Genomic DNA, 56614 nt, shown 5'->3' with positions numbered 1-56614 from the left:
AGGAGAAAATCGTTGAAAGACCAGCCTCTGCAACCAAAGAATGATCGGGAGCGCTTGAAGATTATTATCGTTTTAGCGATACCGGCGGTAATAGAAAACTTCTTTCAAACGTTACTGGGTTTTGTGGATACGTATTTTGTTTCCCAAATCAGTTTGGCGGCCGTTTCAGCAGTTGGGATCACGAATGCAGTCCTTGCCATTTACTTTGCCCTTTTTATGGCGCTCGGGGTTGCAGCCAATGTCCGAATTGCTAACTTCCTTGGCGCAAATCAGCCTGAAAAAGCGAGGCACATCTCGCAGCAATCCATTATTCTGGCAATCCTTTTTGGGATTCTCACCGGTTTGGCTACTTGGTTCTTAGCAGAACCGCTGTTAAGGTTAATGGGCATGGAAGAAGAAGTTCTGGAATTGGGATCACTGTATTTCCGGATTGTAGGAATTCCCGCGGTTATCATGTCGTTAATGTTTGTAATGAGTGCAATTCTAAGAGGAGCTGGTGACACCAAAACTCCAATGATGATAAGTATAGTCATCAACGGCATCAATGCTGTGCTTGATTATGTGTTAATTTTCGGTTTTTTATTCATTCCAGAACTTGGAATTGTCGGCGCTGCGATAGCCACTGTGGTTTCCCGTTTAATAGGAAGCTTAGCCCTTTTCTATTATATAAATAAAGAAAAAGTACTGGCATTCAGAAAACACTACTGGCAACTGGATAAGGGGCACTTAATAGAGCTTTCTACACTTGGTGCACCTGCAGCCGCAGAACGTTTGGTCATGCGGACCGGCCAAATTGTCTACTTCGGGTTCGTGGTAGCTCTAGGAACCAATGCCTTTGCAGCTCACCAGATTGCCGGGAACGTTGAAATATTTTCCTATATGATTGGGTATGGCTTTGCTACTGCAGCAACAATCCTGGTAGGTCAACAGATTGGCGCCGGCAATTTGGCAGAAGCCAGACAGTATGCAAAACTTTCCACCCAAGTAACCGTAGTGTTCATGACGCTCCTGGGAGCAGTTTTGTTCTTCTTTGGAGACTGGGCCGCCTCTTTCTTCACAGAAGATCCCGAAGTAATCAGCGATATTGGAGCTGCATTGAAAATTTCAGGTGTTTTCCAACCTTTTCTTGCGGTGTTAATGGTTTTGACCGGAGCATTTCAAGGTGCAAACAATACAAAATTCCCAATGTATTTGACCGCTATTGGTATGTGGGCTATCCGTACACCGCTTGTATACCTGTTAGGAATACAGTTGGGATGGGGCTTGGCTGGTGTCTGGATTGCAATTGGCATAGACATCACGTTTCGTGCAGGGGTGTTAGTGATTCAATTACGACGCGATAAATGGATGGCGCTCGAAAAAGCGCCGGAACCGGAAGCTCAGTGTCATCCGCAAACAAACAAAGAAAACATGTCGACAAATGCCAACAATTATTAATAGCCAACAAGGAGGCAGTTTATTATGAAACATGATCAACATCAACATCACGAAATGGACGAGAACCTTCCTAAAGTCCAAGTGAAAATTACGTATAATTCCAGAATAGTGACCGTTGAAGTTCGGGATACTCATAATAATCCAGTACCATTAACAGAAACTCATGAAAAAAGAATTCATCTCGTTATTGTCAGTGCGGATTTAGAATCTTTCTTACATGTCCATCCAGTTGAGAACAACTCAGGAGACTATGAAGTGGGGTTGGAACTGCCATCGGGGCGCTACCTTGCTTTTGCTGACATTGATCCTGTCGGGATGTCTTATGTCATCGAGCCAATTATGATTACCGTCGGCGAAGTAGCAGAGACACTTGAAGTGAATTGGGATTCGCTTGTTGAAAACGAAAGTTCAACAAAAGAATTCGAAGGAAAAACAGTTACGTTTCAACATTCAGAACTGATTGCTGGAAAATCCTCCACTTTATCTTTTGATTTACACGATGATACTCCTTTGCCGTACTTGGGAGCATTAGGACATGTAGTTGTATTGGATGAGCAAGGAACACGCTTTATCCATGTTCATCCAACATCAAATGACCAAACCGTATTTGAAGCTGAGTTCCCCGTTCCAGGATTTTACAAACTATGGGCTGAATTTAAGTTTGCAGATGCGGGAGTTCTCGCTTTTCCATTTATTGTGGAGGTTGCTGAAAGACGTTAACTTGGGAAAAGTGCATGAAAAGCAAAAAAGTAAAGAGACGATTGTTATAATTTTGAGTTCTCCTTCCCTGTATCTCCATATTAAGTAAAGTCAAATTATTTTATTAACATTAAAGCCTTACAATAAATCCTTCGTAAAATTGAATTGAGAATATAAAAGGGATTTCAGTGCAATTCACTTTTCTATAAATTAGTTATATAATATTTTTTAAATTTTCAGAAATTCCTATATTCGAATATACGGCTGTAAAAGTAAAAATACATTTTTACAGATAGAAAGGGAGAGAAGAGCTATTTGAATCAGCCCATTTTCTCCCTTTGTATTTATGCAGCTGCCGATGTGTTGGATTATGTTAATAATCAAGAGAAGAGGAGCTCTTAAGGTGCTTTGCTTTTCATTTAAGTTATTTTTGAATGGTTTGTGTTCCCACCATCGCAAAATAGTCCCCTTCTAACCCTGTGTATACCACACGTTTGAAATGCGCCTGAAAACCGGCTAATGCGAGCATTTCCTCCCATTCAGGCATGGAAAATAAGCCTGATTCCACCTGGTCGTGCTCCCTGAAAATCTGTCCATTTTCATCGCGCATGATATAGGTGTATTCGGTCTCCGTCACATTATCGGCTGGGTCGCTGTCGTAGGTCCATTCCAAATACCGCATTCCGCTTTTGCCTTGATCGTTCCCGCCGTGCTCTGTTCCGGGGCGGAATGTTTCAGTGAATTGGTCCGTCATAATCATCAGAATTCCGTTTTCATTCAAATGCTTCTTCGCATTGCGCATCACTTCAAGCAAATCTGCCTTATCGGTAAAATGCATAATCGCATCGTGAATAAACACGAGGTCAAACTGCAAATCCAGATTCAAGCTCTTCATATCCCCTTGGATATGTTCGCAGTCAGCATTCAATTTCCGGCTGACTTCCAGCATTTCCGGCGATAGATCCGTCAACGTCATGGAAAAATGCGACTTCATATAATAGGCGTTGCTGCCGCCGCCGGAACCGAACTCCACTGCCCTTTTGACCTCCGGATGAAAGCACTGGATAATTTCCAGGTAAAGTCCGGCTTCTTCCTCGTATTCTGTATGTGGAGACATCAACGGCCACCATTCCGCCAATTCTTTGTATAATTTCATCGTTCACTCCTCCGCCTTTACATTTAAAGAATGGAAAGATAAAACGTTCACCGTTACTCATGCTTATTATATAATAATTTATCAGAATTTTTAGTTATTTTACAGTTAATTTCATAAATCGCCCTTTAAATATGAAGTAAAAATGATGTCAATGACGTTTTATTGGGAGTGCCTACATAGAAAGACCTTCGCCATTCACAAAAGTACAAATTTAGAAACGATTAGAATATGGTTAAAAAGAATCGTTATGAACGTCCGTAGTCCGTATATGTTGTAAATAAATTTACGGTTGTTTTTATTTTGCTTCCACATTTACGAACGAGGATAATATATTTTTTATTTTTATGTAGTTACTTTGATTTAGTAAGGTTTCACTGTTTTTCCTAATTTTTTGAAAAATTTCTGTAGGTCATTTGATCCAATTTGAACAAATGTTAAGGTTAATAGAGATTACTCTTGTTATACGGGAGGTGGTAGCGTGGACGGTATTACTTTGTTCTTCATTGCGCTGATCATTTTTGTGGCAGGCTTTACTGGATTGGCCATTTACTCGCAGATAAAAGAATATCAGTTAAAAAAGCTTAAAATATTGAATGAAAAGCAATCAAACGATGCAGAATAGTTGCTGCAGGGTTATGTTAGACGAATTTAAAAATCATATGTAACAAAAACAAAGGACGTGGTATGTATGATTAAAAACAATTCCTCTATGACTGAAAAACTAGATAATACACTCAATCAAATTAATGAAGTTTCTTTTATAAAATTAATAGTATTTATCATTCCGATCTCTATGGTTTCAACGTTTGTTTATTTATTTTCCAGTGATGTGTTCAGCTTAATTATGTATACTTTTTTTGAGTAATAAGAAATGAATACGTAAAAAAAGTCATGCCTGAAAAACAAAGGCATGACTTTTTTAGAGTGTCGAGAAACTACTTCATTTAGCATGTCTATACATAGTGCTGTTTTTAAAAAAGAAAGCTATCAACTTTATTTTATATATCGATGCTCTCGCAGATTGTTCAAACTGGTGATTTCCTGTAATAATTTTTCGCCGGTATTCGTTTCTTTCACTTTTTTTCGCTCTACTTCTTTATCCACGAGTCTTTTTACAGACAAGACGTCTGTTTCCTTGTTTAAAACGTCTTCTTTTGAATTAAACAGTTGATGGGCGACGAGCTGCATGCCGTAAGAATTGTATAAGAGTGTGTATCCGGCTATTCCTGTAGTGGATTGATACGCTTTTGAGAATCCGCCATCGATGACGATCATCTTCCCATTCGCTTTGATCGGATCTTCCCCGTCAATTTCCTTCACCGGTGTATGCCCATTGATAATCCGGCCCTGGTCGGGATTGAGATCAAACTCAGCGAGCATTCTCCGGCACATCTCCTCATCTTCACGTAAATAATAATAAGGATTCTTTCTTTCTTTATGCGTTTCTTTTTCTTTAATAAAATACCGCTCAAAAGTGGTCATTTCTCTTTTTCCAAAGAGGGAGGAGTTTTCTCCGGTCCACAGGTACCAAATCATATCAGTTGCAAAGTCATCGGTGTCTTCTGGATGGGCAAAGGCATATCGCACATAACGCTCAAACACATCCAACAGCTCACGTCCTGCATAAGTGGTGTCTTCAATCTCCATTTTTTTCATATTTCCGTTTTCTTCTAAAGGAATGCAGCCATGTATCAGTAAATTTCCGTTATATTTTAAATAAAGGCTGCCTTTTTTCATAAGAAAGTTCATATGTCTGGTCAGCTTCTCTGAATGCTGAATAGAGAAGAGCAGTTTATCAATCACCTGCTGTTCTTCTTCTAGTAATTCAGCAGGCTGCTCCGGATCGATCGTTGCAAAACAGCTGTTTTGCAGCGAATACGTCTTCCCGTGAAGGGTCACTTCCTTTTTTTTATAATTTACTTTCTCAAGCAGCAGCCGATCTTCCATATTTAAACAGGGGCGCCTTTTAATGATCGGACTTTCCAATTTAAATTGGATGATGGAAATTGCTTGATGAATCTTAGTGATTTGCAGCTGTTCCTGCTCGGTTAATTTGTCATCGGAAGTACGTTTCGGATGAAAAACAGCATTATCGTCATAGTATTTCTCCGCCAGATTCAGAAGCGGCCGCAGATTGATGCCATATACATCTTCAATAATATCAAGGTTGTTGTAACGCGCGCAGATGCGGATGATATTCGCCAGACAGACTTTAGAACCTGCAAAAGCGCCTAACCATAGAACGTCATGGTTCCCCCACTGAATGTCTACAGAATGATAATGGATGAGCGTATCCATAATTTTATGCGGGTCCGGCCCCCGGTCATAAATGTCCCCGACCACATGAAGATGATCGACCACCAATCGCTGCGTAGTGTAGGCGAGGCCGACAATCAATTTATCGGCCTGTCCCAGGGAAATGATGCGTTCGAGCATTTTCTCATAATACTCTTTTTTATTTTGAAACTCATCCGTTTTATATAATAATTCTTCAATAATATAAACAAACTGTTTAGGAAGGGCTTTACGTAATTTCGACCGTGTGTATTTGGAAGAAGCGTAGGACACAAGCTTGAGCATATGCTCGATGCTGTCTATGTACCATTCCCGCAGCTCCTGTTTACTGCCCAAATTACTTTTTACTAACTGCAGCTTCTCTTCCGGATAATAGATCAGTGTCGCGAATTCATTGATCTCCCATTCCTGTAATTCCTCTTTGAACAGGTCCTTGATTTTCATTTTCACATTTCCAGATCCGTTCCGCAGCACATGTTGAAACGCCTGGTACTCGCCGTGCAGATCGCTCACAAAGTGTTCCGTTCCCTTGGGCAGATCAAGTATGGCTTCCAGATTAATGATTTCAGTGGCTACTTTTTCTTCACTTTCATATTTTTGTGCCAGCAGATCTAAATACTTTAAATTTAACATCATGAAATCCCCTTTCAACCGTTATACTTGAACTTCCAATAAAGGAAAATCCTGTTTTATTATATAAATTCATTATACCTTATTGTTCAAATAGAAGCTTAATTCATATCTAATCTGCTTACTAGATGTGGAGTGTTTATAAGAAAGGGAAGGCGAGGATGGTTATTAGTAAATCCCTTCTCTTTTTTTCATTTCTGCTAATCTTTTTAAAAACCTTTAAACGTCCGAAAAAATATAAAAATAAAAAATGAACGAAATGCTGTTGTTAATCGTACTAACTATGAAAAGCCGGGGAAGGGGTGACGTTATGGATGAAACGGAAGAACGAATAAAGCGCGCTAAAAAAGGCGATGACGAAGCGCTGGCAGCTGTTTTGCTTGAGCAGTATGATTTTGTCTATCACTACCTTCTGAAGCTGACCATGCATCCGGCGCTGGCTGAAGACATCACGCAGGAAACGATGATCAAAGCAATCGAACGCATTAATCAATACAATCCAAAGAAAGCAAAGTTATCAACCTGGCTGATACAGATCGGGACAAACCTATGGATCGATGAAAAAAGAAGACAGACAAGAGCAAAAAAATTCACGAACCAAAATCAGCTCGAATGGCAGCTCCGTCACGAATCATCCGATGATTGGCTGACTGTCACCACCGCACTGGACACATTAAAAGAAATACACCGAATTCCTGTTATTTTAAAGCATTACTATGGATACGGTTACGAAGACATCGCCAAAATCTGTAATGTCCCGACAGGAACCGTGAAATCACGACTCAATATTGCTCTTAAACGTCTTAGAGAGGAGCTTTCCCATGAAGGAAAATGAAGTAAAAGACCGGTTGAGACGATCTCTGTCGACGATTGAACAATCCAGTCCAAATGAAAAGCCGACATTAAACGAGATGATGACCCAGGTCAAGCGGACCCGCCAAAAACAAAAAAAAGAACTGTATATTTTTTTCATCATCGCTCTTGTTTTTATTACAGGTATTGTTTTACTTATGGCAAACGAGCCTCTGTTGTTCGCAGGATTTCAAGTGATTGCGACGGTAATAGCAATTGGGTTTTTAATTGTGGGGAGGAGGCTGCAGCATGAGTGAACTTCAGGAAATTCCATTATGGCTGTATGTCCTGATATTCTTCTTTTTGTTTATACAAAGTACATTTCTGTTTATTCACAGCCGCAGGAATGGCCATTTACGCTGGTTCTGGGGAATCTGGGGCATGCTGAATGTGCCAACGCCGCTCATCGTATATCTCATTTATATTAAATGTATTGTTCCATACAGAGAAAGGAAGTTTGCAGATAATGAATGATCTATTTATTCTCCTTTTGCCCATTATAGTCATAGACCTTTTATTAAAGACTACAGCACTTATTGATCTTTTCCGGGGCCCGCAGGCAGGCGGACAGAAGTGGATATGGGCCCTTGTCATCTTATTCGTGAGCACATTCGGACCGATTATTTATTTCCTTTTCGGCCGTTCGAAAGGAGCCTCATCCAATGATTAGTGTAGAAAACCTTTCGAAGAACATTTCAGGTAAAGAAATTATTAAGCATATTACTTTCAGTCTGCGGCCGAATAAGATTACGGCCCTTCTCGGTATGAATGGGGCAGGGAAAACCACAACCCTCCATATGCTTGCTGCTATTATGAAGCCGAGTAATGGGCAGATTATAATGCATGATGCAGTCCGAGACGTGCGCAGCGAAATCGGCTTCCTGCCCCAGTATCCAACATTTCATGACTGGATGAAGGCTGGAGAATACGTAACGATGGCAGGGGAACTTGGCGGGTTATCGCGTTCAGAAGCTGTTGAGCGGACAGGGACAGTACTTCTGCAGACTGGTCTCAAGGAAAATACCAATCGGAGAATTTCGGAATTTTCCGGCGGCATGAAACAAAGGCTCGGCATTGCTCAGGCGATCATTCACCAGCCCAGACTTTTACTATTGGATGAGCCGATGTCAGCGCTTGATCCGCAAGGAAGAAAAGATGTTATTCTGCTGCTTGCTGAATTAAAGAAGACCACCACTATTTTATACTCTACCCATATTTTACATGATGCAGAGCAAATTGCGGATGACGTTATTATGATGAACAAAGGGGAAATAGCAGCCTTTGAAAGGTTGGATAAGCTCATGAGCAGGCCGTCGAATCGAACGTTTACCGTTCAGGCGGAGGTACCGCTGGATGATTGGGGCGGAAACCTGCGGAATCGTTATCCGGATTGGACCATTCGAATCAGAAAAACGCAGGCAGATATAGAAGGGCCTTTAGCAGAAAGCATCATGCAGGCAAAAGTAATGGAGAGCCTCATAGAAAATCGAATAACCGTCCGACGTTTGATTGCCGGAAACCAGTCATTGGATGAATTATTCCGCGAGGTGATGGAACGTGTTTAACGTTTTATTAAGAAAAGAACTGCTGGAAACGTTTCGCAGCTACCGCTGGTTATGGCTTCCTGTATTTTTCATTGGACTGGCGATTATGCAGCCTGTCTCAAGCTTTTATATGGAGGATATTCTTGAACAGTTTGGCGGCCTGCCGGAAAATACCCTCATTACTATCCCGACCCCAACCGCTGAGCAGGTGTACAGCGAAACACTGGGCCAGTTTACGCAGATTGGCACATTTATCCTTGTCCTGGCGTTTATGGGAAGTGTAAGCAGCGAGCGTAAGAGTGGGGAAGCCTTACTTATCCTAAGTAAACCAACGAACTATTACGCCTATTGGTTCTCGAAGTGGTTGTCAGCATTAGGGATAACGACAGTAAGTTATTTAATAGGTATTGCTGCCGCGCTGTATTATATCACTACGTTGTTTGAACAGCTGCCAGCCGGAGAGATTCTCTATTCGGCATTTGTCTACTGGATATGGCTCGTATTTGTCGTGACGACAGCACTTGTTTGGAGTACAGTGAGCAGACATACGAGTGTGGCTGCCGCTGGGGCACTGATTACCCTGCTTCTACTCACTCTTACGGCTTCGATGTTTGGAGAATTAACGTCGTGGACGCCAGGAGTTCTGCCGGCAGCTGCAGCGGATATAAAAGCGGATATCGTTATCGCTCCGATTGTAGTGAGTGCCGCACTGACAGTTGTACTCATCGCAGCTTCTGTAAGCTATATGAAAAAAACGGACTGGCTAGCGTAAATGATCTCAAGATTCTAACGTTGATAGAAATAAATCTATTAAAAGCTCAATGAAATCCGAGGGAGTGAGCACCAGCCAAATACCTATGTGGAGCATTAATAATACAAGGAGGACCATTGCATATAGGAGCAGCATCAGAGAGGTTCCCGTTTTGCGGTCTGAAAGGTAGTATGTAACTAACATAAACGAACGATAGGTATAGAAAATGACAGCGAGAAAAAACAACAGGGCTCCGAGCTGTGTTGAAATAGGCCGTAATGCTTCCAGATAGGAATAAAAGGAAAACCCAAGATTATACAAAAAGATGGATGGAATAAGAAGTGTTGTCATATCGCTTACTATTTTTGGGGTGCTTCTTTTAGTCCCTGAGTACTTATTGCTGATCCAGCGGATAATATAAATATTTAAAAGAACAGCTGGAATACTTACAATAAATAAATACTGTCCCAAAATGTACACAACTATTCCAAGACTTTCATAATCAGAAAAAAAGGCTGTCATAATGATCAGGTTTCCAACAAGCAGAACGGAGACAGTTATAAGGAGAAGCATGAACAGGAGAGAGAGATTGTCTTTAACTGTAAACTGCTGATCTTTTTTTATGTTTTTTTCGGGTGCGCATAAAGCGTTTATAATAAAAGACCTCTTAGTTATTTTATTCTTACCGGATTCCGTCATCATAGCTCCTTTTTAACTGTAATGGGATGATCATAAATGATCTGAAATTAAAAATAGAGGAGCTGCCTGCCGGTTTCTTTATTAATCTACTATTGTTTCTATTCGATGACCGTCATATAATTCCTTTAGAGGATAAATTTTTTCCATTATTTAGTTGACTTGATCACTTATAGAGATCTATAGTGAGGTAAACGAATGGTGGTTTGGATGAAGCGAAAATCTGGTGCTTTTCCACAAAGAGAAGAAATACTGACAATGATTTCAGAACCTAAAACAGCAAAAAGGATCTTTAATAACCTTTTAGGCGGTCTTGCTATTTTTCTGTTTGGCGTTGGTTTTCTCATATTAAGCGGGCTTCTTGTGTACAACTGGTTGAGCGGATATATCCTTACTTTTAATTCTGCGACCCCATCCGGCCGGAATGGGACCTGGTTAGCAAACCTGGTGGGAAACGATCTTCTCTACATCATTCTATTTATAGTTGCTGTACTTGGCGGCGGCTGTGCTGTTCTCGCAGGCGTGGCGATGCTTTCCTACCCATTTTCCAAGCTGCCGGCAGCGGCTGTGTACCCAGACCGTATTGTTTATAAGCTGAGTCGGAAACCCGGGGAAACCATAGATTGGAAAGCAATAGAGACTATTATTATCGAAAATTATATACATGTAATTGGATCTAATAAAGCACAAAGCAGCATTCATCTTTATCTGGCTCGAACGAACGCAGGTCCAGTCTGTATCAAAATTCAGGACAACGAAGGAATCACCCGGCTGCTGCAGAAAGCCTGCAGCCTTAAGATACCGATCCGTTTTGTCACGCTGGATGCAAGGAGGAACCGTTCTGCTTTTCCACTGGACTACGATGATTACCGTTATATATTTGCAAAGCAGGCAAAACCCATTCCCTTCATGGAAACCTCTCATGTGGAAGATTATATGGACAGCAGTAGTCTTTTGTTTAACGACCTCCCATATTTCCACATAGAACACTATGACCAGTATAGAACACAAGAAGAAGGAGTCCCTGTTTTGCTTGGTGCACGGTAATACGTGAAAAATAAAAACAATGCCCGTAACGTCACTTAAGACGCTGCGGGCATTGTTTATATGTGTGTCTTTTGTTTCAGTGTAGTAATGACTTCCTCCATGAAAATAAAAAAGATCGTTCTCGTTTTTTCAAACGCCAACAGCTCATTGTTTTGAGAAAAGGGGGAGAGGTGAAAAATATAATCCGCTTTAGAGTCGCGTGTATTTATATATTCTTCCAGTATAAGCATGGTCCGGGCATTTTTTTCCTTGACCGCATGAAAGAGGTTCTCAAAAGAAGCAAATTTTCCTGTAACCGAAAAAACAATTAACAGCGTATCGTTATCCGCCAAACGCTCGGCGTAGTCTTCATCATGGGTAACAAAAATATTCTTATCGGTGACGGCTGCAAGCTTGTAGGCAAAATATTCAGCGCTGATATAGGAAGGTCCCAGTCCAAATAAAATGATTTTCTTGAAATTCGTAAATACAGATAGAAACTCATCGACTGCTGCCGGGTCATAGCTTTCCAGAAATTGAAGCAGCCGTCCTATTTCGCTGGATCCTGTTGGAATAAGTGCGGGAGCTTCTTCCCGGCCGCTGAAATACAGCTTGTACTGTTTAAAGCCGGCAAAGCCCAATTTTCTCACAAGCTTGGATACTTTGGAAGGGGACACACCGCCTAATTCGGCCGCATCTATGATCTTCAGCTTTTCATTCTGCCTGAGAGACTGCGCCAATAAATGATGCAGTTCCTTTTCTAATGAGGTTAAATGATCGGTTCGTAAATTTAACATGTATCGATACCTGACCTTTTATAGTTTATGCGTTTCTATTTGAAGATAGAATAGGAACGTTTTAAAATTTCATCAGTATGAGTTCTTACGTGCTTCACCACGGAATCGTTGATCTCGCTGTAGAGAGAATGGGTATCCGGGTCAGGAGTAAAAGTTTTTTCGTTTTGAACGAGATGGTTGGCCGCATCTGCAAAGCTGTCATAAATATTTAAGTGACGGCATACGCTGACAGCGGCTCCGAGACAGGCGCTGCTGCTGCCTTTTCGTTTATGCACCGGGAGCCCGAATACATCGGACAGAATCTGCAGCAGCACATCGCTTTTGGCTCCGCCGCCGGTAACGACTACGTTGTCTATGTCCGCATCAATTTCGGTCAGCATCTCATCAATATTGTTTTTTATAGTAAAAGCGATCGCTTCTAATATGGAGCGGTACATATAATACTTTGTATGCCGCTGGTCAAATCCGATCATAATTCCCTTACGATAAGGCTGGTCCGGGCTCGACAGCCAGTCAAGTATTGTGATCAGGCCGTCGCTGCCGGGTGGTACGGCTTCTGCCTGCCGGTTTAAATAGTCTTCCTCGGACAGTCCTGATTGAGCCGCATCCTCTACTAATCCTTCTCCCAGAAGCTTCTTAAACCAGCTGACGGTCCACATGCCCCGCCTGATTCCATTTGATTCATATACATACTGAAAAGGAACCGCCGCAAGGGTAGGAAAGAAGCTGGCCGCCTCTTTAAAATCTTCGCTTCGGACGAGCATAGAGGAAATAAACGTACCGAGGGAAATCATGATCGTCGTTTCATCTTCAATGCCGGCTCCGAGTACTTCCACTGCTTTGTCATTTGCCGTCGCGACGACCGGAATGCCCTGTTTCAAGCCAAACTTCTCTGCAAGGTCGTCTCTGATGGATCCTAATGCCTCTCCCGGTTTTACGAGATTAAACAGCATGTCCCGCTGCAGTCCGTTGGCAGCCATTACCGCGTCATCCTGGGACCAGTTTAACGTTTTCCGGTCCAATGGCCAGAACACTTCATAATTAGCGGCGGTGTCATTATATTCTCCGGTCAATTTGAGCCCTAAGTAGCCGGAGGTGGAGGTAACGTAGTGCACTTGATCGTCTTTGTGTTCATATGGTTTGGACAGCTGCATATCCATCCAGCTGATAACAGGCTGGGCCAGAGACCCATCTTCTTTGAGCAGCACACGGCAGCTTCTAATGGTGCAAAGGCCGATGCCTGCGATGGCCTGTCGGCTGCCGGTGAAGTTTTTCAGACAGCTTTGAATTGCACTGTCTACGCTGTCCCACAGATCATCATCCGGATGAACAACGACCCCGGGCTCCGGGGTGAGCGGTTCTTTTAACATGCAGGATCCAAACGCGGCTTCATTGCCGTCTGTATCAAATATAATCACTTTGGTACTCTGCGATCCGTTATCAATACCCATAATATACTGTTCGGCCATCGTATTCCCGCCTTTCGCTTTTCCTGTTTTCCGCTCACCCTCTAATATACTTTTTGATTTCCTTGTCCTGAGGGAAGATCGTTCCATGATTCATCGTGCCTTTAGGATCAAAGGCCTGTTTTAATTTATCAAGCATATAATAGGCAGTTCCGTGTTCCTGCTTCGTCCACTCGGAGCGGTATTTACCGATGCCGTGATGATGGCACATGGACCCTCCGTATTTCAGCGTTTCTTCAATAATAATCTCATGAATAGGGTGGTGGTACGTGAGCATTTCATCTTCAGGCGCACAGTTAATGGTGTAATTATACACAAAGTACATATTTGTTCCGTTGAGGTAGCTGTGCGAAGAGTGGCCGCCGAGCATCGTTAAGTCAGCTGTCCGCTCAAATTCCGTTTTTATGCGGTGCATGACGCTGTCGTAAATTTTAATCACATTCTCCCAGTCTGCCGACACTTCTGTTGTGAACCCATCATGTGTGTTGCGTTCTTTCATATCCTGCACTTCTTTTTCAATTCTTCTTTGATCCCAGTTTAAGTTATCAAACCATGTTTCGATAAAAGAGGAGTCCACTTTTTCGGTAATGCGGGATGAAAACGCAGCGGCCGCCTGGTCAATCGCTTCGTTTGTCGCTTTTACGATACCGAGCGGCCCTTCCACCATGAAAATCAGGACATATTTTTCTTTGTAAAAATGGCTGAAGTGCTGTCTGGCGTCTTCAGGGGAATACACGCGCGCGACAGAAGGCCGGAACCCATTTACCATCACTTCCCGGAGAATCTTAATACCGGCGTCCATATCTTCAACAAGGTAGCCGTGAAACGTATTGTTTTCCGGGTGGAATTTAAACAGCTTGATCGTGACTTCCGTAATGTAGCATAAGGCCCCTTCATTGCCGATCGCAATATGGCGGATGTCGGGCCCTCCGGATCTTCTAGGCACATTTTTAATCCGCGACACATGTCCGTCCGGAAATACGCATTCCAACCCGACGACCATATCTTCTATCGCGCCGTACAATGTAGAAAATTGGCCGATGCTTCGCGTGGAGACGAGTCCGCCCATCTGTGCAACGGGTTTGGATTGGGGGGAATGCCCCGTAGTGTAGCCTGATTTACGTACTTCGTCTTCTAAATCCTGGAGTTTCACACCGGATTGGACGGTCGCCTGCATGTTGTAGGTATCCACTTTGATAATATTGTTCATTTTTGAGCCATCGACAACAATAGTTTTTTCTTTCCAGTTCTCCAACCCGCCTTCGGTCGCCGTTTTCCCGCTCCGGGGAATGACGTTGATGTGATTTTCGTTGCAGTGGGCCAACAGAGTTTTTACTTCTTCCGTGGAATAGGGATAAACAATAGCAAGGGGGGCGGGGACATTCAGAACATGCTTCGCTTTAGCATATTTTTTGTACCGGTCGGCTGAGGCATCATACAGGTCTTCGGACGTCGTAACGATCTGTTCTTTTGAAATAAGGTCTGATAGATCTTTAAGTGTTTGTGTACTCATAAACATAATTCTCCTTTGTATTTAATTTATCGAACAAGATAGCCGCCATCGACGGTAACTAGTGTGCCGTTCACATAATTGGACGCATCCGATGCCAAATAAACAACGGTTCCCATTAAATCAAGAATGTTTCCCCAGCGGTTGGCGGGAATGTGATCGAGAACGCGCTGGTTTTTTTCGATATCTGCTCTCGTTAATTTTGTGATGTCGGTTGCAAAATAGCCCGGCGCGATGCCGTTCACTTGAATATTGTACTGAGCGAGCTCATCGCAGTAAGCTTTCGTGAAACCTGCCAGGCCGTGTTTGGTTGCAGCATACGCCGGAGACCATTGGCCGCCCAGAAAAGAGAAGACGGAGCACGTGTTAATGATTTTTCCGCTCTTCTGCTTAATCATATGTTTAGCAGCTTCGTTCGCTAATTCAAAAGGAGCCGTTAAGTTAACGGACACCATTTTGTCCCACTGGAGCCTCGTGAATTCTGTTACATTTTTTTCGTATATGCCGATGCCTGCGTTATTCATCAGAATATCGACCGTGCCAAAGAGATTAATGCATTCCTTTACTATTTCCGTACATACATTATCCTGCGTAATATCAGCAATTTTCAGGTGATACTGAACGCCTTCCTGTTCCACTAATTTCCGGGTCAGGTCGTCATCATCTGTCATACTGACAGCGAATATATTTGCGCCTGCCTTGGCCAGAGCAAGCGTGCATCCCTGGCCGAGCCCTGAATTGCCGCCGGTGATAATGGCCGTTTTTCCCTGCAGGCTGAAAAAATTCATATTAAATGAGGTGATGTCTGGTTCCGTTGGACGCATTCTGTGTCAACTCCTTCCGAACTATATCCTGAAGTCATCTTAATATGCCGGATGAATAATAACAAGGTTGGAAGTGAGAAATTTTCTTTTTATTTATATAATTATGCCTTTAAAGGAAAATTTTCCTTTGGGAACATAAAGAAACAACCGCCTTTTTGAAGAAAACGGTTGTTTCTCTGTTTGATCAGCCGTAATGGAACCTCAATAACATAATGAATTATCTATTAAAAGCCACCGGAGCCTCCACCGCCTCCGCCAATACCGCCTCCTCCTCCAACACTTCCACTGCTGGAAGCGCTGAAAGAGCTTGCCGCTTCTGCAGAAGATGATTGGAACTGCGTACTGGCGAGGAGGCCGCCTGTCATAAATATGGGCACATTGCTGTTGTATCCGCCGGAAACCTCCGGCTTGGTTGAGAATTCTTTTGTCAGGTCTTCACTCATTTTCGTGACAGACTTCAAGTTCAACCCAAGTCCGTATACAAAAGCAAGCTTTTGTTCTTCCGGCGGGAGGGTCTGCCAGTCGCTCGTTTCATAACGGGCCACTTCGTCTTTATAGTCTTTCCAGTCCCGCAGCAGTTTCCATCCTTTTTCGGTTCTGGGCTGGTACACCAGCGCATATCCGAAAACAAAAAGGAACAGCACAAGCAGGAAAACAAACGGCACGAGCATACCGTCTACAATATACAAAATTCCTAAAGCAAGGGGGAGGAAAGCTGCAGTTCCCAGCCTTATTTTGAAACCGCGTTTATTGATTTTTAAAGCCGCTTCCTGTTTTTCTGCTGTAACGGCTTTATCCCATTCGACTTTTTTTGCCTCAAAGGTTTCATAATTCTTTTCGTTCTTCAAATAGTCGGCCATGTCGGAGAGACGAAATACATGTTCCTTTCCCATTTCATCAAACAGCATCGAAACGAGAATCCTTTCATGCGTTCTCAGATTCTCCCGGCTCTCCAGACGAAAGCTGTCTTCTCCTGCCTGCGTCACCTTACCCTGCCTGACAAGATCAAGCAATGAAGCAGTAAGCATTTCAGAGGTGACAGCTGGACTTACGTAATACATCGTAGCAGGCATACTCAGCTCAAGCGGCGGCGGCCCGGGAGTGAGGTCATTGGAATAGGCACTTTGTTTCAAGTGGCTGTATTTTCTCCGATCCATATAAATCACGCTTAAAAACAGCAGGGCAAGAAGAGGAATGGCTAGCGGTGCAGCATTTGATAGAAAATCCTGGCGGGCAGCGGCGGCAGCCGCAGCTTCTTCCTGTTCTTCTTTTTCTTCCTGGATTTCTTCGGCTGCAGAGCCGTCAGCAGTTCGGGCGACACCTTCAAACAGTGTGTTATCAAAAGCGGCGCGGACATCTCCATTTTCTCCGCTTTCCACCTGCCCCATATCAAATAGGACGTATTCGTCAGTGATCTGCTCTGAATTTTCCGCTTCATCGTAGCCGATCGCTTCCGTTTCTTCGGAAGATCCCGGCGGGTGCACCCGAATCTGCACCGACTCGTAATCTGTTTCGTTCGAGCTGTCGAAAAACGCCCAGTAAAATTCGCCGAGATCATCGTAGCGTTCTACCCCGTCTTCAATCGTATACTGAAGATCGACGGTAAAGCTTTCATCTTCTCCCAGCCGGTGAATACGGTGAACGATTTCTTCTTCCGTCTCGATTTCCAGCGGTTCTCCATTTTCAAATGCTTCTATATTTTCAATAGGAGCATATTCCGGGTGATTCAGCGTTCTGACAACGCCATTGAATTCCCCTTCAAAGTCATAAGTAAAAGATTCTTCCACCTGCACCGTCCCATCTTCCTGCAGAAAAGCATCAATTTCTGCTTCAGGAATAGTGAGTTCAAACGCACCGGCAGTCGTTGGAGCTGCTAATAAAAATACAGAAGCAAGTATCGCGGCACTGTTTTTTATTCTCATGAGAATCCCTCCTCTTTAGGTAATTATACTCTCTTATAAAGAGAAAAGTTTTTATAAAATTAAACTTTGGATAATATTTGGAAGATATATTAAAAAAATTTCCAAAGATATTATTTTATGCCTTTTACTTTTATAAAATCTTTAAATGTTAATTTAAATATTCATAATATTTAAATTATTTAACACAATTTATTGAAAATGTGATATTATTTAGTTGAAAAATTATAGTAATTAAATTTGTAAAGACTTTGAGAGCGTTTCATACATAGAGACAAATTTTAAGCTTTGAATATGAGAAGCTTTTTTCAATAATTATATTTTTCCATATTTTTTGAAGATAGCATTAAAATATTTTTATTAGAAAAAGAATCAAATGTTTTAAAATAACCAATGAGAGGGGATGAAAAAGAAAAGCACTTAGTAGACTGGAAGTTTGATGAGCCGATTTAAGAGTAAGGCTATTAGACTAAAGGACGAAAGGAGGGAGTGTTATGCCTGCTTCTAAAAATGTTGACCTAATTTCTGCCGCTTTGCGAAGCGGTCAGCTTAAAGTCACTCCAAAAGCGGTTGAATTTCCTACGCAAGCTTCTAACCGGTTCCAGAAAGTTATAACTGAAAAATTAATCCCCGGTCAAGATTCTACTGTTCTAGAACGCTACAATGGCCAAAACAAGTATAAAGTTCCAGTCGACAAGATTGATCGTGATTTTCATAATAACATTAGCTGGATTTTGGAAAAACAACAGGCCGAAAAGGAACTCATAAAGGCGTGGAAACGCTCCGGTGGGGAATTTTCTCCAGTTGGTCTGCCGTTGGACCCAACAAAATTTTCTATATCTGAGATGGAACCAGGAAAGTGGATTTTGCAGTGCCGCTCGGGTCACATTCAATACGTTCATCAAAATCGCCAAACACACCAAATTCAAACTTCTGAATTTACCGTGCGGTTGGTAGCGATTGAGTGCCAGGTACGGCAGGAAAGCTCTGACGAGGTATATGGGGTGATTTCCGTACATGGACCAGCCAACCGATTGATTCAGTCAATACGGATTCCGGCCAGTAAGCACTTGAATATGGGCAAGCCGGGGGCACGGCTCACATTTCCACAAATGCCTCTAGTGGAAGATGTTACGGTAGAAGATTTGTACATTCGCGTAGCATGGATAGAAAACGACAGTGGAAACATTGAGGATATCGCCCGCAGGGTCGCCGCTAAGCTGAATGAGGCAGCTGCAGCTGCAGCCGGGGGATTGATAGGTGCTGGAGCTGAGTCGGTTGTAGCCAGCGAAGACGAAACATTCTACGAAGCTTCTTTGTGGGTGGTAGGCAATGTTCTTGGAATGGGGGACGATGCTTACCCAGTGGAAGCAAAGTTTATTTCAGCTGGAGAACTAATGGCTGGTTCAGGGCCGCCTCTTCAACCTGTCTATCGGCGCAAAGACGATTCCCGTCCCGTAGAACGGTGGACCCACGATCTTGTTGTTCAAGGCATAGATGATGGAGGAGACATAGGCAAATACCGGTTCTTCTTCGAGGTCTCCCGATCAGATTTTATTAAAATAACCACAGTCTGAAAGCATAGAGGAAAGAAGAAAAAGCGGTCCAAGGTGTGTGGGCTGCTTTTTTGTTATTTTATTAGCTGTTATTATGCTGAAAAGTTGGGATATTTAAAGAAATAAATATTCTAAGATCTTAGGTAGCTAACAATAAAGGGCTTTCCAAAAAGCCTGAATAATCGCTTGTGCCGAGCCCGGAGTCTTTCTCTGGGCTCGGATTTTTTCCGTGTAATTTATTCCTGGTAAATGATAAGCATTTTTTATTATACGATTTAATATTATGAAAAGAGGGATTGCTCCCTTTTATAAAAAAAGAAACACCTGTAATAAGAAATCCATATATCTCGCTTATAAACAATACGAGCATTACTGGGATCGACCGGTGAAAGTATTGCTGCTTCCTCAACTATCCCCTCACCGGCTGGAAACTCTCCAAAAAGGATTTGATCTCTGCATCAAACTGCTGCATATGCTGCTTTTCCACCCGGAAGCTGCTCGTGTATTTGATTTTATTGCGCTGGTCTTCAGGAAGCAGGTTGTTAATCCACAGCTCTGCCACCGCCGTTGGTTTTTGCGGGGTAAGGGTAGACAGTTCGGACGTGATTTTTTCCCGCTGCCCATCCGCTCCGCTGCATAAGGTGATAAAGGAATAATTCGTTAATTTATCTTTTTCCATTTTGATAAATGTCCGCATTGGCGTCGCAATTTTCCCCGCCCAGATAGGTGCCAGTAAAATGATTGCCCCGTAGCCGCTTATATCAAAGTCAATAGCAGCCAGGCGCGAATTACGCTTTAATAAAATATCGAAAAGAATGGAAAGGTCTTTCCGTTTCTTTTCTTCCTTAATCTCGTACATATCGCATTCCATTCTATCCCGTAACTCCATAGCCAGCTTTTCATTGTTTCCCGAATGGGAATAATAAACAATTAATGATTTCATGGAACATCCTCCCGGAAATTCGACTTTGGTAACCAGTGGAGCAAGAGCTTTTTATGGACGAAAAAGCAAATGCTCCCTGGCCCCACCGTGCGCCCTGCCGTTTTCGTTCCCGAACGTATATTTAACTTTTGGAATGAAGGGTAAATGTGGCTTTGTTTTTTTATCATTCGGCAGGACATGAGAATTTTATTTATTCTTTGCTATTTTAATCAGGCCGGCAACGGCTGCAATGCCAATAGCCGTCCCGTATATGGCTCCCCACTGCAGAGGAATGCTTTTGGCCCCGATAGGCATGGGTTCTTTGCTGCCGTACGTATATTCCACAAGCTGGTCTACAGTCGGTGTCGGCGTATTTCCTGGACGGATCATCTCATAAAACTCATCGGTCAAATGTTTCACTTCATCCGCCGCGTTGTTTAAATGCCCCATCACATTTTCAAATGTTGAATTGCCTGCCATTTTGCCAAGAGTTGCCACAAAAATAGGTTCAGGAATTCCATCGACAATCCGCAGACCTGGAGGAGTAAGGGGGATCCCTGCATTCTGGGTGGCACGCAATGATTCATGAAGCGCGCGCTTTAGCATGACCCGGGCATCACGGGTATCGGCGAAATGCTTCAAATCAGTATTGCAGGCATAGACGGCCGGAGCAAATGTTGGAATCAGCAATGCTACGTGCGTTTTCAGCCAATCGTCCATGTCCTTGCGAATCTCTGCCCGGTAACCGCGCATGGATTCCAAAATCGCTGCGACCTCACGGGTTCTGTCAGAAATATTTCCATCTACTTCACCTATTGGGAGAGTGACGGGCTTTTTTTCGTCCACCGGCAGCATATGCATCACGTGCCCTTTCTTAAAGCCGCCGGAAAGAGGGAAGCCGGCCATAACTCTTTCTTTGCCGACTGCATCAATAAACGCCTGCTGCCCTGCCGCATTATTCATCATGAATAAAAAGGTTGGCACTTTTTTATTGGCGGCTAAACTTGGCAGAATGTCGGAAACCAAATTCTTGCGCATCGGCACAATAACTAAATCGTACTCATCTTCCTCGTTGAGCTTGTCTACTACTGGTAGACTTGTAATCGTTTGTTCGCCGGATTCAGCATTTTGGATAACCACACCGTACTCCTTCAGCTCCTGCTGCCGTTCTCCATGATCGAGCAGAAACACGGAGTGGCCGGCTTCAGCGAGGCGCTCGGCAAATAAACTGCCGAGAGGTCCTACCCCATAGATAAGAATCTTTTTTTTCATGATCAACACTCCTTTTAAAAGTAGTATAAGCAGAAAACGAGTGTAGGCCTTTTAGTTTTTGATCCGATTGCTGCCATTTTTTCAGAGCCGGCCTCCTTTTTTTCAGGATTGACAAACAACGGAGAGAAAAGGAAAGTGCATCTTTTGGAGTAAATAATAGCGAAGGAATTTATAGTTAGAGAAGGGGGATGATGTAAAAGACAATTGGATTTTATTTGCGGAGGTAAATATACCGAATATTGTAAATTTTATTTTATCATGAACAAAAAAGGTAAACTAGTTACAATTTATAGATCTTATATATTTACGATTTACCGAAAAAATTATTTTCACGCGATGAGGACCTTTTTTTACAGCTGTCTACAATATAATACCAGCTTCAAACTCAATCAACGAGCTGCGTGCAATTCCTCCCTACCATATGTAAGCGTTATCATATATACTTAAAAGAAGAGACAATACGACACGGCAATTCCACTCATACACTTCTATCATGCAGATGAAAAAGCAGACCTGTCTTTTATAAAATATAATTGAGGTGAGCTTCATGATGGCTGGTCAGGTAACAAAAGAGCAGTGGAAGCGGTTCGTGCAGGAAGGGTCGCTGGACACGTCCAGGATCAGCAGACGGATTGCCGCTTCCTGGTACCAGTGCCGGAAAAACGGAGTGGATCCATACAATGGAAAAGGGATTCTGCGCCTTGAGAGCGGGGCCCTTCAGAAAAAACGCGAGGAAAACAAACGGCTGATTGAAATTGCGGTGCCATTTATGCAGAAGCTGGCACAGATGTATGCCCAAACGAACATGATCATTCTGCTGATTGACAGAGATGGCTATGTATTAAAGCTGATGGGGCAGGACAAAGCAAAAGCGCTTGCAACGCATATTAATTTTACAGAAGGCGTAAAGTGGACGGAAAAGGAAGTCGGCACGAATGCGATTGGGACGGCGCTCTCTACAGGAGAAGCTATTACGGTGAACGGACCGGAACATTTCTCGCTGGCCTCCCAGAGCTGGGGGTGTTCGGCTTCCCCGATCCGGGATGAAAGAGGAGATGTGATCGGCATTCTCGATATTTCCAGCCCATCCGCGGCGGGTTATCATGAGCATCTGCTCGGCACGGTCGTTTCCGCCGCCTACGCGATTGAGCATAAGTGGCAGCAGGTTATTAAAGAAGAAGAAATTGCCCTCATGCATTATGCGCTCGAGCGTCTTGGGAAACAGGAGACGTCCTTTCTTGTAGCGGACCGCAGGGGCCGTATTGTGTATCTTTCCCCGGAGGCAAAAAAGAGCCTGAGCGTATCCCCGGGTGACTCTATGGAAAATCTGCCTTTTGCCGGGACCAGGCAGCCGGTATATTCGTTAAACGATGGACAGGTGATCGGAAGTTACGTGGCAGTTCCGGTGAAAGAACCGGAACGATATGGCACCGGCTGGACCGAAACCTTTGCCTTTAAAGGAGTTACCGGTGCAAGCAGCGCATTCAGGCACGTGCTTGAAAAAGCGGAAAAAGCCTCCCGTACGAATGTCACCGTTCATATAACGGGGGAGACGGGTACCGGAAAAGAAGTGATGGCCCGATCTATCCACGAAAGCCATGCCGGTTCCAATGCCCCGTTTATTGCGATTAACTGCGGAGCCGTTCCGGCCAATCTGCTCGAAAGCGAGCTGTTCGGCTATGCGCCGGGAGCGTTTACGGGCGCAAAGAAAGAGGGCGCTCCCGGAAAAATCGTGCAGGCGGATGGAGGCACACTGTTTTTGGATGAAATTGGTGAAATTCCGGCTGCGATGCAGGTGGCACTGCTGCGGGTTCTTCAGGAAAAAGAAGTCACGCCGGTCGGAGGAGACAAAACAAGACGCGTCCACTTCCGGCTGATTACCGCATCCAACCGGCCGCTCGGCGAACAGGTACAGAGCGGCACCTTCCGGGAGGATTTGTATTACCGGATTTACGTATATGCGATTCATCTGCCGCCGCTGCGCCGGCGCCGGGAGGACATTCCTGCGCTCGTGCATTACTATTTTCATCAAAACGGATGGCTGTTTACGTGGACGGAAGAATCCATTCAAGTGCTGCAGCGGCAGAAATGGGAAGGCAACATCCGCGAACTGTTTAATGTGCTCGAAGGCCTGTATGTAGAATTTCAGGAGGAAACGCCTACTGCCCGTCAGATCGAAGCCTACATGCAGCAGATTTCCCCCGAGCATGAGGAAACACCGCCGGCTCCGTCGCTTTCTGTCCGGGAGCAGATGGAAAAGGATTATCTGGAAAAGGCGCTGCGTCAGCACGGGGGGAAAGCCTCCCTGGCAGCAGAACAGCTCGGCATTCCCCGAAGCTCCTTTTACCGGAAATTGGCTAAGTACAAGCTTTCCTGAAAAAAGACAGAGTGGGACGATTTGAGACAAAATGGGACATGTCCCGCAGATTCCCAATTTCATACAGAATAAAAAGAAGAGAATGCTTATTTTGTAAGCGTTCTCTTTTTGGCATGGATTTTGCAATTACTCATAGTAGAACGGCCGGATTCCGGCATCATTTACTCATAAGGAGGTTAACGAGAATGGGAGTATCGGAAACGCAGCAGAAGTCACTTACGTCGGAAAAAGCAAAATGGATGTATCAGAAGATGGCAGAAATACGCAGGTTTGAAGACCAGGTTCATGAAACGTTCAGCACAGGCGTCCTGCCGGGATTTGTTCACTTGTATGCAGGAGAAGAAGCGGTGGCAGTCGGAGTATGTGCGCATCTCGATGACAAGGACAGCATCACAAGCACCCACCGCGGCCATGGTCACTGCATTGCCAAAGGGTGTGACCTGAAAGGCATGATGGCCGAAATTTACGGTAAATCGACCGGGCTGTGTAAAGGAAAAGGCGGTTCGATGCACATTGCAGATGTCAGCAAAGGCATGCTTGGTGCAAACGGGATTGTAGGAGGTGGTTTCCCTCTCGCAACCGGAGCAGGGCTGTCAGCCAAACTCCGCAAAACAGGCGGGGTGGCGGTTTGTTTCTTTGGTGACGGCGCCAATAACCACGGCACATTCCACGAAGGCATCAACATGGCGGCGATTTGGAAGCTTCCGGTTATCTTTGTCGCGGAAAACAACGGGTACGCAGAAGCCACTCCATTTGAATATGCGTCCAGCTGCGAATCGATTGCCGACCGGGCGGCCTCTTACAATATTCCGGGTGAAACGGTGGACGGCAAAGATACGATGGCAGTATATGAAGCAGCGGAACGCGCTGTAGAGCGGGCAAGAAACGGAGAAGGCCCGACGTTAATTGAATGCACAACGTACCGCAACTACGGCCACTTCGAAGGAGACGCCCAGAAGTACAAAACGAATGAAGAGCGCGAGGAGCATCTAAAGGAACTGGATGCGATTATCCGCTTCCGCCAGCACGTATTGACTACGGATCTGGCGTCAGAAGATGAGCTTCATTCCATTGACGAAAACGTAAGGAAAGAAATAGAAGACGCGGTGGAATTTGCAGAGAAAAGTCCAATGCCGGAAGCAGACCAGCTCACCACAGATGTGTACGTCGAATACCAGCCGGGCGGGGAGGAATAAAAGATGACAAGAAAAATATCTTTTTCGGATGCAGTCAATGAAGCTATGGCCATTACGATGCGAAATGATGAACATGTGATTCTGCTTGGAGAGGATGTAGCGGGCGGAGCGAACGTAGACCACCTGCAGGATGAAGAAGCGTGGGGCGGCGTAATGGGCGTCACCCAGGGACTCGTTCAGGAATTTGGACGCGACCGGGTTCTCGATACGCCGATCGCAGAAGCGGGCTACGTCGGCGCGGCCGTCAGCGCAGCGGCAACCGGTATGAGACCGATTGCCGAGCTGATGTTTAACGACTTTATCGGCAGCTGCCTCGATGAAGTGATGAACCAGGGCGCGAAGCTGCGCTACATGTTTGGCGGGCACGCGAAAATTCCGCTTGTTATCCGCACAATGCACGGCGCCGGGTTCCGGGCGGCGGCCCAGCATTCGCAGAGCCTGTATGGCATGTTTACCGCTATTCCAGGGCTTAAGGTCGTTGTGCCTTCAACGCCGGCTGATGCCAAAGGGCTTTTAATTTCCGCGATTGAAGACGATGACATTGTGATCTTCTTTGAAGACAAGACACTCTACAATGTTAAAGGAGAAGTACCGGAAGGTCATTACAAAATCCCAATCGGCAAAGCGGATATTAAGCGGGAAGGCGATGACGTAACGATTGTTGCAATCGGCAAGCAGGTGCAGACGGCACTCGATGCAGCCGCCAAGCTGGCAGAAAAAGGCATTCAGGCCGAAATAGTAGATCCGCGCAGCCTGTCGCCGCTTGATGAAGACACTATTTTAAAATCGGTCCAGAAAACAAGCCGGCTCGTCATTGTTGACGAAGCCAATCCACGCTGCAACGCGGCTACCGATATTTCAGCCATGGTAGCGGATAAAGGCTTTGATTTCCTTGATGCCCCGATAAAGATGGTAACCGCACCACACAGCCCGGTTCCATTTTCCCCATCGCTGGAAGATCTGTATCTGCCATCTCCGGAGAAAGTGATTAAAGCGGTCGCTGAACTGATTGACGACGAATCTATTGTCGCAAGCTGATAAACCTAAGAACAGGCTGAAGGAGAGTGAGGCGCATGGCACAGGAAGTGGTGATGCCTAAATTTGGAATGAGCATGGAGGAAGGCACGATCGTGGAATGGCTCGTTAAACCGAACGATGAAGTGAAAAAAGGGGACCCCCTTGTCACGATCAGCTCCGATAAAATTACGAATGAGCTGGAAGCCCCGGCCGACGGGGTCATTATCGAAGTGATTGCAGAGGTGGATGATACGCTGGCGGTAGGGAAGCCGCTCGCCTATATTGGGGAAAAAGGGGAAAAGCCGAAACCTGGTGCCAAGACCGATGATAAAGCGCCGGAAGCCGGGCAGCAGTCATCGTCGGCCGAGGTGGAAGAAGCGCCGAGAACAAACGGCCGATCGGCGTCAGATTCCAGGCATATTAAAATTTCTCCGGCGGCTAAAAAGCTGGCAAAATCAAAAAACATTCCGCTCGAAGAGCTTTCAGGCACGGGACCGCAGGGACGAATTACCAAGCAGGACGTAGAAAATCATGCTGTGTCTGTCCCGGAGGAACCAGCGCCTCAAACGGAAATCGTTCCTTACGCCGGGATAGAAGAAGCCGTAACAAAAACACCGGTAAGGGGCATACGAAAAGCCATCGCAGAGAATTTGCATCAAAGCCTGCTGCAGAGCGCACAGCTGACGTTAATGAAAAAAGCAGATGTAACGGATCTGCTCAGCGTGCAGAAGCAGGCCAAGCAAAGCCTGGAGCAAAACGGGGAGCCCGTGACGCTGACGCTGACCGCTTTTATTGCCAAAGCGGTCGTGAAAAGCCTGCAGGCTCATCCCGGCATGAACAGTGCCTATATTGAAGACGCGATTCATACGTATCCATACGTTCATTTAGGTATTGCCGCGTCGCTTGATGACGGTCTGATCGTGCCGGTAGTGTTCCATGCCGAACTGCAATCGGTTTTGGGACTGGCGGAGAGCATTCAAACCCTGGCAGAAAAAGCACGTGAAAACCGGCTCGATACAAACGAAATGTCCGGCTCGACGTTTACCATTACGAACCTGGGAGCAACAGGAATCGAGTACTTCACCCCGATTCTGAACCCGCCGGAAGCCGGTATTCTCGGCATCGGCTCGCTGCAGGAAGAAGTGGTTATGATCGAAGGGCAGCCGCAGGCACGGAAATTTCTGCCGCTCAGCTTAACCTTTGACCACCGCATCATTGACGGCGATCCGGCAAGCCGGTTTCTAAAAGATGTCGCAGCTTCACTGGAGCATCCGTATCAGATGATGCTGTAGGAGGTGGGCGGATGAAGGAGCAGAACACAGAGCTTCTTATTATCGGTGCGGGTCCCGGAGGATATGTGGCCGCAATCCGTGCGGCCCAAAATGGCACAAAGGTGACGATAGTGGATAAAGGTGAGCTCGGCGGCACATGTTTAAACGTGGGCTGTATTCCCTCCAAAGCGTTAATTGAAGCCGGTCACTATGCAGCGATGCCCGCCCGGGCGGCATTAGCCGGCATCCAATATCCGGCGCCGGAAATTGATTTTCAGAAGCTGCAGCAGTGGAAAACAGGCATTGTAAAACAGCTTACAGGCGGAGTGAAAGGGCTGCTGCAGGCAGCGGGGGTGACTATTTTAAAGGGAAAAGCGGCTTTCGTTGATCCTAAACGGGTAAAGGTAACGGGAGAAGAGGAGCAGGAAATCACATTCTCCCACTGCATCGTGGCCACCGGCTCCTCTCCTATTGAAATTCCGGCGTTTCCTTTTAATGCCCGCACACTTTCGTCGACTGAAGCGCTTGCTTTAACCAAAAAGCCGGAGTCGATAACGGTAATTGGCGGCGGCTATATCGGCATCGAACTTGGGACGATGTTTGCCAATTTCGGAACGGAAGTAACGATCATTGAAGGATTGTCTTCCATTCTGCCCGGGTTTCCAGCGTCTATGTCCAAGCTGGTCGCTAAAGAGCTGGAAGCCCGGTCGAACGTAGCCGTGCATACAGATACGAAGGTAACGAAGGTGGAGACGACTGAAAAATCCGCTTCCGTCACGTATGAAAAAGGCGGGCAGACAGAAACACAGGAAAGTGAGTATGTGCTTGTGACCGTAGGGAGAAAGCCTAATACAGAGAAGCTGGAGCTGGAGAAGGCAGGTATTATGGTCGATGATAAAGGCTTTATTGAGGTGAGTCCGGCCTGTCGTACAAGCGTGTCCCATATTTTTGCGATCGGGGATATTACGCCGGGACCGGCTCTTGCCCACCGCGCTTCCAAACAGGGGAAATTAGTATGCGAGGCACTGGAAGGAGAGGATGGCGACAGCACCGATTACGTTATTCCAGCTGTCGTTTTCTCAGATCCGCCGCTCGCTTCGGTCGGTTTGTCGAAAGACGCCGCGGAAAAAGAAGGATACGAAGTGAACGCAGATAATTTTCCGATAAACCACAATGGCCGGGCTCTGACATTAAATGCTGGAGCCGGAATGGTTAAGATGATCACCGATCGGGCAGACGGAACGATATTAGGTGCAGAAGCGTCGGGGGAAGGCGCTCCGGAGCTCATCAACGAACTGGCCGTCTGCATTCAATCCGGTTTAACTGCTGAAGACGTTTCTCTTGTTGTCCATGCGCATCCGACGCTTGGAGAAAGCATCATGGAAGCTGCAGAAAAAGCAATCGGCACGCCGATTCATCAATTGTAGAAGCAGGAGAGTGCGCTCTCCTGCTTTTTAATGTGGAAAATCATCGAAAAAGCACCAATCCGGCAATAAGGGTTTTTATTTTTGTTATACTAATGAAGAGCTTTCTCTGTCCGCCGGACTTGGTGGCACGCTGTTTATTTCTTATACTATTTATCATAGAAGGGAGTTATGAATGACAATGACCTCAATAAATATACTTGTGATCGTAATCAGCCTGGGAGCTGCCTTGTTTGCATGGCTGCAGGCAAATACAGCTAAAAAGCAGGCACAGGCCGCAGCAGAACAGGTTACCATTGCCCAGGATCACATAGAATATGTGAAAAAGAACTACGAGCAGGAAGAAAGCCGGCTCCGAAACGAAATCGACAATCAGCATAAAGCCTTTTTCACGATCGATAAGGTGATAAAAGGAGCGCGCCAGGAAATCGTTATTACCAATATTGGTAACGGCGAAGCAAGAATTACAGAAATTTTATTTGACGGCGCCGATTATACTGAACACCGCTCCTACGAAGGCAGCAACTGGAGAAAAGGAGTCATTAAAGGAAACGGAGCCAACATTATCATTACTTTGATCCCGAGCAAGTTTCACCGGTTAAATGAAATTGAAGTATTCTGGACCGACGAAGTCGGCGAAGACAGCACTCATAAGCTTATTTAATACATAAGGCGTGCCTGAAAAGGGACGTCTTTTTATCAGCTTGGAAAGCCCGCCGCGCGTGGTATAATAGGTAGATGATTTGATACATATAACAGGGGGAACGACACATATGATATTTGCAGCTATTGAAGGCAGCCGCGGAATTATTTCCGGCGGAACCGGCAGCATTACCTCTCTTCCCGTGCCTACAGGAAGTGCTAACTTTTTTGACTTACTCGTCATTATTATGACGCCTATTCTGCTTTTTACTTTTGCTATTGCTCTCCGTCGCATGCTAAAAGACAAGCTGAACCGAAACTACGCCGTATTTCTCGGCATGATTGCCATGGAGTGGCTGCTTGCTTCTATCGTACTCAATATTATTTATGGCAGCCTGCTGTACCGGAATGCCGGCTTGTATTTGTTTGAACTGTTTGGAGGCGGCTTTTTAACAAGTCTTTTAAATATTATTGCGTACGGTGCTCTTTATCAAATTATGCTCAGCTCCATCATTACGGCCAAGCGGAAAATCGAAGAGCACTCCGGTTCAAAAACCCTGCATTTAATGGACATGCTGATTCTGTCGTCCCGGGACCGCACCGATTTATCACGGGCAGTGCGGGATGATATTGCCCATCAGCTGTCCGCCAACAGCAAGCTCAAGAAAGAGCATCAATATTATTTAAAGCGGGCGATGGCGATATACAATGAAGACCTGTCGACGTCTATGAGTACACGGTCCGGACGAATTGAGATGGAGCGTTACACGATGCAGAACGAAGAAATTTCCCATCCAATGAGCTATGTCTCCGCCATTTATAATATTATGCGCCAGCAGTTCCGGCCGAGCCGGCCGGTCCGCCGCTGACAGCGAAGAGTCTTCTTTTTTTAAAAGGGAAGACTCTTTTTTATACATATATGGAGGCGTTTACAAATAAACAAAGGTAGGATATGATGATAAAAAGTCGACGGTCGACGGAAATGAGGACGAGTAGATGAGAACATTAAAAATAGCGAGTATCCCCGGTGATGGAATTGGAAAAGAAGTCGTACCGGCAGCAGAGGAAGTTGTACAGGCTGCAGTGCAGGCGTTCGGAGGAGTGGAGATTGAATTTACGCAGTTTCCATGGAGCTGTGAATACTACTTAGAGCACGGAAAGATGATGCCCGACGACGGGCTGGAGACATTAAAAGAATTTGATGCCGTATTTCTAGGGGCGGTTGGAAACCCGGAGCTGGTAGCCGATCACATTTCCCTGTGGGGGCTGCTGATCAACATCCGCCGCAATTTTGAGCAGGTGCTCAACATGAGGCCGGCTAAAACATTCAAAGGCCTGCAATCGAAGCTGGCCAATCCCAACGATTTCGATATTGTGGTCGTCCGCGAAAACAGTGAAGGCGAATACAGCGAGATCGGAGGCCGTATATATCAAGGGGAAAACCAGATAGCCATCCAAAGCGCCGTGTTTTCGAGAAAAGCAACCGAACGGGCTGTACGTCATGCGTTTAAACTGGCGGCAGAACGCGGCAAAAAAGTAACGAGCGCAACAAAATCCAACGGCATCATTCATTCCATGCCTTTCTGGGACGAAATCTTTGAAGAAGTAGCGTTGGAATATCCCGACTTTCAGACAGACTCCCAGCATATTGATGCGCTGGCCGCGTTTTTTGTGACAGCTCCCGAGCGATTCGATGTAATTGTCGCAAGCAATCTATTCGGCGACATTTTAACCGATATTGGTGCAGCCATTATGGGAAGCGTCGGTATTGCACCTGCAGCGAACATTAATATGAACGGCAAATATCCTTCCATGTTTGAACCGGTGCACGGCTCTGCCCCTGACATTGTCGGCAGGGAGCTTGCAAACCCGATCGGCCAGATCTGGACAGCCAAGATGATGCTTGATCATCTCGGAGAAGAAAAAATAGCTGATCGTTTACTTGAAGTAATTGAAGGCGTTATTGCAGACGGTATTATGACCCGTGATATTGGAGGAACCTCCACTACTACAGAGGTGAAAGATGAAATCATCCGCCGCCTGCAGGCGTAGTCAAATAAAAGCCCGGCTGGGGAGCCGGGCTTTTATTCTGTCTCATATAGGTTATACGATAAGTGCTTTCGTCTGCAGCTGGTCTTTTAAATAGTTGAGATCGTGCTCAAGATGATCGATCATGGCTTTCGCTGCGGCTTCTTTGTTTCCGGCTTTGATTTCCCGGTACACCGCTGTATGCTCGGCTTCTATTGTTAAAGCTCTATCGGTACCGGTGAAATTGTAGGTCCGGAACAAATACATTAAAGAGCGAAGTTCATCAATATGTTTTTTGAGGCGGTTGTTTCTGCTGAAGAGAATGATATGATTATGAAAGGATTCATTCAGTTTAATGATTTCCCGGGCCGGCGCTTCCCGATGAATGGCCTGTTTCGTTTCTTCAAGCACCCGGCCGATCTGTGCGGTTTCGTCTGCGTCTGCTGCGTCTATCATTAAGCGCACGGCAAAGGATTCCAGTGCCTGCCTGCATTGATAAATTTCTTCTACATCCTGAAACGTAGGCTGATACACCATTACTTTGGCTTTTTCATCGGAAACGATAAGTCCTTCCCGTTCAAGCACCCGGATGGCTTCGCGTATCGGGCTGCGGCTTACCCCGAAATCCTTTGCCAGCTGCGTTTCGTTAATACGCTCGCCGGGGGTAAGCGTGCCTTCTACGATCATGGCCTTCAGGGAATGGTAAAACTGCTCGTAATACGGAATAGGCTTTTGAATGCCCGGTTGTTTCACGTGAAACCAGCTCCTTTCATTGCGGTATATCTCCGGCTGTTCTTTCCCCAAGTATAGCATGTTTATAACCGGTGCCGGAGGAAAAGCAATAGGAAAGAGCGGACACGAAGAAGCAGAAATCAAGACGAAAACCTGCTTTACTACATCAGACTACACTAACGATTATGTCATTGTACATAGCCAAGGAGGAACCCCAGTGATCATTGCGATCATCATTTTATTATTTGTATCATTTTTCTTTTCCGGAAGTGAAACAGCGCTGACGGCAACGAACAAAATGAAGCTGCAGACGAAAGCGGAAAACGGAGATAAAAAAGCAGGAAAACTGCTTGATCTGGTGTCACGTCCGAGTGAATTTATTACAACAATCCTAATAGGAAACAACATAGCCAATATTCTGCTGCCGACGCTCGTCACGGCTCTTGCGATTCAATACGGGGTAAGTATTGGAATTGCGTCAGCCATTCTGACTGTTATTATTATTATTTTTTCTGAAGTCATACCGAAGTCGATTGCAGCAACATTTGCAGACCGTATTTCACCGGTCATTTATCCAGTAATCCGCTTTTTTGTTATTATATTTAAACCGATTACGATTGTGCTTAATAAACTGACAGGGGCTATAACGAAGATCCTGTCGAAAGGCCAGGTACAAGAAGCATCGGTCTCAAAAGAAGAGTTCCGGACGATGGTCGATATTGCCGGATCCGAAGGGACGTTTAACGAAGCCGAGTCCCACCGTATTAAAGGAATGCTCGATTTTCATAACCTGAATGTAAAAGACGTGCTGAAAACGCCCCGGGTTGAGATGGAAGCCCTGCCTCTTAGAGCTTCTTTCGAAGAAGTACGGGACATAGTGATTGCAAAACCATACACAAGATACCCGGTATTCGATGACGATATAGATGATATTGTTTCCGTGTTTCATTCCAAATATTTAATTTCCTGGGCGATGGAAGCGGAAAGGCCGCTGGAAGCCTTCAGTTCGCCCGATCCGCTGATTGTATACGAATTTCATAAAATTGATTGGGTGTTCCGCCGTATGACGAAAGAAAAGAAACATATGGCGATTGTACTGGATGAATACGGCGGCACCGAAGGCATTTTGACACATGAGGATATTATTGAAGCGATGATCGGTCTGGAAATAGAAGATGAAATGGATCTGGAAGAGGAAGCAAGTATTAAAAAGGTGTCGGATTCCGAGGTGATCTGCGATGGAAAGGTGACACTGCGCCGTCTGAATTCAGTGTTTGATACAAAGATACCGGAAGAAGAGGATGTGCTCGCAGGTTACCTGTTGAAAGAGCATAACGGTTTCCCGGAAGAAGGCGCAACGCTCGAACGCGATCAGCTGACGTTTGAAATACTCGAAACCAGAGGAAGAACGATCAGCAAAGTACGTATCGAAAAATAGCATCTGTACCTAATGCCGTCCGAGGGGGCGGCGTTTTTTATGAAGCTACCATATAGAAGCCTAATAAACAGACTCGAAAAGAAAAAAACGACAAACTATGAGAAAATACAGAAGGCGCCGTTTGGGCGGCTTCTTTTTCGTCTATACTATGAAAGAAAGGACGTGTTTGAATGAATAGACTGCAATATGAAAAATCACCTTACTTGCTTCAACATAAAGATAACCCCGTCGACTGGTTTCCGTGGGGAGAGGAAGCGTTTGAAAAAGCCAGAAAGGAAAACAAGCCGGTGCTCGTTTCGATTGGGTATTCCACCTGCCACTGGTGTCATGTGATGGAGGAGGAGAGCTTCGCGGATGAAGATACAGCGGCACTTTTAAATGAACGAATGATCGCCATCAAAGTGGACCGCGAAGAGCGTCCTGATATTGATGCGCTGTATATGAAAGCCTGCCAGGCGATGACAGGTCACGGCGGGTGGCCGCTTAACGTGTTTCTGACACCGGATCAGAAGCCATTTTATGCAGGAACGTATTTTCCAAAAAAGAGTATGCAGGGTATGCCAGGCATTATAGATGTCGTAACACAGCTCTCGGATAAGTATAACGAAGACCCGGCTAAAATCGCACAGGTGAGCGATCAGATGGAAATAGTGCTGCAGCCGGGTTATGCCTCCAGCCAGATAGATATTGGACGAGAGACGCTGGCCCAGGGCTATCAGCAGCTGTTTCACAGCTTTGACAAACTGCACGGCGGGTTCGGCTCTGCGCCGAAATTCCCAACGCCTCACACTATTTTGTTTCTGCTCCGCTATTATCAGGATACGAACGAAGCAGAAGCGCTTAATATGGCCGTGCAGACGCTCGATCACATGGCGTCCGGAGGCATCTATGATCACATCGGATTCGGATTTTCCCGTTATTCTGTAGATGAGAAGTGGCTCGTGCCCCATTTTGAGAAAATGCTGTACGATAACGCGCTTCTGCTGATGGCATATACTGAAGCCTATCAGGTAACAAAAGAGCGCCGTTTCCGGGAAACCGCCCGGGATATTCAAGCCTACCTGCTCCGCGACATGCAGGACGGCGCAGGCGGCTTCTATTCCGGAGAAGATGCGGATTCGGAAGGTGTGGAAGGGAAATTCTACGTCTGGACGCCTGAAGAATTAAAGCAGATTCTTGGCAAAGATCTGGCCGAACAGTACGGCGCGGTGTATCATATTACCGAACAGGGCAATTTCGAAGGCAGCAGCATTCCGCATACGATCGGCTCTTCTATATCAGAAGCAGCGCTTTCCTTCCGCATTGACGAAGAAACATTCCGCGGGAAGCTGGAAGACGCCCGGAAGAAATTGTTTGACGCCAGAAAAAAACGGACGGCTCCTTTAAAAGACGATAAAGTTCTTACTTCCTGGAATGGCCTTACGATTGCCGCCCTGGCTAAAGCAGGCCGGGTATTTAAAAAGGCAGACAGCTTAATTGCTGCCAAGCAGGCTTATTCTTTTATTGAGAAAGAACTATATGATGGAGAGCGCCTGATGGTACGCTTTCGTGACGGCGAAGTGAAGCATAAAGGCTTTCTGGAGGATTATGCCAATATGCTGTGGGCCTCCATTGAAATGTACGAGAGCACGTTTGAGCTGCACTACCTGGAACAGGCCAAAGTCCTCGGACACGAAATGATCCGCTTGTTCTGGGATGAGGCGGAAGGCGGCTTTTTCTTTTACGGAAGCGATGCCGAGTCCCTTCTCGTGCGTCCAAAAGAAACAAGCGACGGTGCCATGCCGTCCGGAAACAGTGTGGCTGCCTATCAACTTCTTCGATTAGGAAGGCTGACAGGAGATCCTGTATTTGAAAACACCGCGAAAGGCTGCGTGCAGGCGTTTTCCGGAAACCTGGCCCAGTATCCGCAGAGCCACATGTACTTTCTGCAGGCGCTCGGTGCGCTTGTAGCCTCTTCCAAAGAGGTCGTCGTTCTTTCCAGCATGGAAGATGAAGAAACGAAATATATCGTCGACTCCCTGCAGGAGGATTTTCATCCGAACGTTACATTTCTCGTCGCGGAAGAGGCCGAGCAGTTGAAGCCGGCAGTCCGTTTCGTGCAGGGCTACAAAAAGCTGGAAAACAGTACGACTATTTATGTATGTGAAAACTATTCCTGCCATACCCCGGTGACTTCTGCCGCAGAGGCAGTAGATTTGATAAAAGGCATCAGCGACTAAGTTCCGGCTGAAAGAAGGTACGGCATGAAAACGACGATTACGCTCCGCCACCATATATTATTTCTAGCTAGTATTTTTTGTTTTTGGTTTGCTACGTATATTTATATTCCGACATTCAGCCTGTACCTGGAATACCAGGCGTTTCCTTTGGATATGATCGGCATTATTCTCGGAAGCTACGGCGTGACCCAGGTGCTGCTGCGGTTTCCGCTCGGCATTCTTTCCGACCGGCTTCAGCATATGCGCAAAGTCTTGTATGTAGCAGGGTTTGCTTTTGCAATTGTAAGCGGGCTGATGTTGATTTACTTCGATTCCTTTTTCCCTATTCTACTGGCCCGGCTGTTTGCCGGCGTAACGGCTGCGATGTGGGTGATGGCAACGATTATGTACGCCCAGTATTTCCGGCCCGATCAATCCTCACGGGCGATGGGAACCGTGCAGTTTTTAACGGTAACGCCCCAGTTTATCAGCATGGCAAGTGCGGGTTTTCTTGTGTACCAGTTTGGCTGGGCGCTGCCGTTCTGGATTGCAGTCGTTTTTTCTGTTCTCGGTCTGGTGCTTGCCTTAGGAGTGAAAGTCGTACCGGTGGAAACGGGAAATGCTCCAAAAATGAAGCTGTCAGAATACGTAACCGGAACACTGAAAGTGAAATACCTGTTTCCGGTAACGACGGTATCCATGCTGTGCCATGGAGTTATGTTTATTACTATTTTTGGGTTTACCCCGTTGTATGCCAGTTCTCTCGGCGTGACAGAAAGCGAACTGATCTGGCTCATGACCGGTTTTTTTGTACCGCATGCGGCCGCGTCGCTCGGGGTCGCCTTTGCTTCTATTCCAGCAGAGCGCGAGCGGTTTTATTTTATTAGTGGGCTGGTTTTAACCGTGGTGATGCTAGCCTTGGTTCCACTGACGAATTCGCTGCTGACCTTAAGCCTCGTACACGGCGTGATTGGTCTGGCACTTGGTGTCGTCCTGCCGCTTCTGCTTGCCAATATTGCCCGGCTGCCGGCCAATCAGCTGAAAAATTCCGTGATGGGATTTTATCAGTCATTTTATGCGCTCGGTATTTTTCTCGGGCCCCTTATTGGAGGGGCCGTAGCTGAAAATATCGGCCTGAACGCTGTGTTTGTGATGGGAAGCCTTTTTGCTGCGGCAGCCCTCGGCGTCGTCTGGATCTATTTTAAAGACAGAAAACCAACAGTAAATAACATGAAAAAACCGGCCTCCTTTTAAAGGAGGCCGGTTTTTTGAAAGGTGTCGAACGCTAGAAAATCAGCTTGGCACCGAAAGCCATTAAAGCAAGGCCGGTCGATTTCTGAAATATCTGCTGGAAGCGCGGACTTTTCAGCCAGCGCTGGACGTGATCAAGGACAAACACGAGCACAAGAAACCAGGTGACGGCGATAACGGTTAAGATACCGCCCAGAATCATCAACTGCTGGGGCACGTTGCCGCTCATATTTACAAACGGCGGCATAAAGGTAATATACACAACGACCGTTTTAGGGTTAAGGATGTTGCTCAGTACGCCCTGCAGGTAAGACTCCCTGGAGTGGCCTCTTCTGCCGGCAGCGGCTGTTTCATCGGCGCTTTTCTGAACCTCTGTGAAAGAAAAAGAGCTTTTCGTCGTAAAAGAGCGGAGGCCTAAATAAAACAAGTACGCAGCACCCATATATTTAATCGTTTCGAACAGGACAGGGGATTGGGAGATAACTACTGATAATCCCAATACCGCAATAATTGTCCAGAAGGTTAGGCCGGTAGCCATCCCCAGTATAGTAAAACGTCCGGCTTTAGCACCGTGCGAGAGTGTATTTTTCATAATAAGTACCGTGTCTGCTCCGGGAAGCATAGACATCATGGCAGCCATAAAAACGTATGCCGCTAAATTTTCCATTGTGCGTCTCTCCTAACAATATACGTATGCAATATATTACATATTAGAATATACCATATTTAGGAAGAAAAAGCACGTTGTGGCGCGGTTATTTTTTTTGCTTTATACTTTAATTAAACGAAAAAGACGTGAAAGGTGATATAGACTGTGCCGATTCCATCCGATTTACCTAAACCGGAACGAAAATCCGCAAAAGACCGGGCGTATTTGCAAATTCAACAATGGATTATTGACGGAACGCTTCAGCCTGAAGAAAAAATTAACGACTCCGAGCTTGCAGAGGCGCTTGGGGTGAGCAGAACGCCTATTAGAGAGGCACTGCAGCTGTTAAACGAAGACGGATTCGTAGAAATGAAGCCTGGCGTTGTGACGCAGATTACACAGGTGAAGCCGGAAGATGCTGTCTTAATTTTTCCGCCGCTCGCCGCGCTGCAGGCGCTGGCTGCGGAAATAGCAGCAAAAGCTATGAGCGGGGAAACGATAGAAGAACTGCGGGACATTAACGAGCAGTTTACAACAGCCATTCAGGCCGGCGACCACCGGGCTGCGCTGAAATGGGATGAAAAATTTCATGACATTATTGTCGACAGCATTCATAACCCGTATATTTCCAAAACGACACTGTCCCTGCAATCGCATGTCCGACGGCTGTTTTATCACGATTCCATTAACCTGACGGAAGAGTCGATTGAAGAGCATGAGCAGATTATTCATGCGATGGAAGAGCGTGACGCCAAAACAGCGGCTGAAGTGACCCGAACTAATTTTTTCCGTCCGATTGACCATGATTATCCGCTTCGTTGAGAAGGAAGCGCCAGACATGTATAGCCTTCGGTATGAAGCATATTAATTAGTTCAGGCAGAACGGAGACCGTCTGCTGTAGTTCATGCAGCAGAACAATCGATCCCGGCTGTACAGAGTCCATGACGTTCGAGAGAATAGCGTCCGGGCTCTTTTTTTCTTTCCAGTCAAATGATACCGTGTCCCACATCACAAGTTCGAGCCCCAGCTCCCGTACGACACGGACTGTTTCTTTATTATAGCGGCCGTAGGGCGGCCGGAAATAGTCGATTTGAGCCGGGCTGATGCTTTTGATCGCCTGAAGGCTGCTCTGGATTTCATGTTTCTGTTTTTCATAAGAAAGCGACGTAAGGTTGGGATGGCGATGGGTATGCGAACCGAGCGTATGGCCTTCCTCTGTCACTCTCAGCGCAGGCCGCCGGGGATGAATAAGCCGTCCCTGCCAGAAAAAAGTTCCCTTTGCCTGTTTGTTTTTTAATATATCGAGAATCTGGTGGGTGCAGCGGCTTGGTCCATCATCAAAGGTTAAAAAAACCGCCTTTTCTGCAGAGGGAACAAGAGACGCCGCATTCGTCAATGCATGATCGGTATGGAAGCTGGACCCAGCTCCTTTTTTTGCAATTCAAGGGGACTGCCGCATCTTGATTCCTCCTCTTTTTTCATCTTTTATTAGTATAGTGGAAAGGATGGGATGCGCCTACTGTTCTGCTTACTGGAAATACTGCTTGCTTTTTTTGAAAACGCTTACTATAATTTAGTGGTAATCCGAAACGTTTCGGTATCCTGTTAAGGGAGTTTTACATAGTAAAAAGATATAAATTAAAAATATGTATTTCCATTCAAAAATTATTTAATGTTGTAAATGATCGGTTTTCTAATAATTTCACCCGATTTGCTGCTGGATCCGTATTTGTTGCGCTTCCAATTGCAAAAAAATGTCTATTTTGCAGAAATGGCTCATGACCGGTCTAACAGCCGAAGCAACAAAAGGTTAATTTATTACGAAAATATATTATAATGACTGTAGGGGGCCTTTATGAAAATTGTAGTATGGAACGAAAACAGACACGAGAAAGAGAACGAAGTGGTTTCTTCGATTTATCCGGAAGGAATCCACGGGGCCATTCAAGGTTTCCTGAAAGAAGAGGGGCTTGATGTAAGCACGGCTACATTGGACGAACCAGAGCACGGATTAACAGAAGAGGTTCTAAACAATACGGACGTTCTTATCTGGTGGGGCCATCAGGCTCATGATGAAGTGACCGAAGAGGTCGCAGAACGGGTGAAAGAGCGGGTATTGGAAGGAATGGGGCTGGTAGTGCTGCATTCCGCCCATTTCTCGAAAATATTCAAGAAGCTGATGGGTACTTCCTGTGACCTGAAGTGGAGGGAAGCGGATGAAAAGGAACGACTCTGGGTCGTCAATCCGACGCATCCTATCACAGAAGGTCTAGGAGAATTCATTGAGCTGGAGAAAGAAGAAATGTATGGGGAACACTTTGACATTCCTGTACCAGAGGAATTGATATTTGTCAGCTGGTTCGAAGGTGGAGAAGTATTTAGAAGTGGTGCCACTTTTCAGCGCGGGCGGGGAAAAATATTTTATTTCCGTCCGGGACATGAGACGTATCCGACGTATTACCATACAGACATTCAACGCGTGATACGCAATGGCGTATACTGGGCAGCCGGACTGGCTACACCAAAGCCGGTTTACGGCAACGCTCAGCCGCTTGAGCCTATCGCCGGTAAAGAGCAGGGGACAACTAAAGCCACTGCCGGGCGCTGATGGCCACACTAGAGGGGGTAAGTACTAATGGACAAGCTAAAGATTGGCATCATTGGAGCAGGGGGAATCGCTCAGTCAAGGCATATTCCCACTTTTCAACAGCTGGAACACAAGGTATCAATAGAAGGCGTATACGATATTAATCAGGATCGGGCTCAGGAAGTAGCGGCGTCTTTCTCTATCGCCCGGGTATACCACAACATTGAACGAATGCTTGGAGACGTGGATGCGGTCGTTATCTGTACGCCGAATAAGTTTCATGCAGATATCGCTGTGCAGGCTCTAAATCGGGGCATTCACGTGCTCTGCGAAAAGCCGATGGCGATTACAACGGAAGAATGCGAGCGTATGATAGAAGCTGCAGAAAAAACAGGCTCGGTTCTTGCAATTGCCTTCCACTATCGTTTTGGACCGGAAGCCCAGATTGCCAAGCAGATGATGGAAAACCACGAAATCGGGGACCCGCTCGTCTGTCGTTTTCAGGCACTGCGCCGCCGGAAAGTTCCGGGCTGGGGTGTATTTACAAACAAAGAGCTGCAAGGCGGAGGAAGCCTGATTGACTATGGCTGCCACCTGCTGGATCTGTCCCTGTGGCTGCTTGGAGACCCAAAGCCGCTGGAAGTAATGGCCAAAACGTACGACCGGTTAAGCAAAGCACCGAATCTCACGAACGAGTGGGGCCAGTTTGACCAGAATACGTTTAACGTGGAAGACCATGTAACCGGGTATATCACATTCGAAAATGACATTACGCTGCAGCTGGAATGTTCCTGGGCGGCTAATATAAAAGAAGATACGGAACAACTCAGTATTTCCGGAGTTGAGGGCGGTTTACAGCTCTTTCCGTTTGAGCTGTATCAATCCAAATATGGAACGCTGTTAAACAGCACGGCCCAGATTAATAAAATCGATAATATAGAGCCATACTATCAGGCGAATAATTTCGTGGATTCCTGTACAGGTGAAGCGGAACTTATCGTGAAACCGGAGCAGGCCATGAAAGTTACAAAAATCGTCGAGGCGCTATATGAAAGCAGTGAAACAGGAAAAAGCGTACGGTTCGAAGAAAATCCAACCAGCTTTGAACAGTCTTATTAAAAAAACCAGGCCCTCCGGGGGTCTGGTTTTTTACAGTAGAAGCCTCTTAAAACTACAGGCCTTCATTTTCGAAACGGCGGATCTCATCTTTATGACCTAAAACAATCAGCATATCTCCCTGCTCAATTCTATCGTTGGGCCGCGGGGACACATTAACGTCCTCATTTCGTTTGATCGCAAGAATCGTCACACCATAGGCGGCCCGGACATTGGATTCAATCAGCGTTTTGCGGTGCAGTTTTTTCGTAGCATACACTTCGACAATCGTGTAATCGTTGCTTAAGTCGATAAAATCAATAACCTTTTCCGAAGTCATATTATGGGCTACACGGATTCCCATATCAAATTCCGGGTGGACCACACGGTCAGCGCCGATCTTATCGAGCACTTTCTGGTGGTATTTATTCTGGGCTTTTGCCCAGACGATTGGAACGTTCATGTCTTTTAACACAAGCGTTGTAAGCACACTTGCCTGAATATGGTCGCCGATCGCGACAACAACGTGATCGAAGTTGCCAAGGCCGAGAGATTTTAATGCTTTTTCGTCAGTGGAGTCAATGCAGGCTGTCTGGGTGGCATATGCGACATATTCATCCACTTTTTCTTCATCCTGATCGATAGCAAGAACTTCATAGCCTAAATGATACAGTTCCCGGCAGATACTCCCTCCAAATCGGCCGAGGCCTATAACAGCAAATTGTTTTTTGTTTTTTGGCATGGATAAACGCTCCTTTATGTGTCAAATTCGCCTTACAGTAAATAAATGCCCTGGGGGAGCAGTAATCCTAAAATAATAGTAAATAATACAAATCCTATCATAAACCGGACGAATAGAGGGTGTCCGGTGTTCTTAAATAACTGGACAAAGTAAATTTCAATCAATCCGATACTTAACAATCCACAGGCCAGCTTCAGCAGGCCGCCTAAATATACAGGACGAAGGCCAAGTACAAGCCCGCCGGTTAAAAGCAGCGGCAGGTATGAAAATCGAAGCACGTAGTGAAGCAGAACAGCGGTCCGGTTCATGTTGGTGCGGTGAAATATATAAACAGCGCCTGCAAGCAGAATAACTGCCGCCACGGCTATAAGATGTATCGTGAGTATAGTGTCTGCCATAAGAGCCTCTCCTAATGTAATGTAGACGTTTTCTCCATCATATCACGCGTGCAGGCTTTACAGGAGCAGAGATTTTGCTGAAATAAAACCCGCGGTATGAACCATTTCGAATATGTGCTATCTTTAAGAAGCAAAGACAATTTTATACAACAAGCACTAGGGGTGCTGCAAAGCTGAGAGGGATGACATTCATCCTAACCCTGGAACCTGATCTGGATAACACCAGCGGAGGAAAGTGCGGAATGTTCACCTGAAAAAGCAGCCGCTCGTGCTGTTTTTAATGATAGAACGACTTTTCCGCCGCTCCCTCTGCTGGAGCGGCTTTTTTGTATGCATGGAGCAGGTTCCGGGGGAGCACGGTACACAAAAAAGGGGGCGGGAAATGAATAAAGAGCAGGAATCGGCACTGGAATTTCGAGACGTTACCTATGCCTATACTACTACCGAAGCGCCGATCTTCAAGCAGGTTCAAGGGACAGTGAAAAAAGGCGAATTTGTCAGCCTGCTTGGACCGAGCGGGTCGGGAAAGTCGACGTTCTTCCGGCTTGCCGCCGGGCTGAGCGACCCGGACAAGGGGTCGGTGCTTCTGCACGGCTCGGGCACAAGGCTTGGCAGGGTCGGCTACATGCCTCAGCAGGATCTGCTGCTGCCCTGGCGGACCATTTTGGAAAATGGCATGCTGCCATTGGAAATAAACGGCCTTTCCAAAAGGGAGGCCGAACAGCGCGTATCATCCCATCTGGAAGCATTCGGCCTCAGGGGCCTGGAACGCAAGTATCCTCACGAACTGTCCGGTGGGATGAGGCAGAGGGTGTCTTTTCTCCGCGCTGTAGTGGGAGGAAACGACATCTTAATGCTGGATGAACCATTCAGCGCACTTGATTCGATTACCCGCTTTATGATGCAGGAATGGCTGTTGGAAAAGTGGCAGGCTTCGAGGCAGACACTTATTTTTATTACCCACGACATAGAAGAAGCATTATTTTTATCCGACCGCATTTTATTATTTACCGAGCCGCCGATAGAAGGACGCCTTACCGAAATTGCGGTACCGCTGCCAAGACCCAGAGACGAGCGTGCCCGGGATCACCCGGAACTCTTGAAGCTGAAGCGGGAATTGATTGAACGAATGCGCAGGGAGGAGAAGTTACGATGAATGGCTGGAAAGGAGCAGGCATTTCCTATGCTGGAGCCGCTCTTCTCGCATCTGCTTTTTTTATCATCTGGGAGGCAGGAGCCCGCTGGTATGACACGCCTTATATACTGCCGGCACCGTCTGCGGTGCTGCAGAGGCTGTGGGAACTTGCGGATATATTATTTCTTGTACACCTGCCGGCCACGCTTCTCGTTATAGTTACCGGACTTGGCATTTCCATCGTTTGTGGAGTCGGTATTGCGGTGCTGATGAGCCGGAGCCGGATGGTGGAAAAGAGTGTTTTTCCTCTGTTAATCACCTCGCAGACCATTCCAATTATTGCACTAGCCCCAATCTTTGTGCTGTGGTTTGGCTATTCCATGTGGAGTAAAGTCGCCGTAACGGTGTTGATCACCTTTTTCCCAATTACGGTCGGGGCGTTTGACGGTCTTCGGACAGCGAGCCGGGATATGCAGGACCTGCTTCGGACCATGGGGGCCGGGAGCTGGCAGATTTTCAGAAAGGTCCAGGTGCCGATGGCTCTGCCCTCGTTCTATTCCGGCTTAAAAGTGGCAGTCACGCTGAGCGTCATCGGTGCGGCAATTGGAGAGTGGCTGGGCGCAGATGCAGGGCTTGGATATTTCAGCCGCAGGATGATGACACAGATGGACGCAGCCGGCGTATTTGCACCAATCGTTTTGTTGTCGTTAGCAGGGATTGGCCTGTTTTTGGCAGTAAAAGCAGTAGAATATGCGACTACAAAAAAGGGAGGAAGAAGATAATGAAAAGGTGGATTAAACAGGTGGGGCTGCTTGCTGCAGGAGCATTTGTGCTGGCAGGATGCGGGAGTGAAAATGAACAGCAGGCAGAGAATGAAGAGCTGCAGGAAGTCGACATTATGCTGGACTGGTATCCTAATGCCGTACACAGCTACTTGTACACCGCGCAGGAAAACGGATACTTCGAGGAAGCAGGTCTGGACGTAAATATTATGTTCCCCACCAATCCAACGGATCCTTTGAACCTGGCGGCTGCAGGAGAAGTGGACTTTGGCATTACCTATCAGCCGGATGTTATTACAGCGCGGACCGAAGGAATCCCTGTAGTAAGCGTGGCGGCGATTGTGAGGTCTCCTCTTAATCACGTTGTGTACAAAGCAGACTCCGACATAGAACGACCAAGAGATTTAGAAGGCCGGACAGTTGGATACCCCGGGATACCGGTCAATGAACCAATTGTAGAAACGATGGTGGAAAATGATGGCGGTCAGTTTGAAGAAGTTGATCTGGTGGATATTGGTTTTGAGCTGCAGTCCTCTTTAGTAAGCGACCGGGCCGATGCGGTAAGCGGCGCATACATTAACCATGAAGTACCGGTGCTGGAACACGCCGGCACTTCCGTAGAATACTTTGATCCGGTGGATTACGGTGTGCCGCCTTTTTACGAGCTCGTTCTCGTTACAAACGAAGAAACACTGGCGGAAGAGGAAGAAAAAATTAACGCGTTCTGGACCGCGGCGGAAAAAGGATACACATATATGAAAGACCATCCGGAAGAAAGCCTGGACAGTCTGTTTGAGAATGAAGATCAGGAAAATTTTCCGCTTGAACGGGAAGTGGAAGAAGAAAGTCTGGATGTTTTAATGGAGAAAATGGAAACGGAAGAAGAAGCCTTTGGCAGCCAGGACCGGGAATCCTGGGAGGAAACGATCAGCTGGCTTGCAGAAATGGATTACATTTCCGAGACACCGGACACAGAGGACATATTTGTAAATATAGCAGAATAAACAAACCGCTTCGGGCTCTCTGGAGTCCGAAGCGGTTTTGGTTTATCTTCTGAAGCTGGTACCCGTTCTACATGATAAGGTAGTCGAGGTTCACATCTATCGTTTCCTCTAGTTGGTCGATACCATGCTTGTCCTTAACGGAACCGTTGTAAATAAGCTGAATGGAATCAGCGTTATCAGGAAGTTCCACTTTATAATAGGTGGAGTTCATTGTTTTCTGGCCGGGTTTTAATACTTCTTCATCTGTAGAAGATTCTCCACGTTTTTCTTCCATAGAAACCGCCTCATCGAGGTGATTGCCATCTTCATCAAGAACACGTATCTCTACGAACTGGTCATCATGATAACAGGTGATTTCCTCGCTGTTCGGGTTTTCGATGTAGGGGTGAATATAAACAATAGATTCTTCGGGATTTGTGTATTTAACGCCAACTTCTACACGTTCGGTCAACTGCTGGTACTGATGGCTGAAGGTAGGAGTAACAAAATAATATGTTGCCCATCCCAATGTAAGAACAATAACAAATGGAATGCCCCACTTCATCCATGTAAAACGATTTTTCACCATAATCCCCCTTTAATCGATACCCGTCTGCTGCTGTTTAAAATGTCAGGTTTGTTGTCATTTATTAGTATAAGCCGAACGGACACCGAATGAGAAGGGGATTTGCAAAGCGTTATATAGTCTTAAAGACCCTGTCATCATATTGAAATGTAAGACATATAATAGGTCCTATTCCGTATAAAAAAGGAAATAGTGATAAAAGAAACGCTTTTGCTGTTATTTTTGATTATGCTCAAGTGTGCTGACAAATTCGAAAAACCCGGGCGTCCGGCCCGGTTCAAAGCGGTGAACACATTCCATGCACTTTAATCGGAGGTCCTGGCGCAGGTCTTCCCGGTTCTGCGGTTTGGTCTGCGACAATGATTTCTGAATAAAAGGCTCAAATTTCTGCAGGAAGTCATACATGGCCTCCCGGTCCTGCTGTTTGGCTTTTTCTGCTAATACATACAGAGATGCTGTCATAGTATCTCGCTCCTTTAATGGGTGGTCGCTGTAATATAAGCGTAAAGTTTGGCAAGTCCCTGATGCCTGGAGCGGTAAATAGCCTGAGGCGTCACATTAGTAAGATAGGAAAGATCAATATCCCTCATCTGCTCTGCGTAGCTCTTTTGTAATATCCACTGTTGATGCGGGGTTAATGCCTGGTAGGCGGCATACAGCTTTCGGTTTTCGAGCTCTTCGGCAAGAACATGCGGAGACAGAGGAGGCTCCCATACCGGCTCTTCCCACGTATCACTGTCTACAATCAGCGGCTGCAGGGTTTCTATTTTCCGCTGTTTCTTATCGAATTGCACCGCATGCCAGTGAAGAGACTTTAAAATATACGCTGTTAATTTCTTTTCCTCCCGATACTGCCTGAACGCCTCATCCAGTGCTTTCTGATACGTTTCATCTGTATAACAGACCGCCTCTGCAAATAGGTTGGAGTGAAGAGGGTCGGCCAGAAACTGGCGGAGGGCAGGAGAAGAGAGCGCTTGTTTATGCGTGTGAATATAGTAATCAAGCCGAGGGCATTTTCCCAGAAGATGTGATAAATAATAAGCCACGATGTTCCCTCCTTTCTGTTCTTTCATATCAAAATTAGGGTGAGGCATATGCTTCTATATGAACAAAAGGTAAATACAGCAAAAAAAACAAACCATTTTACGAACATTTGTTCTTATTTTATAGGCAGGATAAAAGAATTGCAAAGTGTATTCGATATTTTGTTAGAATAGACCCTGACGGAAAAAATAGAAAAGAGGGACTGTAGATGAAAATGGCTGCTGGAATTCTTCTGCTGCTCATTATTGCAGTAGTGTATGTATATTTTGTCCGGACGCGTGCCAAAATCAGGGAGAACACCTTATATATTAAGCATTCTCTGCAGACACTGACGCTTCCGATTGACCAGATGAAACAAATTGAAGTATCACAGGGGCCGTCCGCTCTGGAGCACGACGAAGCAAATCGTGTCGGCTCGCCCTATGCGGAAAAAAAGAGGCTGATTGTCATTATGCAAGATAACACGATGCACGTGATTGCCTTAAAAAAAGCCGTACAGACCGCAGAAGTACTGCGGAGAAAAAGCCAGCTCTCCTAATCAAAGGAAAGCTGGCTTTTCTTATGGACTGTCCGGCAGAAGCGCAGTTTTTGATTTTTTGGTTTCGGCGACGAGCAGAACAGAAGATAGCACAAGCAGCACGCCGAGCGTCTGCCACCCATCGAGTCGGTCGCCAAACACGGCGACCCCAATAATAATAGCGACTACGGGTTCGACCGTAGATAGGATCGAAGCCCGGCTTGATTCAATATGGGTGAGGCCGAGCGTGTAAAGAATATAAGCGAGCACCGTCGGCACAATGGCAAGGCCAAAGGCAAACAGCAGTACCTGCGGCTGGAAAAGCAGGCTGCTTTTAGCAAACAGGCCCCCGGCTGGAATCATCAGCAGGCTGGCACAGATAAACGAATAAGCCGTAATCGTGATGGAATGATACGTCCGGCTTACATATTTTCCGAAAATGCTATAAAGAGCATAGAAAAAGCCGGAAGCAATGCCGGCTGCCATGGCAAGGGTGGTTACAGACGTCTGAAAACCCGGGAGCAGCCCGACAGCAAAGGCGCATCCGGTAATCGTAAAGCCCAGCGCCAGCAGTTTTCTCGGGGTAAGCCACTCTTTAAACAACAGTCTCGATAAAATCGTCACAAAGAGAGGGCCGGTATAGAGAAGCACGACGGCAAGAGATAAAGAAGCCTCCTGGATGACTAAAAAGTAGCAGTAGTTAAAAAACACAATACTTACTATTCCGGTCCCCATGAAAAAGGGAAAGTCTTTCCCTTTTATTTTCAAGTACCCCGGAAATTTAATGGCCAGAATAAATACAATAAATACGGCGGAAAAAACAGCCCGGATGGCTACGGTTTCCCAGGGAGTAAAGCCCGCCTGATACAAATATTCAACGAATAGGCCAATAGTCCCCCAAAGAGAAGCGCCTAAAAGAGTAAGAAGGTAAGCTTTGCTGCGAGTCATAGAGGCACCACCTGTATTATCGGTATTATTTTAGTGGGAAAGCGTAATCGGCAGAATACCGTGATCGGTCATAATGCCATCTACCTGCAGATTTACAAGCCGCTGCAGAGCTTTTTCATCATTTACGGTAAACACGCGCACCGTAATACCCTGTTCCATCAGTTCGACTATTTCTTTATCGGAAATGGTCTGGCGTTTTACATGAAGCGAAAAGACGTCGGCCTGCTGCAGATAGCGGAGAGGTTTATAGAGACCGGAAGAAACGAGCAGTGCCTTCTCCGGCTCTTCCCATTCTTCATGCAGCGAAACAACCGAAGGATGATGAAAGCTTGAAATGATGACCCGGGAAGCGGGCAGCGCGGGTTCAACAATCGTCTTTACTGCCCGTATAAGATCCGGCATCGTTTTTAAAGGGCCCTTTAGTTCAATATTAACAATCAGGTTGTTCCCGGCAAGCCAGTCTATAACTTCTTCTAAAAGAGGGATGGCCTCATACGTGCTGCTGAACCAGGAGCCGGCATCGAGATTTTTTAAATCCTCCCACGTTTTGCTGCGGATGGAACCGCGGCCGTTGGTTGTACGATTCACGCTTAAATCATGCATAACGATAACCCGGTTGTCCCGGGTAAGCTGGACATCGAGCTCAATACCGTCCGCGCCTCTTTCTTCTGCCAGGCGGAAAGCGGCCATTGTATTTTCAGGTTTTATGATTGAAACACCGCGGTGGGCAAACCATTTTGTCATAGTATCCTCCAATTGCAATTGTCTGGTTTAATTTTCATTAAATAGTGCTATTTCTCTTTATTTCTTTATAGGAATAACAGAAACTGCTTGAAACAGCTTCTGCTTTCTAGTAGCTTTACACCTAAAGGGCATGGGAAAAGCGGCCTGCGGACACGTGAATGATCGTTTGAAAAGGGGTAATAGTGTTTATATGAAAACAAAATGGAGTTTCTACGATTGGCCTCTTATAGGTGTCTCTTTTATATTAGCAGTATTTGGATTAATAATGGTGTACAGTGCCAGTTTTCCACTCGGTATTGATCTATTTGATAATCCTCTTCATTTCTTTGGCAGACAGTTAATCTGGTTTGTTCTGGGTACTATGGTATTTATTTTTGTTATGCATTTTCCTTATACATACTACCAAAAATTAACGCCCTTTATTATAGGAATCTGCATACTGATGCTGCTGGCGGTAATCGCTGTAGGCATAGAAGTCAACGGGTCACAACGCTGGCTGGCACTTGGGCCTGTTCAGATTCAGCCGTCTGAATTTGTGAAACTGGCGGTTATTATTTATTTAGCGCATGTATATTCCAGAAAACAGCATTATATCACAAGCTTTATCCGCGGCGTACTTCCGCCTCTTGTAGTGGTCGTTTTTATTTTTGCATTGATTATGCTGCAGCCGGACCTTGGAACCGCGATGATGATTCTATTAATTGGCGGAACAATCGTATTCTTATCAGGGGCACGCTGGCAGCACCTCGGTGTGCTGGGCGGCCTTGCAGCCGGAGTTGTTACACTTCTTGCCGTACAGGAGCCTTACCGGATGCAGAGACTGGTCGCTTTTCGTGATCCATTTGAATGGGAAGCAGAAGGAAGCGGGCATCAGCTGATTCAATCCTATATTGCGATGGCTAATGGAGGTGTCACCGGAACGGGTTTGGGACAGGGTGTGCAGAAAATGCATTATCTACCAGAGCCTCATACAGACTTTATTTTTGCCGTCATTGCAGAAGAACTTGGGTTTCTTGGTTTACTGTTTGTGGTTCTCTGCTTTGCCGTTATTGCCTGGAGAGGGTTTTTAATCGGAAGAAAGAGCACAACAACTTTTGGAAAGCTGCTTTCGTTTGGCATTGTGTTTTTCCTGTTGATGCAGGCATTATTTAATCTCGCAGCAGCCACCGGTCTGATGCCGATTACAGGAATCACACTTCCGATGGTGAGTTACGGTGGATCATCCCTGCTTGTTTCCATGCTGTGCCTTGGAATATTGGCGAACGTAGCCAGAATGAACAAAAAAGCAGCTTATCAAACAGAAGCTTCGGCTTAAATAAACAGAAACGGAATTATTTCTCTAGGAAATAATTCCGTTTTTTGTTACACTAAAATAAATACAGGGTATATGTATAAAAAGGGGGCTTTGGTATGGAAAAAGAAATGAGCGTTAAAGGAACCGTCCAGCCAAATAAACAACAGCTTCTCAACCGACTGAAGCGTATTGAAGGCCAGGTGAGGGGCGTACATCAGATGGTGGAAAACGACCGCTACTGCGTAGATATTCTCAACCAGATTGCAGCTATTCAATCCGCAGCCAATAAAGTGTCGCTTGCTTTGCTCGAAGATCATACGAACCACTGCGTGTCGAGCGCGGTTAAGCAGGGCGATGGCGAAGAATCCATTCAGGAACTGATGAGTGTAATGGGGAAAATGCTGAAATAAAGCTTTCAATATACCTATATAGGGTATATAATGAAAACATCAGTATAACAACAAGGGAGGAATTTATATGGCTTTGGAAACATTAAACGTAAAAGGAATGTCCTGTGACCACTGTGTGAAAGCGGTGAAATCAGGAGTAGGAGAGCTTTCCGGTGTGTCATCTGTGGACGTGGATCTAAAAAAAGGAACGGTTTCTGTTGACTACGATGAAACGAAAACGGAGCACAAGGACATCGTAGAAGCTATTGATGATCAAGGATATGACGTCGTTTCATAAGCAGGGGATTCCTGCTTATATTTTTCAATTTTATATACCCATACAGGGTATAAAGGGGGCTTTGAAATGGCCAGCGAAAAAAAAGTTACATTTGATATATCCGGTATGACCTGCGCGGCCTGTGCCTCGCGAATTGAAAAAGGAGTAGGGAAACTTTCCGGGGTGCAGGAAGCCCAGGTGAACCTTGCGATGGAGCGCTCCACGATTACCTATGATGCTGACAGCGTGTCTGAAAAAGAAATGGCAGATAAAATAGAGTCACTCGGTTATCACGTGGAGCAGGAGAAAACAGAATTTGATGTACTGGGCATGACCTGTGCCGCCTGCTCGGCCAGAGTGGAAAAGAAGCTGAACAAGCTGCCCGGCGTGTCGCGTGCTGCAGTGAACCTTGCGATGGAGACAGCCTCGGTGGAGTACTACCCGGAAGCTATCCAGCCCGAAGAGATGGAAGCAGCTGTCGATAAAATAGGATACGAATTAAAGCAGAAAACCGATAGTGACAGTGAAACGGCCTCCAAGCGGGAGCACGACATTTCCGTGCAGACAGGCAGATTTTATTTTTCATTAATTCTGGCACTGCCGCTGTTTTGGACGATGGTCACCCATTTTGAATTTACTTCCTTTATCTGGGTGCCCGCTATGTTTATGGATCCATGGGTACAATTGGCTTTGGCTACTCCTATTCAGTTTATTGTCGGTGCTCCTTTTTACAAAGGGGCCTACAAGGCGCTGCGAAACAAAAGCGCCAACATGGATGTATTGGTAGCCATGGGAACCTCCGCGGCTTACTTTTATAGTATTTATTTAGGGCTGGAATGGACAGCCGGCGGATCGATGGGTATGCCGGAGCTTTATTTTGAAGCAGCGGCCGTGATTATCACGTTGATTGTCCTCGGAAAGCTTTTCGAAGCACGAGCTAAAGGCCGGACCTCTCAAGCGATTCAATCCCTGCTCAGCCTTCAGGCGAAGACGGCGCTCGTGGAACGGGATGGCGAAGAAATAACCATTCCTGTCGAAGATGTCGTGCAGGGCGATATTGTGCTGGTCCGTCCCGGGGATAAAATTCCAGTCGATGGAGAAATCCTTTCAGGCAGTTCTTCCATCGATGAATCGATGCTCACCGGTGAAAGCATGCCTATCGATAAAAAAGCCGGTGACGCGGTCACCGGGGCTACAATGAACAGCAATGGCTCGCTGCGCGTGAAAGCGTCCCGGGTTGGGAAAGATACGGCACTTGCCCGGATTATTAAAGTCGTCGAGGAAGCACAGAATTCAAAAGCAGATATCCAACGGCTGGCTGACCGGATTTCAGGCATTTTCGTACCAACGGTGATTGGAATAGCGTTTCTTACCTTTGCTGTCTGGATGATCTGGATAGCACCCGGGGAGTTCGGTACCGCACTGATTCCCGTTATTTCTATCCTGGTTATCGCCTGTCCTTGTGCACTTGGTCTTGCTACACCTACTTCCATCATGGCAGGCTCCGGCCGTGCTGCAGAAATGGGAGTGCTGTTTAAAGGCGGGGAATACCTGGAGAGTACGCAAAGCATCGATACAGTAACTCTGGATAAAACCGGTACCATTACAGAAGGCCGCCCGGCGGTGACCGATATCCTGGCAGTTAATCCGGAAAAAGAAATGGAACTGCTCTCTATAGCTGCCTCTGCCGAAAAAGATTCGGAGCATCCTCTCGCTAAAGCAATTATGGAAAAAGCGGAAAAAGAAGGAGCCCGCTTATTTTCGGCTGCTGCTTTTGAGAGTATACCCGGCAAAGGTATACGGGCAGAAGTGGAAGGCGGGGAGATTCTTGCAGGAACCAAAAAACTGATGGAAGAAAACAGCGTAGACTTCGAACCGGTCCGTGAAGTGGTTGAAGCTTTGGAAGCCGAAGGGAAAACGGTCATGCTTATCGCATCTTCCGGATTCTATATAGGTGCGCTTGCTGTAGCAGATACGGTAAGAGAAACGTCCGCTGAAGCTGTCCACCTGTTGAAAGAAGCGGGTCTCGAAGTGGTAATGATGACAGGAGACAACGAAAAAACGGCCCGGGCTATCGCGTCTGCGGTAGGTATTGAAAGAGTCCTGGCTGAAGTACTTCCGGAAGAAAAAGCATTTCATGTCCGGGAACTGCAAAAAGAAGGAAAAAAGACAGCGATGGTAGGCGACGGCATCAATGATGCTCCGGCTCTGGCTGCAGCCGATATTGGCATGGCTATTGGGACAGGAACGGATATTGCTATTGAAGCCGCTGATGTTACGCTGATGCGCGGGGATCTTCTCAGCGTTGTCGATGCGGTAACAATGAGCCGGAAAACGATGCGCAACATTAAGCAGAATTTATTCTTCGCATTTCTCTACAATTCGCTTGGTATTCCAATCGCAGCCGCAGGCCTTCTGGCACCGTGGATTGCCGGTGCGGCAATGGCCTTCAGCTCGGTGTCTGTTGTAACCAACTCGCTCCGGCTTCAGAAAATTAAGCATAGGAGGGCAGGCTGATGGATAAAACGATCACGACCTGGGTTATTTCCGGTGTCCTTTATCTCGCCGCCGTTATTGTGTTGTATGTCATCCTGGGAGATACTTCTTCTATGGAGCATGCATCGGCAGGCATTTTAATGTAACTCCTGAAATATAAAACTGTATACACAAAGACAGGGAAAGATCGTAGTGATCTTTCCCTGTCTTTATTATTTTCAGCTTAATTCGAATTTACCAACCAGCCCATTTAATTCTTCTGCAAGAAGATGCAGCGTTTGGGCAATGGCATTAATTTCTTCACTGGAGGCAAGCTGCTGTTCGGAAGCTGCAGCGATCTGCTGCGTGCTGCTTGTCGTGTTCTGGGAAATCGACGCAATGCTTGTAAACGAGGCAGCGACCTGCTCGGAGCCGGCGGCCATTTCCTCAGACACCGCTGCCATGTTTTCAATCTGCCCTGCCACCATACTGGTGCGCTGTACAATTTCCTGGAAGGTCATTTTGGATTCTTCAGCAATGGAGAGCCCTTCTTCTACTTCTGTTGTGACCGTACTCATCGATTGAGAGGATTCGGTAATATCGAGCTGAATTTCTTTAATGATTTTAGCGATCTGCTTGGAGGAATCTTGTGAGCCTTCGGCCAGTTTACGGACTTCATCGGCTACTACGGCAAAACCTCGTCCCTGCTCCCCGGCACGTGCCGCTTCAATAGCCGCATTCAGTGCGAGAAGGTTTGTCTGCTCAGCGATTCCGGTAATCACCTGTAGAATTTCTTCGATTTCCATGGAGCGTTTATTCAGGGATTCGGTAATTGCTGTAGATTGAAAAACGGACTGCTGGATGGATTTCATTTTTGCCAGGGTTTCCTGCACACGCTGATCGCCTTTTTCTGCGATTTCAAGCGTCTGACCGGCGTTATCTGAAATAGAAGAGGAACTGTCTGCCATCTGCTGCACACCCTCTGTCATTTCCTCCATCGATTGGAGACTTTCCATAACGCCTTCCGACTGCTTTTCTGACCCGGCAGCCACTTCCTGAATAGAGGCTGTAATTTCTTTTGTAGTGTCAGTAGATTGACCCGAACTCGTTAACAGTTCCTGGGAAGACGTTTTGACAAGCTCGGATCCGACAGAGAGCTGGGAAATTAATTCTTTAAGGCTGGCAGTCATTGCATTGCTGTTAACAGCGAGACGTCCGATTTCATCTTTACGGTTGACGGTCAGGTCGTCTCCGGTTAAATCGCCATCGGCTACAAGCTGCACCTGCTCGGCTACTCGATTTAACGGAGCGCTGATGCTTTTGGCTATAAAAATGGCAGCCGCGACAATAAGGACAGCGGAAATAAGGATGGCTGAGATGCTGATCCATTGAACAGCATCATTTGCTGCGAGCACTTCATTCATGGAAGTTACCGTGAACAGGGAAAGGCCGGCAGCTGCAATTGGTGCATAGGCAACCAGGTCTTCATTGCTGCCGCTTCCTATCGTAGTATGACCGCTTTCCGTCTTTCCGGTTTCAAGCAGGCTGTTCCACTCCCCGCTCCAACCAGCCTCTTCTACAGTCGTACCTATCAGTTCTTCCTGTGGATGAACTTGAATGACATTCTGCTCGTCTATGAGAATCGGTTCAGCGGAAGCAGAAGCAAAACCGCTGTTTTCATCGGTTAAAAATTGGGTAACAACGGTTTCAAAATTAACGGATGCAGACAAAACACCTACGTTGTCTCCAGCATCATTGACAACAGGAGCGGCTACGACAACAATCCGGTTGCCTGTAGAGTTGGAAGTGAGCACCTCGGAAGTGGTTTCTTCCCCGTTCATTCCGTTCTGATAATAATCACGATCGGAAAGGTCCAGAGTGTCGATATTTTCAGGCAGCGTGTGGGCACGAACGATGCCCTCATCGTCCGTAAATACAACGGTTTCATAATTACCATTCTGGGACTGAATTTCATTTACCAGCTGGAGCTGCGTATCAGGATCATTTCCCCGTATGTCTTCCGTACCGGCAGCAAGGCGGATTTCATCGAGGTGTTTATCGATCCAGCTGTCCATCGCCTCTGCTGTATATTCCGTAGAATCCTGTACAGATTCCTCTTCTTTGGCGATAATTTCATCACTGCTCGTGTAAAACAGCAGAAACGATACAATAGTAACCGGCAGAAGGCCGATGAGAAGAAAATAAGTAATCAGCTTTCCCCGTATAGTGGATAAGGTGAACCATTGTTTAGCACGCTTCATTTTTCAGCTTCCCTTCTCAGCATTATGTGAAATGTAGTTCTATTATCCTTATTTTGGCTAAAGGTAGATTGATATAAGGACTTTGTACTTATGTTATCGGCAGGAAGAGCAAATATTTTATAAAAAGAAAGAAAAGAATTAAGGCTTTCTTCTTTGAAGAATTTGTAAGAAGATAAACAAGAACAGAAAAAGAGAGGGGAACCAGCTGTGCTGTACATAAAAGAACTTCAAGAAGAAGATACAAAAGAAGCCGGCCGTTTTCTGCTTGAAACGATGGAAGAGGCATTTCCTTTTCCGTTAACCGAAACGGCTAGACTCGATGCTCAATACATGAATGAGCGGTTTGTAAAATCGCAGAATACGGTCATAATCGGTGCTTACATCGATGGGGTCATTGCAGGCACGATAGCCGTCAGGCCGTATGATGATAGAATTGCCTCCATAAAAGGCAGGTATTATTTGGAGGAAACATGCGAAATTATTAAATGCTATGTGGATCCTTCCATGCGTAAAAAAGGGATAGGCACTGCGCTATTAACCGAGCTTCTTCATTTTTGCAGCCGGCAGCATTACCATATGCTTTACCTGCATACTCAGTTGTTTCTGGAAGGCGGCCTTTCTTTTTGGAAAAAGCATGGTTTTGAAGTAACGGCAGAAGAAAAGGATGAGTGGGAAACGGTACACATGGAAGGGAAACGCATGGAAGTAGCCCGAATATTAAAAGAAGCGGACATGAATGCAGCAGGAAGATAAAGAGCACCGTCAATTTTGCTTTTGATAC

Annotated in this window: 56 protein-coding genes, 1 pseudogene and 1 riboswitch; of the genes and pseudogenes, 36 read left to right on the top strand and 21 right to left on the bottom strand. The window is 46.0% G+C overall.

Features of this window, described 5'->3' with window-relative positions; all coding sequences use genetic code 11:
• Nucleotides 1–12: 12 nt before the first annotated feature.
• Complete coding sequence (locus tag AC5W2J_RS03045) at nucleotides 13–1437, top strand: MATE family efflux transporter (RefSeq protein WP_496058011.1); 1425 nt, start codon at nucleotides 13–15, stop codon at nucleotides 1435–1437.
• Between the two features lie 24 nt (nucleotides 1438–1461).
• On the top strand, nucleotides 1462–2157 hold the full coding sequence (locus AC5W2J_RS03040) for a DUF8832 domain-containing protein (protein WP_496058010.1): 696 nt from the start codon (nucleotides 1462–1464) through the stop codon (nucleotides 2155–2157).
• A 403-nt stretch (nucleotides 2158–2560) separates the two neighbouring features.
• Here AC5W2J_RS03040 and AC5W2J_RS03035 read toward each other — a convergent pair whose 3' ends face one another.
• Nucleotides 2561–3292, bottom strand: a complete 732-nt coding sequence (locus tag AC5W2J_RS03035) for a class I SAM-dependent methyltransferase (RefSeq protein WP_496058009.1) — start codon at nucleotides 3290–3292, stop codon at nucleotides 2561–2563.
• A 478-nt stretch (nucleotides 3293–3770) separates the two neighbouring features.
• Between AC5W2J_RS03035 and AC5W2J_RS03030 the strand changes: the two genes are divergently transcribed.
• Entirely contained in the window at nucleotides 3771–3914 is a 144-nt protein-coding gene (locus tag AC5W2J_RS03030) for a hypothetical protein (protein WP_496058008.1), read from the top strand.
• A gap of 371 nt (nucleotides 3915–4285) precedes the next feature.
• On the opposite strand, the gene AC5W2J_RS03025 is transcribed toward AC5W2J_RS03030, so the two are convergent.
• Complete coding sequence (locus AC5W2J_RS03025) at nucleotides 4286–6220, bottom strand: fructose-1,6-bisphosphatase (RefSeq protein ID WP_496058007.1); 1935 nt, start codon at nucleotides 6218–6220, stop codon at nucleotides 4286–4288.
• A 307-nt stretch (nucleotides 6221–6527) separates the two neighbouring features.
• Here AC5W2J_RS03025 and sigY point away from each other — a divergent pair, with 307 nt between their 5' ends.
• The 6 genes from sigY to AC5W2J_RS02995 are packed head-to-tail and all read left to right on the top strand — an operon-like array spanning nucleotide 6528 to nucleotide 9385.
• Nucleotides 6528–7052: an RNA polymerase sigma factor SigY gene (sigY, locus tag AC5W2J_RS03020; protein WP_496058006.1), complete on the top strand. Its 525-nt coding sequence runs from the start codon at nucleotides 6528–6530 to the stop codon at nucleotides 7050–7052.
• Entirely contained in the window at nucleotides 7039–7326 is a 288-nt protein-coding gene (locus AC5W2J_RS03015) for a YxlC family protein (protein ID WP_496058005.1), read from the top strand. The genes sigY and AC5W2J_RS03015 overlap by 14 nt, the downstream gene beginning before the upstream one ends.
• Nucleotides 7319–7543: a hypothetical protein gene (locus tag AC5W2J_RS03010; protein ID WP_496058004.1), complete on the top strand. Its 225-nt coding sequence runs from the start codon at nucleotides 7319–7321 to the stop codon at nucleotides 7541–7543. Before AC5W2J_RS03015 ends, AC5W2J_RS03010 begins: the two co-directional genes overlap by 8 nt.
• Nucleotides 7536–7739, top strand: coding sequence for a PLD nuclease N-terminal domain-containing protein (locus AC5W2J_RS03005; RefSeq protein ID WP_496058003.1), 204 nt, complete (start codon nucleotides 7536–7538; stop codon nucleotides 7737–7739). Before AC5W2J_RS03010 ends, AC5W2J_RS03005 begins: the two co-directional genes overlap by 8 nt.
• On the top strand, nucleotides 7732–8634 hold the full coding sequence (locus AC5W2J_RS03000; protein ID WP_496058002.1) for an ABC transporter ATP-binding protein: 903 nt from the start codon (nucleotides 7732–7734) through the stop codon (nucleotides 8632–8634). Before AC5W2J_RS03005 ends, AC5W2J_RS03000 begins: the two co-directional genes overlap by 8 nt.
• On the top strand, nucleotides 8627–9385 hold the full coding sequence (locus tag AC5W2J_RS02995) for an ABC transporter permease (protein ID WP_496058001.1): 759 nt from the start codon (nucleotides 8627–8629) through the stop codon (nucleotides 9383–9385). The genes AC5W2J_RS03000 and AC5W2J_RS02995 overlap by 8 nt, the downstream gene beginning before the upstream one ends.
• Before the next feature lie 6 nt (nucleotides 9386–9391).
• Here the strand turns inward: AC5W2J_RS02995 and AC5W2J_RS02990 are convergent, their stop codons facing one another.
• The gene (locus AC5W2J_RS02990; RefSeq protein ID WP_496058000.1) at nucleotides 9392–9886 is read right to left on the bottom strand and encodes a hypothetical protein; all 495 of its coding nucleotides are present in this window, start codon (nucleotides 9884–9886) and stop codon (nucleotides 9392–9394) included.
• Between the two features lie 384 nt (nucleotides 9887–10270).
• On the opposite strand from AC5W2J_RS02990, the gene AC5W2J_RS02985 reads away from it, so the two are divergent.
• Complete coding sequence (locus AC5W2J_RS02985; protein ID WP_496057999.1) at nucleotides 10271–11107, top strand: hypothetical protein; 837 nt, start codon at nucleotides 10271–10273, stop codon at nucleotides 11105–11107.
• 56 nt (nucleotides 11108–11163) lie between these two features.
• Here AC5W2J_RS02985 and AC5W2J_RS02980 read toward each other — a convergent pair whose 3' ends face one another.
• From AC5W2J_RS02980 to AC5W2J_RS02960, 5 genes are all read right to left on the bottom strand, one after another.
• Nucleotides 11164–11883, bottom strand: coding sequence for a MurR/RpiR family transcriptional regulator (locus AC5W2J_RS02980; protein WP_496057998.1), 720 nt, complete (start codon nucleotides 11881–11883; stop codon nucleotides 11164–11166).
• A 35-nt stretch (nucleotides 11884–11918) separates the two neighbouring features.
• On the bottom strand, nucleotides 11919–13352 hold the full coding sequence (locus AC5W2J_RS02975; protein WP_496057997.1) for an FGGY-family carbohydrate kinase: 1434 nt from the start codon (nucleotides 13350–13352) through the stop codon (nucleotides 11919–11921).
• A 34-nt stretch (nucleotides 13353–13386) separates the two neighbouring features.
• The gene (locus tag AC5W2J_RS02970; RefSeq protein WP_496057995.1) at nucleotides 13387–14862 is read right to left on the bottom strand and encodes an FAD-binding oxidoreductase; all 1476 of its coding nucleotides are present in this window, start codon (nucleotides 14860–14862) and stop codon (nucleotides 13387–13389) included.
• A 26-nt stretch (nucleotides 14863–14888) separates the two neighbouring features.
• Nucleotides 14889–15683, bottom strand: a complete 795-nt coding sequence (locus AC5W2J_RS02965; protein ID WP_496057994.1) for an SDR family oxidoreductase — start codon at nucleotides 15681–15683, stop codon at nucleotides 14889–14891.
• A gap of 224 nt (nucleotides 15684–15907) precedes the next feature.
• Nucleotides 15908–17605 carry a DUF2207 domain-containing protein gene (locus tag AC5W2J_RS02960; protein WP_496057993.1) on the bottom strand — a complete coding sequence of 566 codons (1698 nt, stop codon included), beginning with the start codon at nucleotides 17603–17605 and terminating at the stop codon, nucleotides 15908–15910.
• A 491-nt stretch (nucleotides 17606–18096) separates the two neighbouring features.
• On the opposite strand from AC5W2J_RS02960, the gene AC5W2J_RS02955 reads away from it, so the two are divergent.
• Nucleotides 18097–19179 (top strand): hypothetical protein, encoded by a 1083-nt coding sequence (locus AC5W2J_RS02955; RefSeq protein WP_496057992.1) that lies wholly within the window; start codon nucleotides 18097–18099, stop codon nucleotides 19177–19179.
• Nucleotides 19180–19567: 388 nt separating this feature from the next.
• Here the strand turns inward: AC5W2J_RS02955 and AC5W2J_RS02950 are convergent, their stop codons facing one another.
• Nucleotides 19568–20101, bottom strand: coding sequence for a flavodoxin family protein (locus AC5W2J_RS02950; RefSeq protein ID WP_496057991.1), 534 nt, complete (start codon nucleotides 20099–20101; stop codon nucleotides 19568–19570).
• A 186-nt stretch (nucleotides 20102–20287) separates the two neighbouring features.
• On the bottom strand, nucleotides 20288–21352 hold the full coding sequence (locus tag AC5W2J_RS02945; RefSeq protein ID WP_496057990.1) for a ketopantoate reductase family protein: 1065 nt from the start codon (nucleotides 21350–21352) through the stop codon (nucleotides 20288–20290).
• 550 nt (nucleotides 21353–21902) lie between these two features.
• Here AC5W2J_RS02945 and AC5W2J_RS02940 point away from each other — a divergent pair.
• The 8 genes from AC5W2J_RS02940 (at nucleotide 21903) to AC5W2J_RS02905 (ending at nucleotide 31331) form a co-directional block, all read left to right on the top strand.
• Nucleotides 21903–23729 (top strand): sigma-54-dependent Fis family transcriptional regulator, encoded by a 1827-nt coding sequence (locus tag AC5W2J_RS02940; RefSeq protein ID WP_496057989.1) that lies wholly within the window; start codon nucleotides 21903–21905, stop codon nucleotides 23727–23729.
• A gap of 185 nt (nucleotides 23730–23914) precedes the next feature.
• Nucleotides 23915–24925, top strand: coding sequence for a thiamine pyrophosphate-dependent dehydrogenase E1 component subunit alpha (locus AC5W2J_RS02935; RefSeq protein ID WP_496057988.1), 1011 nt, complete (start codon nucleotides 23915–23917; stop codon nucleotides 24923–24925).
• Between the two features lie 3 nt (nucleotides 24926–24928).
• Complete coding sequence (locus tag AC5W2J_RS02930) at nucleotides 24929–25963, top strand: alpha-ketoacid dehydrogenase subunit beta (RefSeq protein ID WP_496057987.1); 1035 nt, start codon at nucleotides 24929–24931, stop codon at nucleotides 25961–25963.
• 35 nt (nucleotides 25964–25998) lie between these two features.
• Complete coding sequence (locus AC5W2J_RS02925; protein WP_496057986.1) at nucleotides 25999–27234, top strand: dihydrolipoamide acetyltransferase family protein; 1236 nt, start codon at nucleotides 25999–26001, stop codon at nucleotides 27232–27234.
• A gap of 11 nt (nucleotides 27235–27245) precedes the next feature.
• Nucleotides 27246–28640, top strand: coding sequence for a dihydrolipoyl dehydrogenase (lpdA, locus tag AC5W2J_RS02920; RefSeq protein ID WP_496057985.1), 1395 nt, complete (start codon nucleotides 27246–27248; stop codon nucleotides 28638–28640).
• Nucleotides 28641–28812: 172 nt separating this feature from the next.
• On the top strand, nucleotides 28813–29301 hold the full coding sequence (locus AC5W2J_RS02915) for a hypothetical protein (protein WP_496057984.1): 489 nt from the start codon (nucleotides 28813–28815) through the stop codon (nucleotides 29299–29301).
• A gap of 109 nt (nucleotides 29302–29410) precedes the next feature.
• Entirely contained in the window at nucleotides 29411–30148 is a 738-nt protein-coding gene (locus AC5W2J_RS02910) for a hypothetical protein (protein WP_496057983.1), read from the top strand.
• Nucleotides 30149–30275: 127 nt separating this feature from the next.
• Nucleotides 30276–31331 carry a tartrate dehydrogenase gene (locus AC5W2J_RS02905; protein WP_496057982.1) on the top strand — a complete coding sequence of 352 codons (1056 nt, stop codon included), beginning with the start codon at nucleotides 30276–30278 and terminating at the stop codon, nucleotides 31329–31331.
• A 51-nt stretch (nucleotides 31332–31382) separates the two neighbouring features.
• Here the strand turns inward: AC5W2J_RS02905 and AC5W2J_RS02900 are convergent, their stop codons facing one another.
• Nucleotides 31383–32060: a GntR family transcriptional regulator gene (locus AC5W2J_RS02900; RefSeq protein ID WP_496057981.1), complete on the bottom strand. Its 678-nt coding sequence runs from the start codon at nucleotides 32058–32060 to the stop codon at nucleotides 31383–31385.
• 196 nt (nucleotides 32061–32256) lie between these two features.
• On the opposite strand from AC5W2J_RS02900, the gene AC5W2J_RS02895 reads away from it, so the two are divergent.
• The 3 genes from AC5W2J_RS02895 to AC5W2J_RS02885 all read left to right on the top strand — a co-directional run bounded on the left by AC5W2J_RS02895 (nucleotide 32257) and on the right by AC5W2J_RS02885 (nucleotide 36929).
• Nucleotides 32257–33477, top strand: a complete 1221-nt coding sequence (locus AC5W2J_RS02895; RefSeq protein WP_496057980.1) for a hemolysin family protein — start codon at nucleotides 32257–32259, stop codon at nucleotides 33475–33477.
• A 170-nt stretch (nucleotides 33478–33647) separates the two neighbouring features.
• Nucleotides 33648–35696 carry a thioredoxin domain-containing protein gene (locus AC5W2J_RS02890; protein WP_496057979.1) on the top strand — a complete coding sequence of 683 codons (2049 nt, stop codon included), beginning with the start codon at nucleotides 33648–33650 and terminating at the stop codon, nucleotides 35694–35696.
• Nucleotides 35697–35720: 24 nt separating this feature from the next.
• A complete protein-coding gene (locus AC5W2J_RS02885) occupies nucleotides 35721–36929 on the top strand; it encodes an MFS transporter (RefSeq protein WP_496057978.1) in 1209 nt (402 codons plus the stop codon).
• 31 nt (nucleotides 36930–36960) lie between these two features.
• On the opposite strand, the gene AC5W2J_RS02880 is transcribed toward AC5W2J_RS02885, so the two are convergent.
• The gene (locus AC5W2J_RS02880) at nucleotides 36961–37593 is read right to left on the bottom strand and encodes a LysE family transporter (RefSeq protein ID WP_496057977.1); all 633 of its coding nucleotides are present in this window, start codon (nucleotides 37591–37593) and stop codon (nucleotides 36961–36963) included.
• A 147-nt stretch (nucleotides 37594–37740) separates the two neighbouring features.
• Here AC5W2J_RS02880 and AC5W2J_RS02875 point away from each other — a divergent pair, with 147 nt between their 5' ends.
• A complete protein-coding gene (locus tag AC5W2J_RS02875) occupies nucleotides 37741–38397 on the top strand; it encodes a GntR family transcriptional regulator (RefSeq protein ID WP_496057976.1) in 657 nt (218 codons plus the stop codon).
• On the opposite strand, the gene AC5W2J_RS02870 is transcribed toward AC5W2J_RS02875, so the two are convergent.
• On the bottom strand, nucleotides 38382–38972 hold the full coding sequence (locus tag AC5W2J_RS02870; RefSeq protein ID WP_496057975.1) for a polysaccharide deacetylase family protein: 591 nt from the start codon (nucleotides 38970–38972) through the stop codon (nucleotides 38382–38384). The genes AC5W2J_RS02875 and AC5W2J_RS02870 overlap by 16 nt on opposite strands.
• Before the next feature lie 269 nt (nucleotides 38973–39241).
• Between AC5W2J_RS02870 and AC5W2J_RS02865 the strand changes: the two are divergent.
• The 3 genes and pseudogenes from AC5W2J_RS02865 to AC5W2J_RS02855 all read left to right on the top strand — a co-directional run.
• Nucleotides 39242–39390: pseudogene (locus AC5W2J_RS02865) on the top strand (sugar ABC transporter permease); the annotation flags it as partial.
• A gap of 41 nt (nucleotides 39391–39431) precedes the next feature.
• Nucleotides 39432–40184 carry a ThuA domain-containing protein gene (locus AC5W2J_RS02860; RefSeq protein WP_496057974.1) on the top strand — a complete coding sequence of 251 codons (753 nt, stop codon included), beginning with the start codon at nucleotides 39432–39434 and terminating at the stop codon, nucleotides 40182–40184.
• Nucleotides 40185–40211: 27 nt separating this feature from the next.
• On the top strand, nucleotides 40212–41282 hold the full coding sequence (locus tag AC5W2J_RS02855; RefSeq protein WP_496057973.1) for a Gfo/Idh/MocA family protein: 1071 nt from the start codon (nucleotides 40212–40214) through the stop codon (nucleotides 41280–41282).
• Nucleotides 41283–41334: 52 nt separating this feature from the next.
• On the opposite strand, the gene AC5W2J_RS02850 is transcribed toward AC5W2J_RS02855, so the two are convergent.
• Nucleotides 41335–42000, bottom strand: coding sequence for a potassium channel family protein (locus AC5W2J_RS02850; RefSeq protein WP_496057972.1), 666 nt, complete (start codon nucleotides 41998–42000; stop codon nucleotides 41335–41337).
• A 32-nt stretch (nucleotides 42001–42032) separates the two neighbouring features.
• Nucleotides 42033–42398: a DUF1516 family protein gene (locus tag AC5W2J_RS02845; RefSeq protein ID WP_496057971.1), complete on the bottom strand. Its 366-nt coding sequence runs from the start codon at nucleotides 42396–42398 to the stop codon at nucleotides 42033–42035.
• Between the two features lie 148 nt (nucleotides 42399–42546).
• Nucleotides 42547–42649: riboswitch (TPP riboswitch) on the top strand.
• 131 nt (nucleotides 42650–42780) lie between these two features.
• On the opposite strand from AC5W2J_RS02845, the gene AC5W2J_RS02840 reads away from it, so the two are divergent.
• From AC5W2J_RS02840 to AC5W2J_RS02830, 3 genes are read left to right on the top strand one after another with little or no spacing between them, the layout of a single operon-like run.
• A complete protein-coding gene (locus AC5W2J_RS02840) occupies nucleotides 42781–43554 on the top strand; it encodes an ABC transporter ATP-binding protein (RefSeq protein ID WP_496057970.1) in 774 nt (257 codons plus the stop codon).
• Entirely contained in the window at nucleotides 43551–44315 is a 765-nt protein-coding gene (locus AC5W2J_RS02835) for an ABC transporter permease (RefSeq protein WP_496057969.1), read from the top strand. The genes AC5W2J_RS02840 and AC5W2J_RS02835 overlap by 4 nt, the downstream gene beginning before the upstream one ends.
• Nucleotides 44315–45319, top strand: a complete 1005-nt coding sequence (locus AC5W2J_RS02830) for an ABC transporter substrate-binding protein (protein ID WP_496057968.1) — start codon at nucleotides 44315–44317, stop codon at nucleotides 45317–45319. Before AC5W2J_RS02835 ends, AC5W2J_RS02830 begins: the two co-directional genes overlap by 1 nt.
• A 67-nt stretch (nucleotides 45320–45386) precedes the next feature.
• Here AC5W2J_RS02830 and AC5W2J_RS02825 read toward each other — a convergent pair whose 3' ends face one another.
• The 3 genes from AC5W2J_RS02825 to AC5W2J_RS02815 form a co-directional block, all read right to left on the bottom strand.
• Nucleotides 45387–45884 (bottom strand): hypothetical protein, encoded by a 498-nt coding sequence (locus tag AC5W2J_RS02825; RefSeq protein ID WP_496057967.1) that lies wholly within the window; start codon nucleotides 45882–45884, stop codon nucleotides 45387–45389.
• A 216-nt stretch (nucleotides 45885–46100) separates the two neighbouring features.
• Nucleotides 46101–46346: a helix-turn-helix domain-containing protein gene (locus AC5W2J_RS02820; RefSeq protein ID WP_496057966.1), complete on the bottom strand. Its 246-nt coding sequence runs from the start codon at nucleotides 46344–46346 to the stop codon at nucleotides 46101–46103.
• 14 nt (nucleotides 46347–46360) lie between these two features.
• A complete protein-coding gene (locus AC5W2J_RS02815; RefSeq protein ID WP_496057965.1) occupies nucleotides 46361–46930 on the bottom strand; it encodes a sigma-70 RNA polymerase sigma factor region 4 domain-containing protein in 570 nt (189 codons plus the stop codon).
• Nucleotides 46931–47142: 212 nt separating this feature from the next.
• Here AC5W2J_RS02815 and AC5W2J_RS02810 point away from each other — a divergent pair, with 212 nt between their 5' ends.
• Nucleotides 47143–47466 (top strand): SunI/YnzG family protein, encoded by a 324-nt coding sequence (locus AC5W2J_RS02810; protein WP_496057964.1) that lies wholly within the window; start codon nucleotides 47143–47145, stop codon nucleotides 47464–47466.
• Between the two features lie 21 nt (nucleotides 47467–47487).
• Here AC5W2J_RS02810 and AC5W2J_RS02805 read toward each other — a convergent pair whose 3' ends face one another.
• The gene (locus tag AC5W2J_RS02805; RefSeq protein ID WP_496057963.1) at nucleotides 47488–48393 is read right to left on the bottom strand and encodes an EamA family transporter; all 906 of its coding nucleotides are present in this window, start codon (nucleotides 48391–48393) and stop codon (nucleotides 47488–47490) included.
• Between the two features lie 30 nt (nucleotides 48394–48423).
• Nucleotides 48424–49137, bottom strand: a complete 714-nt coding sequence (locus AC5W2J_RS02800) for a glycerophosphodiester phosphodiesterase family protein (protein ID WP_496057962.1) — start codon at nucleotides 49135–49137, stop codon at nucleotides 48424–48426.
• 190 nt (nucleotides 49138–49327) lie between these two features.
• Here AC5W2J_RS02800 and ftsW point away from each other — a divergent pair, with 190 nt between their 5' ends.
• The 5 genes from ftsW (at nucleotide 49328) to AC5W2J_RS02775 (ending at nucleotide 53739) form a co-directional block, all read left to right on the top strand.
• Entirely contained in the window at nucleotides 49328–50452 is a 1125-nt protein-coding gene (ftsW, locus tag AC5W2J_RS02795) for a putative lipid II flippase FtsW (protein WP_496057961.1), read from the top strand.
• Nucleotides 50453–50547: 95 nt separating this feature from the next.
• Nucleotides 50548–50841 carry a metal-sensitive transcriptional regulator gene (locus tag AC5W2J_RS02790; protein WP_496057960.1) on the top strand — a complete coding sequence of 98 codons (294 nt, stop codon included), beginning with the start codon at nucleotides 50548–50550 and terminating at the stop codon, nucleotides 50839–50841.
• 67 nt (nucleotides 50842–50908) lie between these two features.
• Nucleotides 50909–51118 (top strand): copper chaperone CopZ, encoded by a 210-nt coding sequence (gene copZ, locus AC5W2J_RS02785; RefSeq protein WP_496057959.1) that lies wholly within the window; start codon nucleotides 50909–50911, stop codon nucleotides 51116–51118.
• A 66-nt stretch (nucleotides 51119–51184) separates the two neighbouring features.
• A complete protein-coding gene (locus AC5W2J_RS02780) occupies nucleotides 51185–53614 on the top strand; it encodes a heavy metal translocating P-type ATPase (protein WP_496057958.1) in 2430 nt (809 codons plus the stop codon).
• Entirely contained in the window at nucleotides 53614–53739 is a 126-nt protein-coding gene (locus AC5W2J_RS02775; protein WP_496057957.1) for a hypothetical protein, read from the top strand. The genes AC5W2J_RS02780 and AC5W2J_RS02775 overlap by 1 nt, the downstream gene beginning before the upstream one ends.
• Before the next feature lie 72 nt (nucleotides 53740–53811).
• On the opposite strand, the gene AC5W2J_RS02770 is transcribed toward AC5W2J_RS02775, so the two are convergent.
• Entirely contained in the window at nucleotides 53812–55833 is a 2022-nt protein-coding gene (locus tag AC5W2J_RS02770) for a methyl-accepting chemotaxis protein (RefSeq protein ID WP_496057956.1), read from the bottom strand.
• Between the two features lie 207 nt (nucleotides 55834–56040).
• On the opposite strand from AC5W2J_RS02770, the gene AC5W2J_RS02765 reads away from it, so the two are divergent.
• Nucleotides 56041–56586 carry a GNAT family N-acetyltransferase gene (locus AC5W2J_RS02765; RefSeq protein WP_496057955.1) on the top strand — a complete coding sequence of 182 codons (546 nt, stop codon included), beginning with the start codon at nucleotides 56041–56043 and terminating at the stop codon, nucleotides 56584–56586.
• Nucleotides 56587–56614 lie beyond the last annotated feature (28 nt).

This window comes from Sinobaca sp. SA16-1 (genome assembly GCF_059510515.1).
This window is presented reverse-complemented; position numbering and strand designations above follow the sequence as displayed.

Excerpts from the sequence above, each read along its gene's own strand:
- AC5W2J_RS02965 (WP_496057994.1), bottom strand. The coding sequence starts at position 15,683 with ATGCGTCCAACGGAACCAGACATCACCTCATTTAATATGAATTTTTTC.
- AC5W2J_RS02850 (WP_496057972.1), bottom strand. The coding sequence starts at position 42,000 with ATGCCAAAAAACAAAAAACAATTTGCTGTTATAGGCCTCGGCCGATTT.
- AC5W2J_RS02945 (WP_496057990.1), bottom strand. The coding sequence starts at position 21,352 with ATGAAAAAAAAGATTCTTATCTATGGGGTAGGACCTCTCGGCAGTTTA.
- AC5W2J_RS02885 (WP_496057978.1), top strand. The coding sequence starts at position 35,721 with ATGAAAACGACGATTACGCTCCGCCACCATATATTATTTCTAGCTAGT.
- AC5W2J_RS02845 (WP_496057971.1), bottom strand. The coding sequence starts at position 42,398 with ATGGCAGACACTATACTCACGATACATCTTATAGCCGTGGCGGCAGTT.
- AC5W2J_RS03035 (WP_496058009.1), bottom strand. The coding sequence starts at position 3,292 with ATGAAATTATACAAAGAATTGGCGGAATGGTGGCCGTTGATGTCTCCA.
- AC5W2J_RS02830 (WP_496057968.1), top strand. The coding sequence starts at position 44,315 with ATGAAAAGGTGGATTAAACAGGTGGGGCTGCTTGCTGCAGGAGCATTT.
- AC5W2J_RS02960 (WP_496057993.1), bottom strand. The coding sequence starts at position 17,605 with ATGAGAATAAAAAACAGTGCCGCGATACTTGCTTCTGTATTTTTATTA.
- ftsW (WP_496057961.1), top strand. The coding sequence starts at position 49,328 with ATGAAAACAAAATGGAGTTTCTACGATTGGCCTCTTATAGGTGTCTCT.
- copZ (WP_496057959.1), top strand. The coding sequence starts at position 50,909 with ATGGCTTTGGAAACATTAAACGTAAAAGGAATGTCCTGTGACCACTGT.
- AC5W2J_RS02860 (WP_496057974.1), top strand. The coding sequence starts at position 39,432 with ATGAAAATTGTAGTATGGAACGAAAACAGACACGAGAAAGAGAACGAA.
- AC5W2J_RS02925 (WP_496057986.1), top strand. The coding sequence starts at position 25,999 with ATGGCACAGGAAGTGGTGATGCCTAAATTTGGAATGAGCATGGAGGAA.
- AC5W2J_RS02880 (WP_496057977.1), bottom strand. The coding sequence starts at position 37,593 with ATGGAAAATTTAGCGGCATACGTTTTTATGGCTGCCATGATGTCTATG.
- AC5W2J_RS02790 (WP_496057960.1), top strand. The coding sequence starts at position 50,548 with ATGGAAAAAGAAATGAGCGTTAAAGGAACCGTCCAGCCAAATAAACAA.
- AC5W2J_RS02800 (WP_496057962.1), bottom strand. The coding sequence starts at position 49,137 with ATGACAAAATGGTTTGCCCACCGCGGTGTTTCAATCATAAAACCTGAA.
- AC5W2J_RS02930 (WP_496057987.1), top strand. The coding sequence starts at position 24,929 with ATGACAAGAAAAATATCTTTTTCGGATGCAGTCAATGAAGCTATGGCC.
- AC5W2J_RS02935 (WP_496057988.1), top strand. The coding sequence starts at position 23,915 with ATGGGAGTATCGGAAACGCAGCAGAAGTCACTTACGTCGGAAAAAGCA.
- lpdA (WP_496057985.1), top strand. The coding sequence starts at position 27,246 with ATGAAGGAGCAGAACACAGAGCTTCTTATTATCGGTGCGGGTCCCGGA.
- AC5W2J_RS02975 (WP_496057997.1), bottom strand. The coding sequence starts at position 13,352 with ATGGCCGAACAGTATATTATGGGTATTGATAACGGATCGCAGAGTACC.
- AC5W2J_RS02820 (WP_496057966.1), bottom strand. The coding sequence starts at position 46,346 with ATGACAGCATCTCTGTATGTATTAGCAGAAAAAGCCAAACAGCAGGAC.
- AC5W2J_RS02890 (WP_496057979.1), top strand. The coding sequence starts at position 33,648 with ATGAATAGACTGCAATATGAAAAATCACCTTACTTGCTTCAACATAAA.
- AC5W2J_RS03040 (WP_496058010.1), top strand. The coding sequence starts at position 1,462 with ATGAAACATGATCAACATCAACATCACGAAATGGACGAGAACCTTCCT.
- AC5W2J_RS02835 (WP_496057969.1), top strand. The coding sequence starts at position 43,551 with ATGAATGGCTGGAAAGGAGCAGGCATTTCCTATGCTGGAGCCGCTCTT.
- AC5W2J_RS02805 (WP_496057963.1), bottom strand. The coding sequence starts at position 48,393 with ATGACTCGCAGCAAAGCTTACCTTCTTACTCTTTTAGGCGCTTCTCTT.
- AC5W2J_RS02985 (WP_496057999.1), top strand. The coding sequence starts at position 10,271 with ATGAAGCGAAAATCTGGTGCTTTTCCACAAAGAGAAGAAATACTGACA.
- AC5W2J_RS02855 (WP_496057973.1), top strand. The coding sequence starts at position 40,212 with ATGGACAAGCTAAAGATTGGCATCATTGGAGCAGGGGGAATCGCTCAG.
- AC5W2J_RS03010 (WP_496058004.1), top strand. The coding sequence starts at position 7,319 with ATGAGTGAACTTCAGGAAATTCCATTATGGCTGTATGTCCTGATATTC.
- AC5W2J_RS02905 (WP_496057982.1), top strand. The coding sequence starts at position 30,276 with ATGAGAACATTAAAAATAGCGAGTATCCCCGGTGATGGAATTGGAAAA.
- AC5W2J_RS02990 (WP_496058000.1), bottom strand. The coding sequence starts at position 9,886 with ATGACAGCCTTTTTTTCTGATTATGAAAGTCTTGGAATAGTTGTGTAC.
- AC5W2J_RS02940 (WP_496057989.1), top strand. The coding sequence starts at position 21,903 with ATGGCTGGTCAGGTAACAAAAGAGCAGTGGAAGCGGTTCGTGCAGGAA.
- AC5W2J_RS03015 (WP_496058005.1), top strand. The coding sequence starts at position 7,039 with ATGAAGGAAAATGAAGTAAAAGACCGGTTGAGACGATCTCTGTCGACG.
- AC5W2J_RS02780 (WP_496057958.1), top strand. The coding sequence starts at position 51,185 with ATGGCCAGCGAAAAAAAAGTTACATTTGATATATCCGGTATGACCTGC.
- AC5W2J_RS02955 (WP_496057992.1), top strand. The coding sequence starts at position 18,097 with ATGCCTGCTTCTAAAAATGTTGACCTAATTTCTGCCGCTTTGCGAAGC.
- AC5W2J_RS02950 (WP_496057991.1), bottom strand. The coding sequence starts at position 20,101 with ATGAAATCATTAATTGTTTATTATTCCCATTCGGGAAACAATGAAAAG.
- AC5W2J_RS02770 (WP_496057956.1), bottom strand. The coding sequence starts at position 55,833 with ATGAAGCGTGCTAAACAATGGTTCACCTTATCCACTATACGGGGAAAG.
- sigY (WP_496058006.1), top strand. The coding sequence starts at position 6,528 with ATGGATGAAACGGAAGAACGAATAAAGCGCGCTAAAAAAGGCGATGAC.
- AC5W2J_RS02775 (WP_496057957.1), top strand. The coding sequence starts at position 53,614 with ATGGATAAAACGATCACGACCTGGGTTATTTCCGGTGTCCTTTATCTC.
- AC5W2J_RS02915 (WP_496057984.1), top strand. The coding sequence starts at position 28,813 with ATGACAATGACCTCAATAAATATACTTGTGATCGTAATCAGCCTGGGA.
- AC5W2J_RS03005 (WP_496058003.1), top strand. The coding sequence starts at position 7,536 with ATGAATGATCTATTTATTCTCCTTTTGCCCATTATAGTCATAGACCTT.
- AC5W2J_RS02980 (WP_496057998.1), bottom strand. The coding sequence starts at position 11,883 with ATGTTAAATTTACGAACCGATCATTTAACCTCATTAGAAAAGGAACTG.
- AC5W2J_RS02910 (WP_496057983.1), top strand. The coding sequence starts at position 29,411 with ATGATATTTGCAGCTATTGAAGGCAGCCGCGGAATTATTTCCGGCGGA.
- AC5W2J_RS02810 (WP_496057964.1), top strand. The coding sequence starts at position 47,143 with ATGGCTGCTGGAATTCTTCTGCTGCTCATTATTGCAGTAGTGTATGTA.
- AC5W2J_RS02970 (WP_496057995.1), bottom strand. The coding sequence starts at position 14,862 with ATGAGTACACAAACACTTAAAGATCTATCAGACCTTATTTCAAAAGAA.
- AC5W2J_RS03000 (WP_496058002.1), top strand. The coding sequence starts at position 7,732 with ATGATTAGTGTAGAAAACCTTTCGAAGAACATTTCAGGTAAAGAAATT.
- AC5W2J_RS03025 (WP_496058007.1), bottom strand. The coding sequence starts at position 6,220 with ATGTTAAATTTAAAGTATTTAGATCTGCTGGCACAAAAATATGAAAGT.
- AC5W2J_RS02840 (WP_496057970.1), top strand. The coding sequence starts at position 42,781 with ATGAATAAAGAGCAGGAATCGGCACTGGAATTTCGAGACGTTACCTAT.